Genomic DNA, 43,417 nt, shown 5'->3' with positions numbered 1-43,417 from the left:
CGCGTTGTGTTAAAGCACCTGAAATTTGTTCTGGTGACCAGTCCAAACCAATCAAATAATCAATATAAGCGAAGGCAAATGCTGTCATTGATGATGAAGGACGGTACCGTCTTTGACTTGCAAATTTCGCTGCCTGTTGAGCTCTATATCCACGTTGCCCAGTATTTCTTTTTAATTCACGGTAGTTGGTTGATCGTGAACGTCCTAACTCCCGAGCAAGGCTAGCGATTGAACTTTTACTTTTCAAAGTAGCATAAATTTCGTATCTTTCATCTTGAGAAAGTTGGGTGTATTTCTTCATTGTGTGCTTTCCAATTGCGAGTTGAAAAAGTCTAATAATTCTATGAATACACCTAACTTTTTCAACTAACTACAAATGTGTTGCACTTGAGATTTGAATCTGCGCTATAAAAAGTGAAGGCAAAATAAAACCATCAGATGATGATGGTTTTATTACGGCTTAGATAGAAGATTGATTTAAGCGAATAATTGAGTAACGAAACACCATAGAATTGCTAAAATCGCAATCGCAACGATAGGTTCTAGTACTTTAGACCAAGTGGGTACAATTGCTTCTACAGGCTCAATATTTTGATGATCATCGTGGGTATGTTGTTGTACCATTTGATTAAACTCCTTCATTGATGCCTCTAATGATAGCTCTTCTTGAGGAATTGGTTTAGAACCTTTTAACTCTATTAGATCGTTTGTTGACCAAACCCAATCATCCGCTTGACCAGATAAATGTTCAATTTGACCTAGCAATAATTCACCTAGACCTTTATTGCCAAAATTACCGGTTTGATCCAATTGCTTGAGCTCTGTGAGTTGTAAGGCTAAGACTTCACTAATATTCTGTTCAAGCTCAGTTTTGGAGAGAGGTGACTGATTGTGTGGAGATGTGGTGAGTCGACGTGCAATTTCCTGAATATATAATTCATCTTGATGATCAATTTCTTGATAAAGTTTTTGGTTGTCTTCTCGCCACAGACTGACCAGTTTGCCTAAGCTCAGCGCATTGATTTCTTGAATATATTGGTCGCGATCAACAGCATTATATTGTTTCAAAAGCGAGGGCTTTTGAAGTTTAATCTGCGCTGCAAAATATTGTACTAAATCAAAAGCCATTCACTACTCCATTGTTTTAATCTAATAATCTAAGGCTTGGTTTTTTCTTAGTTTGTTCGGTTTTTTCTTCAGTCTTTGATTCTAAAGCATCTTGATCATTTTGGATATGTGCATACTCACTTGGATCAAAGAATAAGCCTTGTCCATTCTCTCTTGCATAGATACCTACGACGGCATTCATAGGTACATATAAGTCGCGTGATACGCCACCAAAGCGTGCAGAGAAGGTGATTGCATCATTGCTCATGTGTAAGGCATGCACTGCATGTGGAACGATATTTAGGACAATCTGACCATCCTGAATAAATTGTTCAGGAACAAGCGTATTCGGCTGTGTAGCATCGACCAATAAATGTGGTGTGAGTTGGTTATCACAAATCCATTCATAAATTGCGCGGGCTAAATAAGGACGGGTTGGACTTAAATTGATTTCAGATTCAGACATAATATGCTCTTTAAGTATGAATTAAAAATTCTTGATAGCGATTTTTTTCTTGCAAAGTCATTGCTTGAGTGAAGGCAGGGCGTGAAAAAATCCGCTGACAATACAGGAAAATTGGACGACAGTGTTGTTGAGGTAATTCTATGCCCATGGCTTTTAGCCGTATAAATAAGGATGCCAGCATGCAATCTAAAATACTGAAATTTTCTGACATGAAATAAGGATAATGCTGAAATAATGGTGTCAGTGAAATGAGTGTATCACGTAATTTTTTTTGTGCAGCGCGCTGTGTTGTGTAATCTAAGCTATCAGGATGACGTAGCATCTGATCGGCAAGTTTGAACCAGTCTTGTTCAAAGCGCCAAATATATTGACGTTGTTCTGCACGTGGCATAGGTGCATCGGCATAAAGTTTATTTTGTCGATAACGATCATCCAGATATTCGGAAATAATCGCAGTATTAAAGAGTTTTAAATCGTTTTCTAGCAGCATTGGAAGTTGATTATACGGATTCAGGCTTGCGAGGTCTTCATCTTCATAATCGACCAAAATCAGTTGATATTTGATTTGTTTTTCGGCCAGAACGTAACGAATCCAATGTGAGCGAAAGTCGTCCGCATGACTGTAGAGGGTAATGCCTTGTAAGGGTGCGTTCTCGACTGACATAATCCGAAATAAAACCAAATGAATAGAATAGGATACTAAACTTAGCCACTAAAATCACCCAGCAAAGCTGATAAAAGTGTATGAGATATTTGTTGATTGGTTTTCAATTTTTGGACTGTATTGAATTTTGATTTTTGGTGTATGTGAATCCGAATTGTTTATCTGACTTAAAATGCTCAGCTCGTTGATTTGCATAAAAAAAAGCCTTGGAAAATCCAAGGCTTTTTTTGTGTCCGATTCGGTAAACGAATTAACGTTTAGAGAATTGTGGACGTTTACGAGCTTTACGTAAACCAAGTTTCTTACGTTCAACTTCACGAGCATCACGAGTAACGAAACCAGCTTGACGAAGAGCAGGTTTTAAAGTGTCGTCAGATGCGATCAATGCACGAGTAATACCGTGACGGATTGCACCAGCTTGACCACCAATACCACCACCAGCAACAGTGATGTAAAGGTCATATTTTTCAGTAGCTTCAAGAAGCTCTAATGGTTGACGTACGATCATACGAGCAGTTTCACGACCGAAATATTGCTCAAGAGTACGGTTGTTAATTACGAGTTTACCTGTACCAGCTGATAAGAAAACACGTGCAGTTGCGGTCTTACGGCGACCTGTACCATAGTTAGTAGCCATGTGCTGTATCCCTTAGATGTCCAAAACTTGTGGCTGTTGAGCTGTGTGAGGATGCTCAGCACCAGCGTACACTTTCATTTTCTTGATCATAGCATAACCAAGAGGACCTTTTGGCAACATGCCTTTTACAGCGCGTTGGAAGATTTCTTCTGGTTTGTGAGCAACTAATTTCTCGAAATTAGTTTCACGGATACCACCAGGGAAACCAGTGTGGCGATAGTATTTCTTGTCAAGTGATTTGTTACCAGTCACTTGAACTTGCTCAGCATTGATAACAACGATGTAGTCGCCAGTGTCAACGTGAGGAGTATAAGAAGTTTTGTGCTTACCGCGTAAACGACGAGCGATTTCTGTCGCAAGGCGACCTAGAGTTTTGCCAGAAGCATCAACAACGTACCAGTCGTGTTGAACTTCAGCTGGCTTAGCGCTGAGAGTTTTCATTAAACCACTACCTATTATAGTTGGTTTGGACTATGGAAGCTGTCCAAACAAAAAGGAGTCCGAATTCTACCTGAGAATGGGTAGAACTACAATGGAAAAGTCACATTTTAAGCGCTATATTTTATCAAGTTTGGTTATAAAAGCAAAATCACCTCTAGCGACCATTTCACGACAGTAAAAATCAGGTATTGATCTTCTTTATCTAGTGCTGTTTTAGCTTTTTCTGTATGGTCGCAGCTAATAATAATGATGAGGACGGATCACTATTAATAATGATGAGGACGGATCACTATGTCTGATGATTTAGAACGCGTCGCTACAACGACAAAAGCATTAACGACAGAAGCATTAAAGCCGAAACCAAATAAACTGCTAAAATTTATAGCAGGTTTTTTCATCACATTAATTGCTCTGTATGAACTGGCATTTTTGTTGGTAGGTGCAGCTTATGGTACTGATGTATTTGCTTTTATCTTAATCTATTCTGTATTTATGCACATCACCTTGCTCCCTTTTATGTTATATGGCATCGGTGGCTTCATCATCTTGAGTCTATCTGATCAAAACTATCGAGCAGTCACTCAACAAGCGCCCAAAATACTATTTATAGGTTTGTTGTTATGTATGGTCGTGATTGGCATTTCGGAATGGGCGCATCAGATGGGCATCTTAGATAGCCGATTTAGATTAGATTGGAGATAAAACAATTTTGCTCAGGATGGCGCTATAATTCAGCTACACCTAGCTATAGTGGATGAAGCTGCATGCGCCCTTTATATGTCACCAGTGGTGAACCTGCAGGTATTGGACCTGATATTTGTCTAAGTCTGGCAGCTCGACAAGATGAGCGTCCAATTGTGGTATTGGCAGATCATCAATTATTACAACAACGCACCGAAATTCTAAAGCAACAAGTCGAATTGATTGAATATTCAGGTCAGCAACAGCCTGCAGCGCTTGGGCAGTTATATGTTGAGCATGTGCCTTTGGCTGTAGATGTTGAGTTGGGGCATTTAAATGCACAAAATGCAGCTTACGTTTTGGAGCAATTACGTCGCTCAGCTTCTTATGCAATGACAGGTAAGAGTGTGGGCGTGGCGACAGCACCCGTGCAAAAATCTATTATTAATGAAGCTGGTATTTCTTTTAGTGGGCACACTGAATATTATCAGGAGTTTGCAGGTGTTGCGCGTGTGGTGATGATGTTAGCCACCAAAACCTTACGCGTTGCCTTGGCGACCACGCATTTACCTTTACGTGCCGTGGCAGATGCCATTACCAAAACACGTTTAGAACAAGTAATTGATATTTTGCTGCACGATCTAAAAAGCAAGTTTAAAATTGAACATCCTAAAGTATTGGTCTGTGGTTTGAACCCACATGCGGGCGAAGATGGTTATTTAGGCATGGAAGAAATTGAGGTGATTAATCCTGTGCTACAAAATTACCGTAATCGCGGTGAAAATCTCAGTTTAAGTTTACCTGCAGATACTTTATTTACCCCAAAAAATTTAAAAGATGCCGATGCAGTTTTAGCGATGTATCACGATCAGGGTTTACCTGTGTTAAAATCTCAGGGCTTTGGTGAAGCAATCAATATTACTTTAGGCTTACCGTTTATTCGCACTTCAGTCGATCACGGCACAGCGCTCTCCCTCGCAGGTACGGGACTTGCGAAAAGTTCTAGCTTGCATGTTGCTGTCGATTTAGCGCTGGATTTAGCACGTTCATAATTTCAGCTTGGAAATCTTTATGTATCAAATTAATGCCCTAAACCCAAAAGATGAAGGGCATCAGGCTCGTAAACGCTTTGGTCAAAACTTTTTGCATGATCAACGCGTGATTGCCAAAATTGTCCGCTCAGTGAACCCACGTCCAGGCGATAATATTGTCGAGATTGGACCGGGTTTAGCGGCATTGACCTCACCTTTAATTGGTGAGTGTGATGCTTTGACTGTAGTGGAATTAGACCGTGATTTGGCCGCAGGCTTACTGGGACGTGTGCCACATCCTGAGCGTTTAACTATTGTAGAAAGTGACGCGCTGAAATATGACTTTACCGAGTTATTTCAGGAAGGGCGCCCGCTACGTGTGGTTGGAAACTTGCCGTATAACATTTCGACGCCGCTTTTGTTTCATCTCTTAGAGTTTGGTGACAAAGTTAAAGACATGCACTTTATGCTGCAAAAAGAAGTGGTAGATCGTATCACGGCTGAACCGAATACCAAAGAATATGGGCGTTTATCGGTGATGATGCAGTATTACTGTAAGCCAACGTTCTTGTTTGAAGTACCGCCTGGCGCATTTAATCCACCGCCTAAAGTGACTTCTGCAGTATTCCGTTTAGAGCCTTATGTGACTAAACCGATTATTGCCAAAGATGAAAAAGCATTGGCACGTTTGGTGGCGCATGTATTTACCCAACGTCGTAAAACATTGCGCAATAGCTTAAAAGGCATGTTGGCTGAAGATGCGTTTGAACGTGCAGGGGTAGACCCAATGGCACGTCCTGAAACTTTAAGTTTGAGTGCATTTGTCGCATTGGCAGATCAGATGGTGAATTAATGGCAGCAATTCGATACAACTATGTCATTGGTGATGTGCAGGGCTGCTTTGAAGCCTTAAAACTGTTATTAAAAGAAATACAGTTCGATCCCGATCAAGATTTTATTTGGTTTGCAGGCGATTTAGTCGCGCGGGGTGAAAACTCGGTAGGTGCTTTGCGTTTTATTAAAAAACTGGTAGATCGTGGCGTTGCAGCAACGGTGTTAGGCAATCACGATTTAACCTTGTTGGCAGGCGCACGTGGCTTAAAGAAAATCAAAGCACAAGACAACACTCGTGATGTGATTGATGCAATTGACAGTGATGATTTGATTGATTGGTTGCGTAAACAACCATTGTGTCTTTTTCCTAATGAAAACACCACTTTAACTCATGCAGGTATTCCACATATTTGGAATGCGGAACAAACCGCAGCTTTGGCAAAAGAAGTTGAGGCGGTGATTGGGCATGAGGACTTTGAGGTGGTGGATGCATTCTTAAAGGAAATGTATGGGGCAGAACCTGCAGTTTGGTCGGATGATTTAGAGGGGCATGCGCGTTTACGTTGTATTACCAACTATTTGACCCGTATGCGTTTAGCCAATGCACAGGGTGGTTTGGAATTCAGCTTTAAAGATGCCTTAGATGATCCGATGCCAGAAGGTTTTAAACCGTGGTTTGAATATCCATCTTTAGCTGCGCAAACACATCAAATCGTATTTGGTCATTGGGCAGCATTGCAGGGACAAACGGTAGCCGACAATATTCAAAATGTGGATGGCGGTTGTGTGTGGGGCAATCAGCTTGTGGCTTATCGTTTGGAAGATCAGCAATTGTTTGCAGTGGATAATCCGCTGGCAGAATGGTAATAACATTCATCTTTAAAATTTAAAAATGTGATGATGAAATGAAAATAGCCACCTATTGAGGTGGCTATTTTTTATCTTGAATTTTATTGAATTCGAATCCAAGTTTGACTGCGACCTAGTGTAGATACACCCATATAAGCACGTAAAGTTAAACGTTTACCTGTTGAGTTGATGCGAATTTTTGCATCGTAAATACGACCTGCCAATGGATCAATTACGCGTCCTTTTTCGTAATTGTTGCTGTTTTTGACTTGTTGTAAGCCTTTTAAAATATCCATCCCTAAAATAGGTTGGTCGGTATAAGGCGCAGGGCATTTATTACAAAGTTCACGTGGGGTATAACCCGGACGCGGGGTTACTTTCACAATTTTACCCGTATAGGTTTGATTGGCTTCTTTACGAATTTCGATGACAGCTTTGGGTGAGCCTGTTTTATCATCAATTTGTTGCCAAGTTCCTGCTAAATCTTGTGCCATCGCCAAAGTGCTTAGACTGCCGAAGATGACGGCTATTCCTAAAGCCAATTTCTGAATCATTTTATTTCCCTTACTCGGTCTTTGCGGCTAGTCTAATCTGTGAATTAACGGACACAAAGTCCCGAGTATCCAGAAAAAATGACCGATGAGACACAATTACTCGCTTATTGTTGGCGAATCCACGTTTGTGTCCGACCAATGGCTGAAATTCCGACGTAACCACGTAAAGTGAGACGTTTATTATTAGATGCTAAACGACCTTTCAGGCTATACATTTTGCCTGTAAGTGGATCTAAAATACGCCCATCGGCATAGTTGTTATTTTCCACATGCTTTAAGCCACTAATAATTTCCAAACCGACCAAAGGTTTGTTGGTATAAGGTGCAGGGCAATTCACACACATAGTTTTTGGGGTATAGCCCGGTCTTGGTGTGACTTTGATAATTTTACCAGTAAAGCTGCCATTTTCAGCTTGGGTAATTTCAATCAGGGCTTTGGGTGAACCTGTTTTGTCATCAATACTTTGCCAGATACCTGTTAGGTCTGCAGCAAATGCTGAACCACTGAAGATTAAGCTTGCAAATACACCCATCAATACATTTTTCTTCATATCAGTTCCTTTGATTGTCGAAAGTTATTACAGAGGTTAATTCAAGATATAAAGCGAGTTGTGGTAAGAGTCAAGAGATTTGAGGAAATTTTTAATCTTAAACTTGCAGGGAAAATGCTGGAAAAGATGTGAAAAATGCCACGAACGTGTGGCATTTTAAGTGAAAAGTGAATTAATTAAGTTGATGGAATAACTTATAAATTAATCACTTTTAATCCAAGTTTGGCTGCGACCTAAAGCCGATACACCGACATAACCGCGCATGGTCAAACGCTTACCATTATTGCTCAATTTGGCTTTGGTGCTGTAAATATTGCCGCTTAAAGGGTCAATAATTTTCCCGCCTGTGAAATTGGAATTACCTGTATATTTTAAGCCAGTGAGTACATCCATACCTAAAATCGGTTGGTTGGTATAAGGCGCAGGGCAGTTGACACAGGTTTCTCTTGGTGTGTAACCTGGGCGTGGCGTCACTTTAACGATTTTAGCGGTATAGCTACCATTGCTTTCCTGACGAATTTCTAAAATGGCTTTAGATGAACCCGTTTTATCGTCAATGTTTTTCCAAGTTCCTGTAATATCTTGAGCCAGCGCAAAACTACCTAAGGCTGAGCAGATTAAGGCAACGGTGAGTTTCATCTTGACCATGTTCAATGTTCCTTCATTTCGCAAACTGGATATTTCATAATAAAAAGAAAGTGAAATGGTCACAATCTTTAAAAGTGATTGCTCAGTCACATTCTTTGTAAATACAGTATAAATGTTGGCAGCCAAACTGCGGTAAAGACTGCATTGACTGCCATGCCAAAGGCAGCATAACGTCCTGCAACACTGCCACGTTGCCATGCTTGAGCAGTACCAATGGCATGTGCAGCTAAGCCAAGTGCCAAACCTGAAGCACGTTCATCATTGATATGCCTTAAAATAAGTGGTGAAAAAGCAGCACCCACGACACCTGATAAAATCACAATTAATACTGCCAATTGAATCGGTGCTTCTAATAAGGTTGCGATATTAATCGCAATCGGCGTGGTCACTGCACGGGTGGCAAATGCCATAATATCGGCACTGGACATATGTAGCGCATAAGCAAGCCCCATCGGCAGCGCCACAGCACTAAGACTGGCAAAGAACAAAATACCTAAAATCGCTTTGAGGGGTAAATCGTCATAACGCATGGCTGCTAGAGGAATGGCGAGTGCAACTGTCACATAGCCCAATAATTGATTAAACAAAGGGTTGGTTTGTGCGACGTAAGTTTCGTATGGAATCCCGAAAAAATACAACAGTAGCAACACAAAACACATGCCAAAGACAATCACAGGGATTTGCGGGACTTTTTGGTTGCAAGGTTTTGCCAGTAAATATGCAACGAGAGTGATTAAAAAACCATATAGAATTGACAGCATTTTAATCTCCTAAAGCCAGCGTTTTGCCATTTTGGCATACAGCCAAAGCGGGATCAGCGTACTGATAAACAACACAATTAAGAAGATTGGAATTTGTTTGCCCATGTGCGTGAGCATAATTAATGAACCCGCGCTGATGGGTAAAAAGGCAAAGGCACTTTCTTTCATGATTTTGTTGTTGGTATCGACCAGACGAGCAGGAATTTTACTGAGTTTGCGCCATGTAAATAATACCGCCAGCAGGCTGAGCAAACCGACTAAATTGCCTAATTCTGGGTGATTAAATTGGGTCATGATCCATACAGAGGCTTCACGAAACACAATAATCAAAAGGAGTGTGCCGATCCATGCTGGCCAATCGATATGTTTTATCCTGCTCATTTTTGATCTTTCATTAAAATTTTACTTATCACGTTTTAACCGATCTGATCGTCAATTTCAAATGCTTCAAGCGGACGTTTAAATTGTTCTGCCTGTGCACCTAAAATTTCGTCTATCGGTAAATGTGCCTGTTTAATCAGTTGTTCCAGTTTATGTGGTGCCATGCTGACTTGTAGATGTAATTGACCTTCATCATCGTACTGTTCTGCCTGAATGACATTGAGCGCATACAGTTGATTGCGCAGTTTGCCATAAGCAGGTTGTAATTTAAGATCAAACTTTTGAATTTGCCCCATCAAACATTCATGTACGGCTTGTTTTAACAAGTCTAAACCTTGCCCTGAATGTGCCGATACATAGACACGGTCAGGTTGATGCGGTTTTTCATAGATAATTTTGGCTGTTTCGCCTGAGACATCAATTTTATTGTAAACCCGCAAAATAGGTACATCTGCGCCAATTTCTTTTAGCACACCTTCGACTGCTTCAATTTGTTCCAACACATCGGGGTTGCTTGAATCAATCACATGCAGCAATAAACTGGCTTCTAAGGTTTCTTCCAAAGTTGCTTTAAAAGATTCCACCAAAGAGTGAGATAGGTTTCTTACAAAGCCAACGGTGTCGGCCAATACCAGACGTCCGATGCCATCCCATTCTAAACGCCGTAAAGTAGGGTCAAGCGTAGCAAACAGTTGGTCAGCAGCATAGACATCACTTTGCGCCAAAATATTAAATAAGGTCGATTTGCCTGCGTTGGTATAACCGACCAATGAAACGGTAGGAATGGCGGCTTTTTGCCGAGCCACACGACCTTGTGCACGGGTTTGACGGACTTTATCGAGTTTGGTTTTTAGTTGTCCCATGCGAATACGCAATAAGCGTCGGTCAGTTTCAAGCAAGGTTTCCCCAGGACCACGTAAGCCGATACCGCCTTTTTGACTGTCTAAGTTGCTGCGACTACGCACCAAACGTGAAGATAAATGTTGTAATTGTGCCAATTCGACCTGTAATTTACCTTCGTAAGTGCGGGCGCGTTGAGCAAAAATATCTAAAATGAGTTCGGTACGGTCAACCACACGGCATTGCATCACTTTTTCTAAATTACGTGCCTGTGCAGGACTGAGTGCATGATCAAAAATGACCAAATTGGCGTCGTGTTCTTTGACCAATGCGGCAATTTCTTCGGCTTTGCCTGAGCCAATAAAGAGTTTGGCATCGGGTTTACTACGTTGAGTGTGGACGTGTTGTAAAACTTCTGCACCCGCAGATTCAGCCAAGAGCTGAAATTCTTCGGCATCTAGGTCTTCTAAAATTTGGACAGCGACACTGACCAGTACAACACGCTCGCCATCTTGAGGTGGCACAAAATTTTCCACTCAGCGCAATCTCCATGCTAAAGCTATATTCTAGTAGAAAAAATGTTTGTGCAGGGAAATAGATGATTGGATTTTTCCTGCGCCCTGATTTGATGCTATATCAACGTATGTAAACTCAATTATAAGGATGACCCCAATATAGAATTTATCTATTTAGATTTTGCCAAAAGTCGCATGTTTGCATGCAGGTTTCGGTTTTTATTATCAATGCAAGTTCAGATTGAACAGTATAGAATGAGCAAAATATAGACCTTTATACGTTGTTTTGCGTTTAACAATTAGTGATGACCCTATGAACCCAGCTGTTGAAACTCACACATCTCCAATTCATGGTTTTGCAAAGCTTGCTTTGTATAGCAAAAAAGTTCTGGCAACGGCTGGCGCGATTGGTGAAGGGTTTTATTTGGTCTATCGTCATCAATTGTATAAAGACACCAACAACCCGAACAATACGCGCTATGTGCAATATTTTTGCCGTCAATTGTGCAAAGTTTTTAATATTGAAGTGCAAATTCATGGTGAAATTCCGCATGACCCTGCGCTATGGGTCAGTAATCATATTTCGTGGTTAGATGTAGCGGTATTGGGTTCTAGTGCGCGGGTATTTTTTCTGGCCAAAGCTGAAATTGAAAAATGGCCGTTATTGGGTAAGTTAGCCAAAGGTGGGGGGACGCTATTTATTAAGCGTGGCTCTGGCGATTCAGTCAAAATTCGTGAACAAATCACGCAATTTTTAAAACAAGATATTCCTGTATTATTTTTTCCTGAAGCGACCACGTCAGATGGAAGCAAAATTAAAAAAGTGCATGGTCGTATTTTAGGGGCAGCAATTGAAGCCAAACGCCCTGTGCAAATTTGTCTGATTTGTTATGTGAATCAGCAAGGTGAGTTAGATACTGTTGCGCCGTTTATTAATGACATGACCTTTGTTGATCATGTGAAAGATGTTTTGGAAATGCCGAAAGTGACAGCGCATTTAATGGCGTTACCTGCAATTGTGGTAGAAGGGCACGATATTGAATCTTTAACTGCTGTGGTACAGGAACGCATGACAGAAGGTTTGGCTGAGTTGCATCGTCAGGTATTAAAACCACAAGTGCTGACATCATAAAACATGCTTAGGCGCATCTTCATGTTAAAGATAGCCTAAGCACATCACATTTTTTTAAGAATAATGGTCATCATCCAACAGCTTCAATATTATGTTGCTACATAAAGCCTTCAATTGGCAGCCATGAGGTAATTTTCATTGCCGCACGTTGATACCATTTCATCCCTGGTTCTTTTTTTAGAATTTGAGTTTCGCCTTGTGGATTTTTCATCTGCCATTGAATGTTTTGTTGCGCATCTAAAACCAGTTTATAAGCATATTTGGATAAATTGACATCCATGGTCTGGTGAACTGCGCGAGCCAATGGTGGACTATTTAAAATTACTCCAATTTCAGTATTTAAATATGCCGAGCGTGGGTCAAAATTAAACGAACCAATAAATACCTGTTTTTCATCCAATGCCATGAGTTTGGCATGTAAACTAGAACGGCTTAAACCTTTCATACTGACTTTGGCTTTTTTGGAAATTTCGTGCGTATGTGTGTTTAGGTTTTCCATTTCAGGTCGCGCCAAAAACTCATACAGCTGCACGTTATTTGCCAATAAATCTTCTCGATATTTGGCGTAAAAAGCATGCACCACAGGAACATCGTTGGCTTTAAAGGAGTTGGTCAGTACGCGTACCTGAACGCCATCATCCGCCAAGTCTTTTAGTTTTTCTGCCCCCGATTGTTCAGGGACAAAATACGCAGAAATAATATCGACACTACTGCTTGGCTTCTCTAAATGCGTCAGCAATTGAAAGTTGAGATGTTCTTCTTTTGAGGCGCGGTCTTTAATTTTACTCGGCGCATCTTTGACCACTTCAGCACTGACCCAATCGAACTTAATACTACGCGTCATCCACTGTTCAATCGCTTTAGAACGAGTCACCAAATCTAAATAATTTTGTACGGTGGCTTCTTGATCGTGCTGTTCTAATTGCTGTTTTAAGCTTTCATAACGCAAGGTGTAATGTTGTGGATTGACCAATTGCTTGACTGAATAAGCATAGTCATCATTCCAGTATTCATCAAAAGAGTGAATAATTTCATCCGAAGCCGAGCCGACTAACATCACATCGACATCAGAAAATTGATAATTGTCGCTGACGTTATAGTATTGATTGCTCATATTGCGCCCACCAATCAGAGAAATTTGGTTATCGGCAATAAAGCTTTTGTTGTGCATACGACGGTTAATACGCTTCAAATCCAAAATCATGTCCATGGCACGATAATGTCGAAAGCGATATGGATTATACAGTTTGATGTCGATGTTGACGTGTTGATCGAGCGCGAGATAAATGCCTTCCATTTTTTTGGCATTGTTATCATCGACCAATAAGCGGACTTTCACCCCACGATCTGCCGCACGAATAATGGCGTGTAGTGCAAGCGCGCCAATTTTATCGTTATCCCAAATATAATATTGTAAATCTAAAGATTTTTCTGCTTTATTAATCAGATAGATACGTGCTGCTAGGGCTTCGAGCGGATCATACAGGACATGATAACCCGTAAGCTGCGGATATTTTTCGCGTAGCGGCAGTACAATTTTGGCCAAACTGGTTTGATCGGTTGGGGTTTCAAACGCCATCCGGATCGGATGTTCAATCTGTTTGGGCAGCGTGCTACAGCCTGAGAGTGTCAAAACGAAGGCGCAACTCAGCCACAAGACGTTGTGCCGAATATTTTGAAATGGAGCGGATGAGCTGCGGTTTGCCAAATTAAATTCCTTTTTAGCACGAGGAGCAAATAAGTTAAAAATAGGGTTTGAGTATAATTGTCAGCTATGAAAAGATAAATATGACAATACAGATATATGACGTGTGTGGGTTAAATGCGACATCTGGGTTTAGCGCAGCATTGAATAGCAGAAGTATGAAGTAATAGAGAATAAATATGTGGGATAACGATTCAGTCGTGTTGTATTTCTATATGGGTATGGCAATTTTGGCGCTGTGGGCAGTTTCGCAAGCATGGCGCAGTCAGGCCAATACAGAAACCATTCACCCGTTTAAGGCCTTTGTGCATTTGTTGGCATTTTATTTGTCTTACCTGTTGCCGCCTTTGGTTTTTTTTAGTGTCTATGCGGGTATTCAGGGCTATTACTCCATCCACGAAGCGATTTTTGTATTTTTAGTCAGTGCTGTGTTGAGCTATGCGCGTTTTATTGAACCGCATTTGATTCAAGTCAAAACTACCAAATATCAAATTCATGCAGATCGCCGTTTATTAAAGCCTGTCAAAATTGCTTTAATTGCAGATTTACATATTGGCTTGTTTTCTGGGCATGAGCGTCAATTGAAGCAAATTGTGAAAAAACTCAATTTGCAAAACCCCGATATTGTCGTTGTAGCAGGCGACTGGACTTATGAGCCTGAAAATAAATTGGTCGAAGAATTGGCGGTATTAAAAGAAATTTGTGCGCCTGTATATTCGGTAAATGGTAATCATGATGAGCAGTATCCTGGCCCGCCCATTCAAGAGCTGTTAAAAACGGCTTTAGAACAAAATAACGTGATTGATATTGAAGGTAGAATTGTCGAGTTTGATGAGTTTCGTTTGCTCGGTATTGGCGATTTATGGGCAGGTAAAACCGACATGCGCTATATGCCCGATTTACCTCAGGATAAGCCGTGGGTGTTGTTATCACATAACCCCGATACAGTGGATATGGTGCCAAAATTGCCGACACGTCCGTTGATGTTGGCAGGACATACCCATGGTGGGCAGGTTGAACTGCCGTGGCTGACCGATTATGTGATGAAAAAAGTATCTATTTTAGGGCATAAAAAGGGGTTATATCGCCATGATCATGCCGATGTATTTGTGACTGTAGGGACAGGAATGGTCGGTGTTCCTTTTCGTTTTGGTGTGCCGCCCACGATTGATATTATTGAATTATTGTAAGCACCGTCACCATCGCCTACATGAAAAAAACCAGCCGAGGCTGGTTTTTTGATGCAATTTTTGCGCTTAAATTTGATTGTTTACATCATCATGCTTGGTTTCTCGAATCATTAAAAATGCGATTAAAGACAAGATGGATGCTGCACTTAAATAATAACCAACTGCAGCCAAGCCATAAGTGGTGGCAAGTTTGGTGGCAATGAGTGGGGCAAACGATGCGCCAAAAATACCCGCCAAGTTAAAGGTGAGTGCCGAGCCTGTATAGCGTACAGATGTTGGGAAAATTTCAGACAATACTGTACCAATGGGCCCGTAAGTAAGTCCCATAATTGCCAAGCCAATACACAGGAAAATAAATACAATCCACGTGCTGCCTGAAGCAAGCATGTCGGCAAAAAATAAGCCAAAAATTGCAGAGATGATGCACACTGCGATAGAGGTGGTTTTACGTCCAAATTTTTCGGCTAAAACGGCTGAGAGGGGAATAAAAGCAGCAAAACACAATGTGGCTAGTAGTTGAAGTTTTAAGAATTCTTCACGTGAATAACCCAGTTGTTTGGTGCCCCATTGCAAGGCAAATACCGTAGTCAGATAAAACACCACAAAGGTACAAATTGCAGCGATTGTACCGAGCACTAACATTTTAGCGTGTTTTTTAAAGACCTGAATAAATGGCACATTGACTTCTTTTTGTTTATTCAACACTTTTTGGAAGGCAGGCGTTTCATGCAGTTTTAAGCGAATCCATAAACCGACAATCACCAATAAGGCACTCGAAATAAACGGGATGCGCCAGCCCCATGTCATAAAGTCTTGCTCAGACATCAGCGCACCTAAAATAAGGAATGAACCTGTGGCAAGAATAAAACCAATCGGAGCGCCCAATTGTGGGAACATGCCATACCAAGCACGTTTACCTTCAGGGGCATTTTCTGTGGCTAACAGTACTGCTCCCGACCATTCACCGCCCAAGCCTAAACCTTGCCCTAAGCGACACAACGCCAACAGTAATGGCGCGATAATCCCAATTTGTGCATACGTCGGCAGTAAACCAATACAGACTGTAGAAATTCCCATGGTCAATAATGCCGCGACCAAAGTGGCTTTGCGTCCAATCCGATCTCCTAAATGTCCAAATAAAACTGCGCCAATTGGACGGGCGATAAAGGCAATTGCAAAGGTGGCGAGAGATTGAATGGTTGCCGTCATTGGGTCAGTACTGGTCGGAAAGAACAGATACGGGAAAATAATGACTGCCGCAGTGGCGTAGATATAAAAGTCAAAAAACTCGATGGTGGTACCGACCAAGCTTGCAGTCAGTACTCGAAATTTAGAATTTTGAGTCGGCTGTTCAGCGGCAGCAGTAGATGAAGATGCCATACAGGACCTTATGTAAAGTGAATTTTAAATGAAAGTGCAATTTGGCACAGACCGCACTGGCAGGAAAATAGTAGATACTTCTTGTAGTTATACTTTTTTGAACAAGAAGTCGGTTACAAAACTGCATCCATGAACACCATTCAAATCTGATCGTTTTATCTGTAAGATATGAGCGATATTCAGCGTTAAATCACATACAGATAAATTGCCAGAAAGTGTGCGCCTGCACCAATTAGGACAAATACATGCCAAATTGCGTGGGTATATCTTACGCGTTTTAAGGCATAAAACAATGCACCCACGGTGTAGGCAATGCCGCCAATTAGCAAAAAGGTCAGGGCTTGGCTGCTTAAATAGGCTTGCATATCGTCCATGACCAGAACGGCTAACCAACCCATCACCAAGTAGGCAATTAAAGAAATTTTATGAAAACGGTTGATAAATACCAGTTTAAATAGGGTGCCAATCAGGGCAATAATCCACAGGGCAATTAACAAATATTGTGCTTTTTGAGTAGGAATCGCGATGGATAAAAATGGGGTATAAGTCCCTGCAATTAAATAATAAATTGCGGTGTGATCTAACTTTTTATAAAAATAACGACGGTCTGCTGCGGTTGCCATGTGATACAGCATTGAAGCAGAAAAAAGCAGTACCATGCTTATTGCATAGGCCCACAAACCTAGCCATTGTCCCGTACTTAAATACGCACCTTTAATGATTAAAAGAATACCTGCAATAAATGCCAAAGCCGCACCAACACCATGGCTCAGATAGTTAATCCGTTCTTCTTGCAGGTCATAATCAGGCACTAAAGGGGCATTTAATTTCATGGCGAATCTGCTTTAATTTCTCTAATTATACAACTGTATCGTAATTCAATTTTGCTTTTAGGGTAATAACAATTAAACTTGAATTGTAATTTTTTCAGGTTTTTATTATGTCGACTTTGGCTTCTCCCTCTGTGCAGGAACAACAATTCTTAGAGGCTTTTCAGCAAGCCATTGATACACAAAAGCTTGATCGTGTGGTGCTGAGTCAATATAAAGGCGAACTGGAATAATTAGAAAAAATCACCTTACGGGTGATTCAGCTAAATCAAGACACCGTTTTAACTTGTTTGTATCGCCATAAAACGCAGGATATCACCAAAAACTATCCTTTGGCAGAAGCACAGATACAATTGAGTCACTTATTGGCAGATTGTAAACAGGCCAATTTATTTACGACAGATCAGGAAATTCAGCTAAAAAAGAACAAAAAGAAAGCCATGCTCAGCATTAGTAAAACAGCACCGACTATAGCGAAACCGAAAGAACCGCAAGGACATGACCGAGAAAAGCAGCGTTATGTCGATCAATCCAGCCCATTTTTACAACACTTGGGGATTAGCGATGCCAAAGCGCAAATTATTCCGAGCATGGCGCGTAAATGGAAACAGATTAATAAATTCATTGAAATTTTTTCGGGGGCTTTGGCGCAAATCAAAATTTCGGAAAATACTGTGCGCGTGGTGGATTTTGGCTCAGGCAAAGGCTATTTAACTTTTGCGTTATATGACTATTTGCAAAAGCAGCAATTTCTTCCTTTTGTGACTGGGGTGGAACTAAACCCGAAAATGGTTGAGTTTTGTCAGTCGGTGGCGAGTGCTTCAGACTTTCAGCAGCTAGATTTTTTTCAGGGCGATGTGCGCACCTATCAGCCAGAACATTTAGATGTAATGATTGCTTTGCATGCCTGTGATGTCGCCACCGATTTTGCAATTCATACTGGTATTCGCCTGAATGCACAAATGATTATGTGCGCGCCGTGTTGCCATAAAGAGTTGCGTCCACAATTACAAAGCCCAAGCGTGTTGCAACCGATGCTGCAATTTGGCATTCATGCAGGGCAACAGGCGGAAATGTTAACCGATACCATCCGCGCTTTATTGCTCAAAGCCTATGGTTATGACACCAAAGTTTTTGAGTTTGTCGCTTTAGAACACACCAGTAAAAACAAAATGATTTTGGCAACCAAACGTCAAAATTGGAGTGAACCTGATCAAGCAGTTTTGGCACAAATTCGTGATTTAAAAACCATGTACGGTATTCAAAAACATTCTTTGGAGTTGTTGTTGAACGATCAGTGGGATCAACAGGGCATTGGTTCTAAGTGCTAAGCAAGATGGAACAGGATATAAAGATGCAAGATTATGAAATTCAATCGGGCACTTGGACACAATTTGCTGCAGAGGCCAAATCTATTCGTGAGCAAGTCTTTATTCAGGAACAGCGAATTGCGCCTGAAGATGAGTGGGATGCACAAGATGCAGTTGCCTTGCATTTTGTGGTCTATGCAACTGGACAGGCGATTGCAACAGCACGTTTACTGGAAAATCACAGTATTGGACGGGTCGCAGTGTTGAAATCACAGCGCGGTTTAGGTGTGGGACGTGTTTTAATGCAGCATATTATTCAGGTGGCAAAGCAGCAGCAACGTCCGTGGGTCAAGTTGTCTGCGCAGGAACACGCGATTCCGTTTTATCAAAGTTTGAGTTTTCAGGTTGAGGGTGAGTCGTATTTAGATTGTGGTATTCCGCATGTAGATATGCGATTGATATTTTAAATGAATTGTCGATAGTCCTGATTTTAATCGTGCAAAATAAAAATCGCCATGATGGAATGTGATCATGGCGATTTCTTTTTATAAACTGTATGAACAGAGCCGCTAGCGCATATTAATGTCCATGTGCGGGTGCTGGCTCATGGTTTTCAGGCATATTGGCATGTTCTGTTTCAGTCATACCGTGTGCATCTGCAGTTTCAGCAGCCAAAGCTTCACGTGCTTCACGATCTGCTTGTGCTTTTGCCAATGCTTCTTGTGACATAGCTGGCGCATTTTTAAAGGCGTGTTGCTGAGTATTCTGCTTTTGTTGCTGGCTAGGCATGTAGTCAGGTTCATTCGTGACCGCTAACCAGAAAATAAACATGAAAATTCCACCCAAAATACAGAAAATAAAGAGTGCTTTCCAACCCCAAGGTGATTTTTCAGGAGTAAGGCGTTCGGTCATGTGCATCTACCCAATTTGAATCTAAATCTTAAAATTATGTAACTTTATAACATAAAATGCATGAAAAACGGATTAAATTCTATTTATGCAGAGATATTCATTGTAATTTTGAGCAAATAAAAAGAGGGATGATATATCCCTCCCAGATTGCTTTAAACTTAAAGTTTAGCTTTAAATGCTTTTAGCACCTGCAGCAACACGATCTTGCAAGATTTTAGGTGGGGTAAAACGCTCGCCATATGCTGCAGCAAGTTGCTGTGCTCGTGCCAAAGCCTGTGTTAAACCATATTGATTCAAAAATTGTAAAGCACCACCTGTCCATGCAGGGAAGCCAATGCCAAAAATTGAACCAACATTGGCATCAATGACAGATTCTAAAACACCTTCTTCCAAGCAACGTAAGCTGTCCAGTGCTTGTACAAATAAGAAACGGTTAATCATCTCTTGTTCAGCGATTTCGGTATTTTGATACCAATGACTTAATCCCGACCAAAGCTGTTTTTTACCCTGTTCAGGGTAGTCATAAAAGCCTGCACCTGCAGCTTTGCCTTTACGTGAGAATTGATGAATCATGGTTTGAATGACTTCATCTGCACTCGACAGTGGTCGGTCTTTTCCTTCGGCTTGCAGCGCCTTACGTGCTTCCTGTGCCACGTGTTCAGATAAGGTTAAAGATACTTCATCCTGAATAGCAAGTGGGCCAACAGGCATACCTGCTTTTAAAGCTGCCATTTCAATTTTGGCAGGATGTACGCCTTCTGCCAGTAAGCGCAAGCCTTCCTGCACAAAAGTGCCAAACACCCGACTGGTAAAAAAGCCACGTCTGTCATTGACTACAATCGGTGTTTTACCAATGTGTTGCACAAAGTCATATGCTTTTGCCAAAGTATCGGCAGAGGTGTTTTTTCCTTTAATGATTTCTACCAACGGCATTTTATCGACAGGACTAAAGAAATGCAGTCCAATAAAGCGCTGTTGATCTTGCGCAGCTTGGGCAAGCCCGCTTATTGGCAAAGTTGAGGTATTGGATGCCATCACACCTTGTTCTGCCAGAAAAACTTCGGCTTCTTGTGTGACTTGCGCCTTGAGTTGAGGATTTTCAAATACCGCCTCAATAATCAAATCACAGCCTTGTAAATCGGCAGCCTGTGCCGTTGGATGAATCTTGGCTAAGACTTGTGCCGCTCGCTCTGCACTTATACGACCTTGTGATACTTGTTTATCGAGTAGTTTTTGACTGTAAGATTTGCCTTTTTCAGCTTGTTCGATGGATACATCTTTCAGAACAACCGTAATACCTTTGCTTGCTGTGGCATAAGAAATGCCTGCACCCATCATGCCTGCACCTAAAATACCGACTTTTTGAGTTTGATGTGGTGCAATGCCTTGCGGACGGCCACTGCCCGATTTAATCGCATTCAGCCCATGCCAAAAGGTGCCAATCATATTTTTAGAAATTTGACCTGTTGCGAGCTGGGTAAAATAGCGAGATTCAATGCGTAAGGCTGTATCGACATCAACCTGCGCACCTTCTACTGCTGCACTCAAAATTGCTTCAGGCGCAGGGTAACAGCCTTTGGTTTTGTCGCGTAGCATGGCAGGAGCAATGGAAAGCATTTGCGCGACAGCAGGTGTAGATGGTGTTCCCCCAGGGATTTTATAGCCTTTGACATCAAATACTTGTTGTGATTGAGGATGTGCAAGAATCCAGTCTTGGGCTTTGCTGAGTAATTCTGTTTCATTTTCAGCAAGATCATGGATTAAACCTAAACTTTGTGCTTTTTCCACACTCAGCTGTTTGCCTTCCATCAACAGCGGCAGGGCAGTTTGTAAACCCAATAAACGTACCATCCGCACAATACCACCGCCACCAGGCAATAAACCTAAAGTCACTTCGGGTAAACCAAACTTGGTTTTTGCATCACGAATTGCAATACGATGATGACAGCACAGAGCAAGTTCCCATCCGCCGCCGAGTGCCGTGCCATTTAAGGCAGCTACCACAGGAATACCACGGGTTTCAATATAACGCAGCTGTGCTTTTAGGTTTTCAATCATCTGAAAAAATGAGCTGGCATGCTCAGGCTGTACTTGAATCAACTCATCTAAGTCACCGCCTGCAAAAAAGGTTTTTTTCGCAGAGGCGAAAATGATTCCCGCCACTTGTTCGTCTGCTTTTAACTTTTGTACCACTTGCGCTAATGCATCTCTAAAGTCAGCATTCATGGTGTTGGCAGATTGATTTGGTGAGTCAAAGGTTAGAATGACAATGTTATCGGCATTTTTATAATAGTGAATGGCGCTCATTTTTATACTCCTTATACTCGCTGAATAATGGTGGCAATTCCCATCCCACCGCCTACACATAATGTAGCCATGCCGCGTTTTTTATCTTGTCGTTCTAGCTCGTCCAGTAAGGTGCCTAAAATCATGGCACCTGTAGCGCCAAGTGGATGACCCAAGGCAATAGCACCACCATTCACATTGACTTTGGCGGGATCAACCTGAAGTTCTGTAATAAAACGCAGAACCACGGCTGCAAAGGCTTCATTGACTTCAAACAGATCAATATCTTCAATGTTCAGTCCTGCTTTGGCTAAGGCTTTGCGTGCTGCAGGCGCGGGTCCTGTGAGCATAATGGCAGGGTCTGTGCCAACCAGTGCGGTAGCAAGCACTTTGGCGCGTGGTTTTAAGTTGTGTTGTTGTACCGCTTGTTCCGATGCAATCAAGACCAATGCCGCGCCATCAACAATACCTGATGAATTGCCTGCATGATGCACATGATTGACTTGTCCTGCTTCAGGATATTTTTGCAGGGCAATCGCATCAAAACCCATTTGTCCCATATTGGCAAAACTCGGCTTGAGCTGTGCCAAGCTTTCAGCCGTGGTCTGTGGTTTGATAAATTCATCTTGTGCCAAAATCACCACACCTGCCTGATCTTTGACAGGTACAATCGAGCGCTCGAAATGTCCCTGTGCTTGTGCTGCTGCGGCTTTGTGCTGTGATGCTGCTGCAAATTGATCGACTTCTGTACGGCTATAGCCATCGAGTGTGGCAATTAAGTCAGCGCCAATACCTTGTGGAATAAAATCACAAGCCATATTGGTTTCAGGGTCGAATGCCCAAGCACCACCATCGGAACCCATTGCCACGCGTGACATAGATTCCACACCACCTGCAACGATTAAATCTTCCCAACCCGAACGAACTTTTTGCGCTGCGAGGTTCACGGCTTCTAAACCTGAGGCACAAAAGCGGTTGATTTGTACCCCAGCAACATCATTGTCCCAACCTGCGGCAATCGCTGCGGTTTTGGCAATATCTGCACCCTGATCGCCAATTGGTGTGACACAACCCAAAACAATATCGTCTACTTGTGAGGTGTCTAGGTTGTGTCGTTGTTGCAATTCATTCAATAAGGTTGTGAGTAGGCGAATGGGTTTAACTTCGTGTAATGCGCCATCTTTTTTTCCTTTGCCGCGCGGAGTGCGAATAGCATCAATGATGTAGGCCTCGCTCATAATCAATCCCTTGTCGATAGTTTTCTTTATGATTGCTTTTGAGTGTAATCTGAAAATTTTGAAGTGCAATGACGAGAACGGTACAGGTCAGTGAGGTTTTTTGCTAATTGGGATGACGCAGTAATTTGGCAGAAAGATTGAAACTATAATAGAGCGATAAAAAAAGCCCTTGCGGTGTGCAAGGGCAATCGATTGGAATTACGAGTTATTGTGAATTGTCGATTCTAAATTAATGATAACCGTGCAACTGACGGTATAAACCAGGTGTGACGCCAGTCCACTTTTTGAAAGCACGGTGGAAAGTACTGGTTTCGCTAAAGCCAACTTGTTGTGCCACATCTTCAAGGGTAAGTTCAGGATTCAGCAATAGGTGAATCGCGGCATCACGGCGTAATGCATCTTTTACCCCTTGATAGCTTTTACCTTCTGCAGCCAAACGACGACGCAAGGTTTGTGGCGATAGGTACAGCATGGATGCAACATCGTTCAAGGTTGGCATTTCTTCGCCAATTTGGCTCTTTAACACGTCACGAATACGCGAAGTTAAAGAATTGGTGTTTTTGAATTTCACCAACAATTGCGCAGGCGCGGTTTTTAAGAATTCGTCTAAGGTTTCTTGGGTTTGACGAATTGGTAAATCCAAGTAGTCGGCAGCAAAGGTAATTTCGGTGCGTGGCATGTCAAATTGCATGACAGGCGCAAAGAACAGCGCATCGTATTCATCTGCATGTGCAGGACGTGGATAGCCAAAATGTACGCGCTCCAAAGGCAGGCGACGTTCAATCAGCCAAGATGCCAAGCCGTGCCAAATCATCAACATACTTTCAGTAATAAAGTGATCAGGATCCATAGCTTGTGGAATAGATGGTACCAAACGTGCTTCGTGTTTATCACGTTCTAAGGTAACCGACCAATCATCACCAAACAGTTTGTAGAATTGCGAAGAGAGTTCTAAGGCATCGCCCAGTGTTTTGGCGTGAATTACCAATTGGCACATGATCGCGAATGTACCCAAACGACGTGGCTGAGAATCAAAACCCACGTGTTCGTCTTGGGTCACCATCCACAACATTTTAATAAAGCGGGTATATTGTTCAGGTGAAATACGTGCTTTCGGTTGGCGCAGAAGTTCTGCCTCAATACCGACATGAGATAATAAGGTTTCGACATCCATGCCGAGTCGCTTAACACCCGTGAGCGCTGCATTTACAAAATGGATACTAATGGTATCTCTGCTCATGTTAAATCCTTCAGTCTCTTTTGTATTCACGTAAGCTTGACCTAAATGACGCTAAAAAATTGAAATTGGCAATTTACAATACCAATTTTACTTATTTTACATAATAAATTGCCGAAATGATCAAGGTAAATGGCTGAACATGACATTGTGTTACAGTTTTGCTGTTTATAAGATGAACGGAAAATCAGTAAAAATCGAGTAATCACAACAATGACACATGCACTGAGCGGTTTAAAAGTTTTAGATTTTTCCACCTTATTGCCCGGCCCTTTTGCCAGTTTGTATTTGGCGGATATGGGTGCAGAGGTGATTCATATTGAATCGGCAACCCGTCCTGACTTAATTCGTTTATTTCCGCCCTATGCCAATGGACAAGCGACTTCGCACAGTTATTTGAATCGGAATAAACAGTCAATTACTTTGGATTTAAAATCCCCCGAAAGTATTCAGCTTATTCACGATAAAATTGCCAAATTCGATATTGTATTGGAACAGTTTAGACCAGGCGTGATGCAGCGTTTAGGACTGGACTATGCCAGCTTGGCAAAAATTAATCCGCGACTGATCTATTGTTCCATCACAGGTTATGGACAAACAGGTGATTATCAACAACGGGCAGGACATGACATCAACTATTTAGCTTTGTCTGGCATTGCGGGGCATAGTGGGCGGCAAGCAGGCGGGCCACCGCCGCTCGGGATTCAGGTAGCCGATATTGCAGGTGGTTCATTACATGCCTTAGTGGCAATTTTAAGTGCGGTGATTGAACGTCAGCGCAGTGGTTTAGGGCAGTATATTGATATTTCGATGACCGATTGCGCTGCGACTTTAAACAATATGGCCGCTTCGGCAGTTTTGGCAGCACAGGTTCCTCAATATGCCGAGCAATCTTACTTAAATGGCGGCACCTATTATGACTATTATGAAACAGCAGATGGTCGTTATTTTTCAGTTGGTAGTTTAGAGCCGCAGTTTATGCAGGGTTTGGCACAGATTTTAAATTTGCCGATACTTTTGGAAAAAGGAGCATCTTTAGATCCGCAAGAGCGCTTGCAAGTTAAACAGGCCATTCAAGATAAAATCAAAACACAAAGTTTTGCCACATGGCAGCAGGTATTCGCGCAACATGATGTCTGCGTTGAACCTGTATTCACTTTAGATGAAGCCTTACATTCACCTTTGGCACAGCAACGCGGTTGGACAGTAGAAGTTCCTATTCAGCAGAATGCCGAAAAAACTGAAACTCAGTTGGCGTGTCCAATTAAATTTTCACGTTCTCAAATGCGTTACGATTATATCGGGCAGGCTTTGGGCGCAGGGCAGTGGTCATCTCAGACTAAAAATCAGGATGAAGATGAAGCCAAGTCATAACCATAGGTATTAAATAAAAGTTCGAATAGATGCTTTAGCAGAAAAAGTGCTAAAGCATGCACTATTTCGTGATAGCTCCATAAAAAGCCTGTTAATTTTGGCAAAGGCTTACAGGCTGTGATGTTGCGATGGCTTATCAATAAAACCGCTAAGAAATATGTAAAAAACACATTTTGTTGATAGATTGAATCTCGCTATGCTGTCAGCCGTGATAATAGAAATGACTAGCTGTACGCCATGTATTTATATACTGATTTCGATCAGCAACTGATTAATGAACGTGTTGCACAGTTCCGCGACCAAACGGAACGTTATTTAGCAGGCAAATTGACTGAGGATGAATATCGTCCATTGCGTCTGCAAAATGGTTTGTATGTACAACGCTATGCGCCAATGTTGCGTATTGCGGTGCCTTACGGTCTGATGAACTCTAAGCAATTGCGTAAAGTTGCGCAGCTTGCCAAAGACTATGACCGTGGCTATGCGCACGTATCAACACGTCAAAATATTCAGTTTAACTGGCCTGCACTGGAAAATGTGCCTGACATGCTGGCAGAGCTTGCAACCGTACAAATGCACGCAATTCAGACTTCGGGTAACTGTATTCGTAATACCACTACAGATCAATATGCAGGTGTCGTGGCGGGCGAAATTGCTGACCCACGTCCAACCTGTGAATTAATTCGTCAGTGGTCGACTTTCCACCCTGAATTTGCCTTCTTGCCACGTAAATTCAAAATTGCGGTGTCTGCACTGGAAGAAATTGACCGTGCTGCGACTGCATTTCATGACATTGGTGTCTATATTGTTAAAAATGAAGCAGGCGAAATTGGCTATAAAATTAAAGTTGGTGGCGGCTTAGGTCGTACTCCAATTATCGGTAGCTTTATTCGTGAGTTCTTGCCACGTGAAGATTTGATTGCTTACTTAGAAGCTATTTTACGTGTTTATAACTTGCATGGTCGTCGCGACAATAAATATAAAGCACGTATCAAAATTTTGGTAAAAGCCTTAACTCCAGCAGTATTTGCAGAAAAAGTTGAAGCTGAATTTGCACATACGGTGAAAACCTTAAAAATTGATGCAGAAACTTTGCAAAAAATGGATGAAAACTTCACGCCATTTGCTTATCAAAACTATGCCGATGAAGATTTTAGCGAGCTGTTTGCGCAGTATCCAAAATTCAAGCAATGGTTCAACATCAACACCAATGCGCACAAAGTACAAGGCTATCGTATTGTCACCATTTCATTGAAACGTGCAGGTGTTGCACCGGGTGACATGACGACAGAAGAAATGAATCTGATTGCAGATTTAGCCGATCAATATACCTTTGGTGAGTTGCGTACCACGCATGAGCAAAATATTGCTTTGGTAGATGTGCCACAAAAAGACCTGTTTGCATTGTGGCAAGTGCTCGATGCCAATAACTTGGCGCGCGCGCATATTGGCTTTATTACCGATATTATTTGCTGTCCGGGTGGTGATTTCTGTTCACTTGCCAATGCCAAATCTATTCCAATTTCAGAAGCCATTTCACGCCGTTTTGATGATTTGGATACCATTTATAATCTTGGCAAACTGGATTTAAATATTTCAGGTTGTATGAACGCTTGTGGTCATCACCACGTTGGTAATATCGGGATTTTAGGTGTCGATAAAAAAGGCGCGGAATTCTACCAAATCACTTTAGGTGGGCATGCAGACCATGATGCGTCAATCGGTGATATTTTAGGGCCATCTTTTGCTGCTGAAGTGATTCCTGATGTGGTGGAAGAAATTTTAAATACCTACTTAGATTTGCGTAGTGAAGGTGAAGACTTCATCGACACTTATCGCCGTGTCGGCATTCAACCATTTAAGGAGCGCGCTTATGCTTAATACTGCACTACCTGTGCTCGCAAAAGATGGCACGATTGCAGACAATACTTATCAAGTGATTGCGGAAGATGCAGCATTACCGCAAGGTGATGTGGTGCTCAGCGTTGAACAGCTTGATCAGTTGGCACAAATTTCAGGTAAAAAAGCCCTATATTTAACGGTAGATGCTTCGCCTGAAAACCATGAATTTCCATTGGCAGAACTGGATGCAATTTTTATTGAATTTTCAGGTTTTAACGATGGCCGTGGTTATTCTTTTGCGGCATTGTTACGCCGTCAAGGCTTTCAGGGTGAACTTCGCGCAGTCGGTGATGTCTTTAAAGACGTCTTAAATTATATGAAACGTGCAGGTTTCGATACTTTCGTGATTAAAGAAGGTAAAGATGTGCAAGAAGCTGCAGCAGGTTTGGCGGACTTTACCCATCCTTATCAAGCTTCTACCGCAGTGCCAAAACCAAATTATCAAACAGGTGCGTAATATATTGATGATGGATTTCATCGAAATGTAGATAGATTTTATCGAAATATCGCGGTTCACACATTTACAAACAGCCTGCCATGTGCAGGCTTTTTGTTTGCCTTAAAATGATCAAACGGCTTGTTTTATCGCACTTCTTAATGATTTAATTTACCGCAAAGTGCTGTAGTATAAGCACGCTGATGTAGCATCGCAGTCTTATGTAGGCGTTATTTTTACATTATCAAAAATCAATCAAGACGATAATTTGATGTGATTATCCTCTGATTTATTTTTCAATTTTTTCATGATGAAGTGATTTGTCTTTATGCAAAATTCTATCCGTATTGGTATTGCTGGTTATGGCAACTTAGGTCGTGGTGTTGAAACGGCGATTCATAAAAACCCAGATTTACAATTGGTGGGTATTTTTACCCGTCGTGCGCCTGAAAGCGTTTCACCATGTTTTGCTGAAACAGCAGTGTTTCACATGGATTTATTGTCAGATTTTCAAGACAAAATTGATGTGCTGATTTTATGTGGTGGTTCAAAAGACGACTTGCCACAACAAGGTCCAGTACTGGCGAGCCAATTTAATATTGTCGATAGTTTCGATACGCATGCACGTATTCCTGAATATTATGCATCTGTAGATGCACCTGCGACAGCGAACAAGAAAACTGCACTCATCTCAATTGGTTGGGATCCAGGCATGTTCTCGATTAATCGTTTATTTGGTGAAGCGTTGTTACCAGATGGTGAAACCTATACTTTTTGGGGTAAAGGTTTAAGTCAGGGTCACTCAGACGCCATTCGTCGTGTTGATGGTGTAAAAGCAGGTGTGCAATATACTATTCCATCAAATGATGCCATTGAGCAAGTGCGTAGCGGTGCGCGCCCTCTATTAAGCACCAAAGATAAACATACTCGTGAATGTTATGTCGTACTTGCAGAAGGTGCCGATGCTGCTGCGGTAGAGCAAGCGATTGTGACCATGCCAGATTATTTCGCTGACTACAACACAACCGTAAATTTCATTGATGAAGCGACTTTAGCCAAAGATCACCAACGCATGCCACATGGCGGTTTTGTCATTCGCAGTGGCAATACCAGCGATGAACAAAAACAAGTGCTTGAGTTCTCATTGAAGTTAGACAGCAATCCTGAGTTTACCGCGAGTATTTTGGTGGCTTACGCACGTGCTTGTTATCGTTTAAACCAAATGCAGCAATATGGTGCAAAAACTGCTTACGATGTTGCGCCAGGCTTATTGTCAATGAAATCGCCTGAACAGTTGCGTGCAGAATTGCTCTAAGACTTTTTCAAGCCGTAAGCAAAAAGACGAATCATTGATTCGTCTTTTTGCTTTTTGAATAAAGAGGGGTTAGGGAATGACTGTATCCCATCTGCCCTAATTCCGTTTTACAAATAGGGCTTCAAGGCATTAAAGCAATTCAATCGCAACTGCAGTTGCTTCACCACCACCAATACAGAGAGCAGCAACGCCACGTTTGCCACCTGTGCGTTTAAGCGCATGAATTAAAGTCAGGATAATACGTGAACCTGTAGAACCCACAGGATGCCCAAGTGCACATGCACCACCGTTGATATTCACTTTTTCAGGATCAAGCTTGAACTCATCCATTGGGCACATGGTGACCATAGCAAAAGCTTCATTAATTTCCCATAAATCTACATCTGCAACTTGCCAACCCGCTTTATCCAATACTTTTTGAATCGCACCAATTGGAGCAATGGTGAATTCTGAAGGATGTTGTGAGTTGGTTGCATAGCCCACAATTTTTGCCATAGGCTTTAACCCTTGGGCAGCAGCATGTTCAGCAGAAGTGAGTACGAGTGCCGATGCACCATCCGAAATAGAGCTGGCATTTGCAGCAGTAATACTACCATCTTTAGCGAAGGCTGGACGAAGTGTTGGAATTTTTTCAATATTGGCATTAAAAGGTTGTTCATCTTTATCTACAATGACATCGCCTTTACGTGTTGCAACTGTCACAGGGACAATTTCATCGGCAAAATAGCCTTCATTGACTGCAGTTTGTGCACGTTTGAGTGAGCGAATCGCAAAGTCATCCATTTGTTGGCGTGTGTAACCTTTGCTATTGGCCATATCTTGTGCGAATGAGCCCATCAAACGACCTGTTTCAGCATCTTCAAGGCCGTCTAAGAACATGTGGTCTTTCACATCACCATGTCCCATACGGTACCCAGCACGTGCTTTGGTCAGTACATAAGGTGCATTACTCATTGACTCCATACCACCAGCGACAATGATTGAGGCAGAACCTGCTTTGATTGCATCGGCTGCTTGCATGACAGCTTTCATACCAGAACCACAGAGTTTGTTGATGGTGACCGCACCTGTAGAATCTGGTAAGCCTGCTTGACGCATCGCCTGACGAGCAGGGCCTTGCTTTAAGCCTGCAGGCAGGACGCAGCCCATAATGACTTCATCGATTTCTGTTGCTTGTACCCCCGCACGTTGAATGGCCGCTTGGATACTTGCCGCACCTAATTCTGGTGCAGTCACATTGGCTAAACTGCCTTGAAAGCCACCCATTGCAGTGCGTGCACCATTTACAATAACGATATCCGTCATTTTATTCTCCCAGTTTTTTTATATGTGCTTTTGTCTAGATTTAATTCCAAGCAGGAATAGATCACTTCAGCAGTATAGGCAAAAAAAGATGAGAATAAAGTGACAATATAAAGATCATTTAGACTGCTCAGTTAACATCCATTGATGTCTTCAGCTCGAGTTTGCCCCATTTTACTAAGCACCAGTCGTTTGCTCGCGACGTGAGTAGAGCAGTAAAAGAAACTACCATTCGAGCCGATCGGCAAACCTTGTTGAGCATTAAAAGTCACACTAGGAATGTTTAAAGTTCCACGCCAATCCAGAGTTCCGTATTTAAGTGCAGTTTTTTCTGTATAAAGAATGTATTCACTGTCGTCAATTTGGCGGTTTCGATTATGATCCATAAAGATCAAAAAACCAGTATCCCAGTTTTGCATACTACATTGAACAAAGTTTTGTGTAGGACAAATCACCACATTGCTATGATGGGTGAAGGCATGAGAGCGTGCTATTTTCAGGCTGGCCTGTAATGAATACTGAATTCGCTTGAGTTCTTGTTGTGCCATCAGCTGATGAAAATAGGGCAGGGCAACCATGATTAAAATCGCACTAATCGCTAACGTGACGATCAATTCAAACAGCGTGAAGCCATTTTTGCTTATATTCGACATAAGTCTATACCTGTTATTGTTATGTTTTTTTATGATTAATTTGAGTAATTTGTTGTTTTATAGCACTTTATGTGTTGTATAATAATTACTAAACAACTTTTCGTGAAAGTGTTAGAATAAACCGCAAGAAAGATAGGCTATTCGCACCAAATAATTGAGTAAAAATTTACCGAATTACAACGGAAATTGTAAGTAATTTTGTCAATAATTTACTTGATTAAAATTATCAAGCACTTGGAAAAGTAAAAAAGTGTTTGTATGATTCAAAGTGACTAGCTTAAAAATAATACTGGGGTATAAGAAAGCCTATCTCAGGGTAGTCGAAAATTTAGGCTTGAGCTTGAACAACAATTGTTATCTCTGGAGGATAAATCCATGAAAATGAGTCGTATTGCATTAGCAATGCTCGTAGCTGCTCCTTTAGCTGCTGCAAACGCGGGCGTAACTGTTACCCCATTAATGCTTGGTTACACTTTCCAAGACACTCAACACAACAATGACAAGCTAACAGATGGTCCAGAATTACAGGACGATTTATTTGTTGGTGCAGCACTTGGTGTTGAACTTACTCCTTGGTTAGGTTTCGAAGCTGAATATAGCCAAGTTAAAGGTGATGTAGAAGGTCTTGGTGCGGGTGCTGAGTATAAAGCTCAAAATATTGCTGGTAACTTCTATGCAACTTCTGACTTGATCACTAAAAACTACGACAGCAAAATCAAGCCATACGTACTTTTAGGTGCTGGTCATTATAAATACTCGCCAGAAGGCTCTATTGCTGGTGAAGATATTGAAGGTACTTTAGGTAATGCAGGTGTTGGTGCGTTCTTCCGTTTGAACGATGCTTTATCTCTTCGTACAGAAGCGCGTGGTACTTACCACTTTGACGAAAAATTCTGGAACTACACAGCTTTAGCTGGTCTTAACGTAGTTCTTGGCGGTCACTTGAAGCCAGCTGCTCCTGTAGTAGAAGTTGCTCCAGTTGAAACCGTTGCTCCAGTTCAACCTGCTCCACAAGAGTTGACTGAAGACTTGAACATGGAACTTCGTGTGTTCTTTGATACGAACAAATCAAACATCAAAGATCAGTACAAGCCAGAAATCGCTAAAGTTGCAGAGAAGTTAGTTGAATATCCAAACGCTACTGCTCGCATCGAAGGTCACACTGACAACACTGGTCCACGTGCATTGAACGAACGTTTATCTTTAGCGCGTGCGAACTCTGTTAAATCTTCACTTGTAAATGAATACAATGTAGATCCAGCTCGTTTGTCTACTCAAGGTTTCGCTTGGGATCAACCGATTGCTGACAACAACACTAAAGAAGGTCGTGCTATGAACCGTCGTGTATTCGCGACGATCACTGGCAGCCGTACAGTGACTGTTGAACAACAAGCTCAATAATTTGAGTTAAGTTGAAAAAACGACTCTTCGGAGTCGTTTTTTTATACTTCTTTTTTTATGAGGTGTTTGGATTAAAGAGTGCCTGAAATAATTTACATTCAATACGTTTAAAAAATATTGTAAAAGTATGATTTTTAGAATAAAGAGTAAATAAGGTAGAGGCTGATAGTACTTAATATTTTGGTCTGTTGAACCCTAAACTAAGTCAAATTTTTTAGACAAGACATATAGACTTGATGTATCTCAGTCAATCAAGTAGTTGATTAGCGATTATGAAAATCAACATTGAGCAGTTTGTGGCGTGATTTCTCGCCGTATTATCAATAACGAAATTGCTTTAAAATAAAATTTGTCTTAAATTTACGCCATAAAAAACAGCCAAATGTTGGCTGTTTTAGAATCTTAGCTTCTCAAATGAAGTGCAATAGAAGAAGATTTACTTTAGTCATGATCAGGGTGTAGTGGTTTCACATCCATCTCCTGATATGCAATGAGCTTGGTTTTGTGTTTCCATTTATAGCCTAACCAAATGGCTAAAAATAAAAAGATCCCAATATAGGTTGATAACACCGCTAACCATTCACCATCAAGCACCGCTTGGTAGTTTTGACCTAAGACCACAATCGCACATAGGATAAAGGCAAACCACGGGGCAAATGGAAAGAATTTAGCACGATAGGCTAAATCATGCAGTTGGTAGCCTTGTGCCAAATAGCCTTTACGAAAACGATAATGTGATACAGCAATACCGAGCCAGACAATAAAGCCACACATACCTGACATATTCAGAAGCCAGTTAAATACTTGTTTTTCGCCAATAAATGTTGTTAAAAAACATAGTGCAGCGATTGCTGTTGTGGCATACAGTGCATTCATTGGGACGCCACGAGCATCCAAGCGGGCAAAAGCTTTTGGTGCACTGCCTTTACGTGCCATATCAAATAGCATACGGGTCGATGAATACATACCCGAGTTACCAGCAGAAAGAATCGCAGTTAAAATTACTGCATTCATGACACTTGCGGCAAAGGCAAAGCCTGCCTGTTCATATAGTAAAGTAAACGGAGAGAGTGCAATGTTATCGGTGGCGGCTGCTTGAAGTAAACGTGGGTCATCATAGGCGATTAAGGTACCAATAATAAAAATACACACGATATAAAACAACAAAATACGCCAGAAGATTTGTTTAATTGCAATTGGAATGGTTTTCTTAGGATTTTTAGATTCACCCGCTGCAACGCCAACCATTTCAGTACCTTGAAATGAGAATCCTGCAATCATCGCCACACCAATTAAGGCAGATAGTCCACCTACAAATGGCGCTTCGCCTTTGCTCCAATTGGCAAATGTAGCAACATCAGGGTTGAGCATGATTTTGACAATCATAAAAATACCGATAATGATGAATGCCACAATCGCAAGTACTTTGACCAAAGAAAAGAAGAACTCAGACTCACCAAAACCTTTGACGGTTAATGCGTTAATTGCGAAAACCACCGCTAAAAATAATGCACTCCAGTAAAAGCCAGGAATATCAGGAAACCAAAATTTCATGATGAATTGCACCGCAACCAATTCAAATGCCACGGTAATGGCCCAGTTGTACCAATAGTTCCAACCTAGTGCAAAACCGAAACCACCTTCGACATATTTACTGCCATAGGTAAAGAACGCGCCTGAAGTTGGATTATGCGTTGCAAGTTCGCCTAGACTGGTCATCAAAAAATAAATCATGACGCCAATTAGGGCATACGCAAGCAAGGCGCCACCAGGACCTGCATTGGCAATGGTCGCACCTGAAGCAAGGAATAAACCTGTACCAATTGAGCCACCAATGGCGATCATGTTTAAATGACGCGCACCGAGCTTACGCTGCAGTTTTCTACTGTTGTGTGAGTCGCTCATCCTACTTCCTTTGTATTTTTCTGCGTGCTGGCAAACAGCACTTTAAAGCCTTGTTGATCTGCCTTGATTGTGCATTGACCGAAACTTTGTTCAATTAAGAGTGGATAATTCAAAAAGCGATTGGCCACAATCCAAAGTTCACCACCCGATTTCAGGTGACGACGTGAGGTTTTACACAGATTTTCACTGGCATCGTAATGTGTGTGAATGCCTTGGTGGAACGGGGGGTTACTCACGATGGCATGCAAAAATAGCGGTGCATCCTCAATGCCTGTCACGGCTTTAATTTCAAGCTGTTGTGGATTGAGCTGATTTTTTTCAAACGTCATTTGCGTTGACGCTAAAGCAAAGGCATCGACATCTAAGGCAAAAATACGATTTTCAGGGTTAAGTTTGGCTAAGTAAGCACTGATCACACCCGCACCACAGCCAAAATCTGCAATTTTCCCAGCAGTAACCTGATTCAAATAAGGCAGTAATACAGCCGTGCCAACATCCAAGTGTTTTTGGCTAAATACACCCGGCAAGGCACAAATCTGTAAATCGCTTTTAGGTGTAGCAACTGTATAGTTTTGCGCCCAATCTGCTAAGGCTTTAGTTTGAACCTTGCAGTCTAAAATCAGCTGCCATAGTTGGCAGTGGCGGGCGCTATCTAGTTTGAGTGTTTTGCCATAAGGTTGTAATTGCTTTGCAGCCCGTTCAATTCCTGCTTTCTTTTCACCGACTAAAAATACGCTGCTGCCTTGTGGGAGTTGTGCGGCAATGGTGTGAATCAGGTAATTGAGCAGTTCCTTGGATTTCGGCACAAAAATAACAGCCTGATCAAATTCACCTGCAGGCAATTCTGCACCAAAATGCACTTGCGCCTGTCGATTTTGAAAGTATTGATAGTCGTTAAAATTCCATGTCCAAACAGAAGTTTGGATTGAGTCACCCAATTCTGCGAGGAGTTGATCGGTCGGGGCATTGATCAGTAGAACGCGACCAGACAAATAGTCATATTGTCTGAGTAAAACTTCGCTTTGGGGGTTCATGGTTCTCTCTCCAATAGAAAAACACTGCCCAAGTTCAGCTCAGACAGTGTTTTTTGGACATGCAATTACTTTTTAGTTTCAGGAAGCACAATATTTAAAATGAGTGCTGCAATACCGCCTGTTGCAACGCCTGAACTGAAAATATTACGGAATAATTCAGGTAAGTGTTCCAGAATTTGTGGCACTTGTGCAACACCTAAGCCTAAGCCCAATGAAATTGCAATAATCAGTAAGGCACGACGATCTAAAGCGACACCTGAAAGAATATTGATTCCCGAAGCGGCAACGGCACCAAACATCACCATCACAGCACCACCTAGTACGGCTTGAGGCACAGCCTGAATCACACCTGCAACTGCAGGAAGTAAACCTAAAATGATGAGTAGGGCAGCAATCCAGATGCCGACATAACGGCTAGCAACACCTGTAAGTTGAATTACGCCATTATTTTGGGCAAATACCGAACTTGGAAAGGTGTTGAAAATCCCTGCCAAGAATGAGTTAGCGCCATTTACCAATACACCGCCTTTAATGCGTTGCATCCATTGTGGGCCATCGACAGGTTGATTGGAGAGTTTAGAGGTCGCGGTAATATCACCAATGGCTTCTAATGACGTCACCAAATAAATAAATGCCAATGGAATGAATAAGCTCCAAGAGAAATCCAGTCCAAAATGCATCGGAGTCGGCACTTGTACCAGAGGGGCATCTTTCAGACCTGAAAAGTCGAGATGACCCATCATGCCTGCCATTGCATAACCAATCACCAAGGCAATTAAAATGGCAGAGCTTTTAATCCACGTGATGTTGATGCGGTTCAAAATAATAATAATTGCCAAGACGGTACACGACATAATCAGGTTGTCGGTATTGGCAAAGGTATTATTGCTCATGGCTTGGTAGCCACCGCCCATACTGATTAAACCTTCTTTAATTAAGGTCAAACCAATGAGAAGTACCACAATACCAGTGACCAATGGGGTAATCAGCTTTTTGACCCACGGTAAAATTTGCGATACGCCCATTTCAATAAACGAACCTGCAATGACCACGCCAAAAATTGCCGCCATGACCGATTCAACAGGTGTGCCTGCGGCGACCATAGCAGAGCCAATACCAATGATTGGGCCAATAAAGTTAAAACTGGTGCCTTGCACAATGAGCAAACCTGCACCAAAAGGGCCGACTTTTTTACATTGTAAAAAGGTTGCAATGCCTGAAATGACCAAAGACATTGACAAGATCATGTTGGTATCTTGTTTGGAAACACCTAAAGCCAAGCAAATTAAGAGACCTGGTGTGACAATTGGAACAATAATTGCCAGTAAATGCTGAAAAGCTGCTAAAAAAGCGATGAATGGTTTTGGACGGTCATTCAGACCATAGACCAAATCGAGCTGGTCTTTTGGGTGGGGAGAGTGGTTTAAATCAGACATGAGTCATAAAAAATTGCAAAAGTGGCGCTATTCTAATCGAGTTACACAGCTTTACAAAACCCAAAGCACGCCACTCATCAAAAAAAATTGTGTGTGTCAATAAAGTGTCACTATAAAACTTTAGTATTTTTCTGTATAATTTGCCCTCAAATTTATAGCGTATTGAATTTAAATGTCTGATATTAAAACTCTCCGCAACATCGCAATTATTGCGCACGTTGACCACGGAAAAACAACTCTTGTGGATAAACTTTTACAACAATCGGGCGCACTCGGTGAACGAGCGGGCGAGATTGAGCGTGTCATGGATTCAGGCGCTATTGAAAGTGAACGTGGTATTACCATTCTTGCAAAAAACACTGCAATCAAATGGTTAGACAAACGTACTGATACTGAATACCGCATTAACATTGTGGACACCCCGGGACACGCCGACTTCGGTGGCGAAGTTGAACGTGTAATGTCGATGGTGGATTGCGTACTTCTTTTGGTTGACTCACAAGAAGGTCCAATGCCACAAACACGTTTCGTAACGCAAAAAGCGTTCTCACGCGGTTTGAAGCCAATCGTGATCATCAACAAAGTAGACAAGCCAAACGCGCGTCCTGACTGGGTAATTGACCAAGTATTCGATTTGTTCGATAACCTTGGCGGTACTGACGAACAGTTAGACTTCCCAGTGGTTTATGCTTCAGGTCTTCGTGGTGTTGCAGGTCCTTCTCCAGAAGAGCTTGCTGAAGATATGACTCCATTGTTTGAAACAATTGTAGACATCGTTGAACCACCAGCAGTTGATGTTGATGGTCCATTCCAAATGCAAGTGTCTTCACTTGACTATAACAGCTTCGTTGGTGTTATCGGTGTTGGTCGTATTCAACGTGGTTCAGTAAAATTGAACACACCTGTGACTGTGATCGACAAAGATGGTAAAACACGTAACGGTCGTATCTTAAAAATCATGGGTTACCACGGTTTAGAGCGTATCGACATCGAATCTGCATCTGCAGGTGACATCGTTTGTGTAACAGGCATGGACGAATTGCATATTTCTGACACGATTTGTGATCCGAAAAATGTAGAAGCTTTACCGCCGCTTTCTGTAGACGAACCAACCGTATCGATGACATTCCAAGTCAACAACTCACCTTTTGCGGGTAAAGAAGGTAAGTTCGTGACTTCACGTAACATTCGTGAACGTCTAGACCGCGAATTAATTCACAACGTTGCACTTCGTGTAGAAGATACTGACAGTCCAGACCGTTTCAAAGTATCTGGTCGTGGTGAGCTTCACCTTTCTGTATTGATTGAAAACATGCGCCGTGAAGGCTTCGAAATGGGTGTATCTCGTCCGCAAGTCATCTTGAAAGAGATTGATGGCGAAATGCAAGAACCATACGAAAACGTGACTTTTGACGTAGAAGAACAGCACCAAGGCGCTGTGATGGAACAAATGGGTAACCGTAAAGGTGAGATGACCAATATGGAAGTAGACGGTAAAGGTCGTATCCGTATTGAAGCCACTGTGCCTTCACGTGGTTTAATTGGTTTCCGTTCTGAATTCATGACCATGACTTCTGGTACGGGTATCATGACGTCAAGCTTCTCACACTATGGCCCAATGAAAGCAGGTCAAGTTGCGAAACGTCAAAACGGTGTGTTGATTTCTATGGTTCAAGGTACTTGCCTTGGCTATGCATTGTTCACATTGCAGGACCGTGGTCGTCTATTTGCTAAACCTCAGTTAGAAGTTTACGAAGGTATGATCGTAGGGATTAACTCTCGTTCAGACGACATGACAGTTAACCCAACCAAAGCGAAACAGTTAACTAACGTACGTGCTTCTGGTACAGATGATGCGTTGACACTGGTACCTGCAATTGAATTCACGCTTGAACAAGCGCTTGAATTTATTGAAGATGATGAATTAGTTGAAGTAACACCTAAGTCAATCCGTATCCGTAAACGCTGGTTGACTGAAAACGAACGTAAACGTAACCGTTCTGGTAAATAAGTTTTAAAAATGATGTTGTCCTCATGCGGGGCAGCAAAATTTAAAAATGCCATCAATTTATTGATGGCATTTTTTTGTTTAAAATTAGCAAAGCAATATATAAAAGCAGATGATTTCCGAGTAAATTACGTGGAAATGAAGCTATAAAATTAATGTATACTTCGTCACATAAATTAAAGTCAAAAAAAAACTGGAGATTTAAATGAGTATTATTCAAGAGTTCCGCGAGTTTGCGGTAAAAGGCAACATGATCGACTTGGCTGTCGGTGTGATTATTGGTGGGGCATTTGGTAAAATTGTTGACTCATTAGTGAAAGATATCATCATGCCATTGATTACTGTGATCACTGGCGGTGGTGTGGATTTCACACAAAAGTTCTTTGTTTTGGGCGATAACCCAAACAATTTACAGTCTTTAGATGAGTTAACCAAAGCAGGTGTAAATGTCCTGACCTATGGTAACTTCCTTACGATTTTAATTAACTTCATTATTTTGGCATGGGTGGTGTTCTTAATGGTGAAAATGATTAATCGTATGCGCCGTAAACAAGAAGAAGCAGCGCCAGAACCAGCAGCAACGCCAGAAGATATCGCGTTGCTACGTGAAATTCGTGATGAATTGAAAAAACGTCAATAATTTTTAATACGCAATCAAAACAAACGGCGCTTTATGCGCCGTTTGTTTGCACCCTATTCTCTAGGATGGAGAGGCGCTGAAGGCATAAAAATTACATCCGAAACTTTACTTCTACCAAATGAAAACCAAACTGACTTTTTACAGGTCCGTGTAGTACGCGTTCTGCTGCGGTAAACACTAATTTATCAATGACGGGTACCAATTGTCCTTTTTTGACCTCACCCAATTCCCCACCTTTTTTTCCTGAAGAGCAGGTCGAAAATTGTTTGGCAATTTTGGCAAAATCAGCACCTGATTGAATCCGCTTTTTCAGTTGTTCACAGGTTTCTTTATCTTTCACTAAAATATGACGCACAATAGCGGTTCTCATACTTTTTTACCTCGTTTGCTTGTTGCAGCTTTAGTCGAAGTGAGTACTTTTTTCAAAGGCTGACATTCAGGACAAAATACCGAGGCACGTTGGCCCAGTTTTAAATTTTCTAGTGTGGTTTCACAGTTCACACACATTTCACCTGCACGTCCATACGCCAACAAGGTTTGTTGGAAATAGCCATTTTCGCCCATCGCATTGCTGTAATCACGTAAGGTCGAACCGCCTAAATCAATCGCTTGTTTTAAAATGCGTTTGATTTCGAGCACTAGTTTTTCAATCTGTTTCAAACTGAGTGATGATGCAGGTTGTGCAGGGTGAATACCTAAATTAAACAGACTTTCCGTGGCATAAATATTGCCCACACCCACCACGACATGGTTATCCATAATTGCAACTTTGATGCCAACATTTTTGTTTTTGAGCTTCTGTGCAAGATAGTCGGGGTTAAAGGCATCACTCAACGGCTCAGGGCCAAGTGGATCTATCAGTTTGCGTTGAGAGCTTTCATTTAGCCATAAAATACAGCCAAAGCGACGTGGGTCGTGGTAGCGCAATTGTATATCTTCAAACTGAATAATCAAATGGTCGTGTTTGCGTAAATCTTCCTGCGCATCGCAAAGACGAAAACTGCCCGACATGCCTAAATGCCACAACATGCTGTCCTGTTCAAATTGCGCCAGAATGTATTTGGATCTGCGGGTCAATTGCAGTAATTTTTGTCCTGTGAGTTTATGTAGGTTTTCTGGAATGGGCCAGCGTAAATTGGCTTGACGTACTTCTACATTCAGGACTTTTTGATCAAGTAGCGGCAATAGACTAGTTTTGGTAGTTTCAACTTCTGGTAATTCTGGCATGGTACAAATTCAATCCGCTTTTAGAAATTAAGCAGGCAAGGATATACAGTAATGCGCTTAATATTGGGCATTATCCATAGAATACAAGCCATAGTGTGCTGTCGCAAAATTATTCTGTGTAAAACAAAAGCAGGCTTTGCAAAAACCATACAACACGTTATAAATAAATCATTTTTAAACATCTATTATAGAAAAACCATCTAAAACAGATGGCAGATTCTGAGTGATTACTTCTTTTTTATTTAATGATTCGCTTTTGGTGAATCGCACTGTATGAGGGCTTGCAGCGTGACATTACTTTTTCAGCCGATTCAATTTGGATCACTGCAACTTGCCAACAAAATTATTATCGCTCCGATGTGTCAATATTCTGCCAATGAACAAGGTGAGTTGAGCTATTGGCATGAGCAGCAATGGGCAAATTATGCCTTGTCGGGTGCAGGGATGTGCATTGTAGAAGCCACCGCAGTACAGGCTGAAGGGCGTATCAGCTATGCAGATTTAGGCTTATGGAATGACATGCAGCGTGCGCAGCTTAAAGCCTTATTGCATAAAGTTAAAAGTTTATCGCCTATGCCATTTGCTGTGCAGTTGGCACATGCGGGACGTAAAGCCTCAACCGATAAACCTTGGCAGGGCAAAGGTCAGTTTAGCCCAAGTGATGCACATGGTTGGCAGACTGTATCGGCCAGTGAGTTACCATTTCAACCGCACGAACATCCTCCGCATGCTTTAACGCAAGATGAAATTCAACAGGTGATTGCAGACTTTGCCAGTGCCGCAGTACGAGCGGTGGATGCAGGTTTTGATTTAATCGAAATTCATGCTGCACATGGTTATTTGCTGCATCAATTTATGTCACCACTGTCTAATCACCGCCAAGATGAATATGGCGGCAGTTTGGAAAATCGGATTCGCCTTACATTGGAAGTATTTCAAGCGATTCAAAATGCTGTTCCACAAGGCTATCCAATTGGGGTGCGAATTTCTGCAACAGACTGGATGGATGATGCAGAGGGTTGGAATGTGGAATCTTCAGTAGGTTTGGCAAAAGCACTGGAGCATTTAGGTGCGGCTTATATTCACGTGTCGAGCGGTGGTTTGCATGTCGATCAAAAAATTGATTTACATGCGGGTTATCAAACACCATTTGCACATGCCATTAAGCAAGCTGTAAAAATTCCTGTAATTGCGGTGGGTTTGATTACCGAAGCGATGCAGGCAGAAGGTATTTTGCAATATGAACAGGCCGATGCGATTGCGATCGCACGTGCGATTTTATATGACCCTCGTTGGCCATGGCATGCTGCGGCAGAATTGGGTGAAAAAATTGAGATTGCCCCGCAATATTTGCGCTGTCAGCCGCATGGGTTTCGTACTTTATTTGCGCCGTTTAAATCCACAGATACGGAAGTGGAATCCTAATATTTTATCTGCTTAAAATAAGTGAAACTTAAACTATTTTGCCGTGCTTTATAGGGAGATTCGGTGTAAGGTAAATCAGTAAAAACCATGTCGATCATGGGCAACACTGAAAAAGGATGTCAGGGTGTTACTGAGTATTTTATTTCCCATTTGTACCGTAGTACTGTTGGGATATTTTGCCATCAGAAGCCAATTTATTGAAACCAGTGCGATTCAGTTTCTAGGTCAATTTGTCATGAAAGTGGCGTTGCCTGCATTTCTATTGCAGGCATTGGCCAGTAAAAGTTTGTCAGAAATCTGGCATCCTGCTTATTTCTTAGGTTACGGTGGCGGTTCTATTCTGCTGTTTATCTTTGCCTTTTTACTGTATCGGCATTATTTTAATTCAAACTTAACCCATGCCAGTGTCTTGGCAATGGGTGCATCAATGTCAAATACAGGGTTTATTGGCACTGCTATTTTGACTTTGTTGATTGGCAGTCAGTCCGCAATTTATTTGTCTTTAACTTTAATTGTAGAAAACCTGATTATTGTGGCCATTATGCTAATTTTGGCAGAACGTGGGCTGCAATCTACAACAAAACCAGGCTGGCAACTTTATTTGGAAACCTTGCAGCGTTTACTGAAAAATCCTGTAATTTTATCCATTTTATTGGGTATGCTGTGCGTATTGTTGAATTTCAAACTGCCGCAAGCTATTGCACAAGTGCTGGAAATGTTGGGCAAAACTGCTTCACCTTTGGCTTTATTTGTGATTGGTGGAAGTTTGGTCGGCATGCAAATCAAGTCGGTGAATTTGCAAAGTATTGTTTTGGTTGCATTCAAAGTATTGCTGATGCCACTCACGATTTTTGGAATTTTATGGGCATTAGATGTGAACCGAGAAATGCTATTTGTCGGGACTTTGCTTGCGGCTTTACCAATGCCAATTGCCTTTGGTATTTTCGGGCAGCACTATGGTTTACATGAAAAAGCCTTAGCCCCCTTGGTGTTGAGTACAGTTTTTGGTTTTGTGATGGTGGCGATTTTATTGACACAATCGGGTAAGTATTTTTGACATACTCCCACCACTTTCGTTTTCACTCAAGTGGGGGATTCTAAAAGCAAAGCTCTTAGGCGACTTCCTCACGGATTTCGCTTGCTTTCTGCTTCTTAGGGCGACCTTTACCGCATCCACCC

General features: G+C 41.8%; 42 protein-coding genes and 1 pseudogene. 17 read left to right on the top strand and 26 right to left on the bottom strand.

What is annotated here, in order from left to right:
• The 6 genes from FTU71_RS11330 to rplM all read right to left on the bottom strand — a co-directional run.
• On the bottom strand, positions 1-301 hold a 301-nt coding region (locus tag FTU71_RS11330; RefSeq protein ID WP_180112008.1), incomplete at its 3' end, for a helix-turn-helix domain-containing protein.
• A gap of 176 nt (positions 302-477) precedes the next feature.
• Positions 478-1,128 (bottom strand): hypothetical protein, encoded by a 651-nt coding sequence (locus FTU71_RS11325; RefSeq protein WP_179994332.1) that lies wholly within the window; start codon positions 1,126-1,128, stop codon positions 478-480.
• Positions 1,129-1,144: 16 nt separating this feature from the next.
• On the bottom strand, positions 1,145-1,573 hold the full coding sequence (locus FTU71_RS11320; RefSeq protein ID WP_004972487.1) for a ClpXP protease specificity-enhancing factor: 429 nt from the start codon (positions 1,571-1,573) through the stop codon (positions 1,145-1,147).
• Positions 1,574-1,583: 10 nt separating this feature from the next.
• On the bottom strand, positions 1,584-2,237 hold the full coding sequence (locus tag FTU71_RS11315; protein ID WP_096901581.1) for a glutathione S-transferase N-terminal domain-containing protein: 654 nt from the start codon (positions 2,235-2,237) through the stop codon (positions 1,584-1,586).
• A gap of 250 nt (positions 2,238-2,487) precedes the next feature.
• A complete protein-coding gene (gene rpsI / locus FTU71_RS11310; protein WP_004972483.1) occupies positions 2,488-2,874 on the bottom strand; it encodes a 30S ribosomal protein S9 in 387 nt (128 codons plus the stop codon).
• A gap of 12 nt (positions 2,875-2,886) precedes the next feature.
• Positions 2,887-3,315, bottom strand: a complete 429-nt coding sequence (gene rplM / locus FTU71_RS11305) for a 50S ribosomal protein L13 (RefSeq protein WP_004909012.1) — start codon at positions 3,313-3,315, stop codon at positions 2,887-2,889.
• Between the two features lie 291 nt (positions 3,316-3,606).
• Here rplM and FTU71_RS11300 point away from each other — a divergent pair, with 291 nt between their 5' ends.
• The 4 genes from FTU71_RS11300 (at position 3,607) to FTU71_RS11285 (ending at position 6,728) form a co-directional block, all read left to right on the top strand.
• Positions 3,607-4,017, top strand: coding sequence for a hypothetical protein (locus tag FTU71_RS11300; protein WP_104853069.1), 411 nt, complete (start codon positions 3,607-3,609; stop codon positions 4,015-4,017).
• Positions 4,018-4,079: 62 nt separating this feature from the next.
• Positions 4,080-5,048: a 4-hydroxythreonine-4-phosphate dehydrogenase PdxA gene (gene pdxA, locus FTU71_RS11295; protein ID WP_180112007.1), complete on the top strand. Its 969-nt coding sequence runs from the start codon at positions 4,080-4,082 to the stop codon at positions 5,046-5,048.
• A 19-nt stretch (positions 5,049-5,067) separates the two neighbouring features.
• Positions 5,068-5,880: a 16S rRNA (adenine(1518)-N(6)/adenine(1519)-N(6))-dimethyltransferase RsmA gene (gene rsmA / locus FTU71_RS11290; protein WP_179994330.1), complete on the top strand. Its 813-nt coding sequence runs from the start codon at positions 5,068-5,070 to the stop codon at positions 5,878-5,880.
• Positions 5,880-6,728 (top strand): symmetrical bis(5'-nucleosyl)-tetraphosphatase, encoded by an 849-nt coding sequence (locus tag FTU71_RS11285; protein WP_179994329.1) that lies wholly within the window; start codon positions 5,880-5,882, stop codon positions 6,726-6,728. Before rsmA ends, FTU71_RS11285 begins: the two co-directional genes overlap by 1 nt.
• Positions 6,729-6,811: 83 nt before the next feature.
• On the opposite strand, the gene FTU71_RS11280 is transcribed toward FTU71_RS11285, so the two are convergent.
• The 6 genes from FTU71_RS11280 to hflX form a co-directional block, all read right to left on the bottom strand.
• The gene (locus FTU71_RS11280; protein WP_179994328.1) at positions 6,812-7,264 is read right to left on the bottom strand and encodes a DUF2147 domain-containing protein; all 453 of its coding nucleotides are present in this window, start codon (positions 7,262-7,264) and stop codon (positions 6,812-6,814) included.
• 104 nt (positions 7,265-7,368) lie between these two features.
• Positions 7,369-7,815 carry a DUF2147 domain-containing protein gene (locus FTU71_RS11275; protein WP_004972472.1) on the bottom strand — a complete coding sequence of 149 codons (447 nt, stop codon included), beginning with the start codon at positions 7,813-7,815 and terminating at the stop codon, positions 7,369-7,371.
• Between the two features lie 201 nt (positions 7,816-8,016).
• Entirely contained in the window at positions 8,017-8,463 is a 447-nt protein-coding gene (locus FTU71_RS11270) for a DUF2147 domain-containing protein (RefSeq protein WP_104853073.1), read from the bottom strand.
• Positions 8,464-8,549: 86 nt separating this feature from the next.
• Positions 8,550-9,224 (bottom strand): LrgB family protein, encoded by a 675-nt coding sequence (locus FTU71_RS11265; protein WP_004972468.1) that lies wholly within the window; start codon positions 9,222-9,224, stop codon positions 8,550-8,552.
• 9 nt (positions 9,225-9,233) lie between these two features.
• Entirely contained in the window at positions 9,234-9,605 is a 372-nt protein-coding gene (locus tag FTU71_RS11260) for a hypothetical protein (protein WP_004972466.1), read from the bottom strand.
• A 35-nt stretch (positions 9,606-9,640) separates the two neighbouring features.
• Positions 9,641-10,981 carry a ribosome rescue GTPase HflX gene (hflX, locus tag FTU71_RS11255; protein WP_131260739.1) on the bottom strand — a complete coding sequence of 447 codons (1,341 nt, stop codon included), beginning with the start codon at positions 10,979-10,981 and terminating at the stop codon, positions 9,641-9,643.
• Between the two features lie 292 nt (positions 10,982-11,273).
• Here hflX and FTU71_RS11250 point away from each other — a divergent pair, with 292 nt between their 5' ends.
• A complete protein-coding gene (locus FTU71_RS11250; RefSeq protein ID WP_096901584.1) occupies positions 11,274-12,092 on the top strand; it encodes a 1-acyl-sn-glycerol-3-phosphate acyltransferase in 819 nt (272 codons plus the stop codon).
• A gap of 97 nt (positions 12,093-12,189) precedes the next feature.
• Here the strand turns inward: FTU71_RS11250 and FTU71_RS11245 are convergent, their stop codons facing one another.
• The gene (locus tag FTU71_RS11245; RefSeq protein ID WP_257221695.1) at positions 12,190-13,800 is read right to left on the bottom strand and encodes a phospholipase D family protein; all 1,611 of its coding nucleotides are present in this window, start codon (positions 13,798-13,800) and stop codon (positions 12,190-12,192) included.
• Between the two features lie 176 nt (positions 13,801-13,976).
• Between FTU71_RS11245 and FTU71_RS11240 the strand changes: the two genes are divergently transcribed.
• On the top strand, positions 13,977-14,987 hold the full coding sequence (locus FTU71_RS11240; protein ID WP_004972462.1) for a metallophosphoesterase: 1,011 nt from the start codon (positions 13,977-13,979) through the stop codon (positions 14,985-14,987).
• A gap of 66 nt (positions 14,988-15,053) precedes the next feature.
• Here FTU71_RS11240 and FTU71_RS11235 read toward each other — a convergent pair whose 3' ends face one another.
• Positions 15,054-16,367 (bottom strand): MFS transporter, encoded by a 1,314-nt coding sequence (locus FTU71_RS11235; RefSeq protein ID WP_179994327.1) that lies wholly within the window; start codon positions 16,365-16,367, stop codon positions 15,054-15,056.
• 185 nt (positions 16,368-16,552) lie between these two features.
• Complete coding sequence (locus tag FTU71_RS11230) at positions 16,553-17,200, bottom strand: hemolysin III family protein (protein ID WP_004972459.1); 648 nt, start codon at positions 17,198-17,200, stop codon at positions 16,553-16,555.
• 107 nt (positions 17,201-17,307) lie between these two features.
• Here FTU71_RS11230 and FTU71_RS11225 point away from each other — a divergent pair.
• Both FTU71_RS11225 and FTU71_RS11220 read left to right on the top strand, forming a co-directional pair.
• Positions 17,308-18,528 (top strand): annotated as a pseudogene (locus FTU71_RS11225) (SAM-dependent methyltransferase).
• A gap of 23 nt (positions 18,529-18,551) precedes the next feature.
• The gene (locus FTU71_RS11220; RefSeq protein ID WP_004972455.1) at positions 18,552-18,974 is read left to right on the top strand and encodes a GNAT family N-acetyltransferase; all 423 of its coding nucleotides are present in this window, start codon (positions 18,552-18,554) and stop codon (positions 18,972-18,974) included.
• Between the two features lie 112 nt (positions 18,975-19,086).
• On the opposite strand, the gene FTU71_RS11215 is transcribed toward FTU71_RS11220, so the two are convergent.
• The 4 genes from FTU71_RS11215 to FTU71_RS11200 all read right to left on the bottom strand — a co-directional run bounded on the left by FTU71_RS11215 (position 19,087) and on the right by FTU71_RS11200 (position 24,183).
• Positions 19,087-19,419 carry a hypothetical protein gene (locus FTU71_RS11215; RefSeq protein ID WP_004972453.1) on the bottom strand — a complete coding sequence of 111 codons (333 nt, stop codon included), beginning with the start codon at positions 19,417-19,419 and terminating at the stop codon, positions 19,087-19,089.
• Positions 19,420-19,590: 171 nt separating this feature from the next.
• A complete protein-coding gene (locus FTU71_RS11210) occupies positions 19,591-21,726 on the bottom strand; it encodes a 3-hydroxyacyl-CoA dehydrogenase NAD-binding domain-containing protein (protein ID WP_179994326.1) in 2,136 nt (711 codons plus the stop codon).
• A gap of 11 nt (positions 21,727-21,737) precedes the next feature.
• Complete coding sequence (locus FTU71_RS11205) at positions 21,738-22,943, bottom strand: acetyl-CoA C-acetyltransferase (RefSeq protein ID WP_131260735.1); 1,206 nt, start codon at positions 22,941-22,943, stop codon at positions 21,738-21,740.
• Between the two features lie 229 nt (positions 22,944-23,172).
• Positions 23,173-24,183 (bottom strand): AraC family transcriptional regulator, encoded by a 1,011-nt coding sequence (locus FTU71_RS11200; protein WP_004972448.1) that lies wholly within the window; start codon positions 24,181-24,183, stop codon positions 23,173-23,175.
• A gap of 210 nt (positions 24,184-24,393) precedes the next feature.
• Between FTU71_RS11200 and FTU71_RS11195 the strand changes: the two genes are divergently transcribed.
• From FTU71_RS11195 to FTU71_RS11180, 4 genes are all read left to right on the top strand, one after another.
• On the top strand, positions 24,394-25,554 hold the full coding sequence (locus FTU71_RS11195; protein WP_179994325.1) for a CaiB/BaiF CoA-transferase family protein: 1,161 nt from the start codon (positions 24,394-24,396) through the stop codon (positions 25,552-25,554).
• Positions 25,555-25,791: 237 nt separating this feature from the next.
• A complete protein-coding gene (locus tag FTU71_RS11190) occupies positions 25,792-27,435 on the top strand; it encodes a nitrite/sulfite reductase (protein ID WP_004972445.1) in 1,644 nt (547 codons plus the stop codon).
• Positions 27,428-27,913 (top strand): DUF934 domain-containing protein, encoded by a 486-nt coding sequence (locus FTU71_RS11185; protein WP_004972443.1) that lies wholly within the window; start codon positions 27,428-27,430, stop codon positions 27,911-27,913. The genes FTU71_RS11190 and FTU71_RS11185 overlap by 8 nt, the downstream gene beginning before the upstream one ends.
• Before the next feature lie 307 nt (positions 27,914-28,220).
• Positions 28,221-29,207, top strand: coding sequence for a diaminopimelate dehydrogenase (locus FTU71_RS11180; RefSeq protein WP_179994324.1), 987 nt, complete (start codon positions 28,221-28,223; stop codon positions 29,205-29,207).
• Positions 29,208-29,336: 129 nt separating this feature from the next.
• On the opposite strand, the gene FTU71_RS11175 is transcribed toward FTU71_RS11180, so the two are convergent.
• Both FTU71_RS11175 and FTU71_RS11170 read right to left on the bottom strand, forming a co-directional pair.
• Positions 29,337-30,512: a thiolase family protein gene (locus FTU71_RS11175; RefSeq protein WP_179988517.1), complete on the bottom strand. Its 1,176-nt coding sequence runs from the start codon at positions 30,510-30,512 to the stop codon at positions 29,337-29,339.
• 131 nt (positions 30,513-30,643) lie between these two features.
• Positions 30,644-31,162: a GspH/FimT family pseudopilin gene (locus tag FTU71_RS11170; RefSeq protein WP_179994323.1), complete on the bottom strand. Its 519-nt coding sequence runs from the start codon at positions 31,160-31,162 to the stop codon at positions 30,644-30,646.
• A gap of 375 nt (positions 31,163-31,537) precedes the next feature.
• Here FTU71_RS11170 and omp38 point away from each other — a divergent pair, with 375 nt between their 5' ends.
• Positions 31,538-32,563: an outer membrane protein Omp38 gene (gene omp38, locus FTU71_RS11165; protein ID WP_167845802.1), complete on the top strand. Its 1,026-nt coding sequence runs from the start codon at positions 31,538-31,540 to the stop codon at positions 32,561-32,563.
• Positions 32,564-33,004: 441 nt separating this feature from the next.
• On the opposite strand, the gene FTU71_RS11160 is transcribed toward omp38, so the two are convergent.
• From FTU71_RS11160 to FTU71_RS11150, 3 genes are all read right to left on the bottom strand, one after another.
• Positions 33,005-34,468: an amino acid permease gene (locus FTU71_RS11160; RefSeq protein ID WP_179994322.1), complete on the bottom strand. Its 1,464-nt coding sequence runs from the start codon at positions 34,466-34,468 to the stop codon at positions 33,005-33,007.
• Positions 34,465-35,502 (bottom strand): methyltransferase, encoded by a 1,038-nt coding sequence (locus FTU71_RS11155; protein WP_179994321.1) that lies wholly within the window; start codon positions 35,500-35,502, stop codon positions 34,465-34,467. The genes FTU71_RS11160 and FTU71_RS11155 overlap by 4 nt, the downstream gene beginning before the upstream one ends.
• 65 nt (positions 35,503-35,567) lie before the next feature.
• Positions 35,568-36,938: a uracil-xanthine permease family protein gene (locus tag FTU71_RS11150; RefSeq protein ID WP_004972426.1), complete on the bottom strand. Its 1,371-nt coding sequence runs from the start codon at positions 36,936-36,938 to the stop codon at positions 35,568-35,570.
• Between the two features lie 172 nt (positions 36,939-37,110).
• Between FTU71_RS11150 and typA the strand changes: the two genes are divergently transcribed.
• Both typA and mscL read left to right on the top strand, forming a co-directional pair.
• Positions 37,111-38,949, top strand: a complete 1,839-nt coding sequence (gene typA / locus FTU71_RS11145; RefSeq protein WP_179994320.1) for a translational GTPase TypA — start codon at positions 37,111-37,113, stop codon at positions 38,947-38,949.
• Positions 38,950-39,151: 202 nt separating this feature from the next.
• Positions 39,152-39,586, top strand: coding sequence for a large conductance mechanosensitive channel protein MscL (mscL, locus tag FTU71_RS11140; protein ID WP_004972423.1), 435 nt, complete (start codon positions 39,152-39,154; stop codon positions 39,584-39,586).
• A gap of 91 nt (positions 39,587-39,677) precedes the next feature.
• On the opposite strand, the gene FTU71_RS11135 is transcribed toward mscL, so the two are convergent.
• Together FTU71_RS11135 and mutM are read right to left on the bottom strand one after the other, a co-directional pair.
• On the bottom strand, positions 39,678-39,956 hold the full coding sequence (locus FTU71_RS11135) for a peptidylprolyl isomerase (RefSeq protein WP_096901561.1): 279 nt from the start codon (positions 39,954-39,956) through the stop codon (positions 39,678-39,680).
• Positions 39,953-40,813: a bifunctional DNA-formamidopyrimidine glycosylase/DNA-(apurinic or apyrimidinic site) lyase gene (mutM, locus tag FTU71_RS11130; RefSeq protein ID WP_004972419.1), complete on the bottom strand. Its 861-nt coding sequence runs from the start codon at positions 40,811-40,813 to the stop codon at positions 39,953-39,955. The genes FTU71_RS11135 and mutM overlap by 4 nt, the downstream gene beginning before the upstream one ends.
• Before the next feature lie 288 nt (positions 40,814-41,101).
• Between mutM and FTU71_RS11125 the strand changes: the two genes are divergently transcribed.
• On the top strand, positions 41,102-42,238 hold the full coding sequence (locus FTU71_RS11125; protein ID WP_179994319.1) for an NADH:flavin oxidoreductase/NADH oxidase: 1,137 nt from the start codon (positions 41,102-41,104) through the stop codon (positions 42,236-42,238).
• A 124-nt stretch (positions 42,239-42,362) separates the two neighbouring features.
• Entirely contained in the window at positions 42,363-43,295 is a 933-nt protein-coding gene (locus FTU71_RS11120) for an AEC family transporter (RefSeq protein ID WP_179994318.1), read from the top strand.
• Positions 43,296-43,417 lie beyond the last annotated feature (122 nt).

It is taken from the genome of Acinetobacter sp. YH12136 (genome assembly GCF_013418545.1).
Taxonomy (GTDB): Bacteria; Pseudomonadota; Gammaproteobacteria; order Pseudomonadales; family Moraxellaceae; genus Acinetobacter; species Acinetobacter towneri.
Note: the sequence above shows the minus strand (reverse complement) of the source record. Positions and strands in the feature narration are given on the sequence as shown.

Bases quoted from the DNA above. Each gene is read 5' to 3' on its own strand.
- FTU71_RS11325 (WP_179994332.1), bottom strand. From the start codon at position 1,128: ATGGCTTTTGATTTAGTACAATATTTTGCAGCGCAGATTAAACTTCAA.
- FTU71_RS11250 (WP_096901584.1), top strand. From the start codon at position 11,274: ATGAACCCAGCTGTTGAAACTCACACATCTCCAATTCATGGTTTTGCA.
- FTU71_RS11160 (WP_179994322.1), bottom strand. From the start codon at position 34,468: ATGAGCGACTCACACAACAGTAGAAAACTGCAGCGTAAGCTCGGTGCG.
- FTU71_RS11185 (WP_004972443.1), top strand. From the start codon at position 27,428: ATGCTTAATACTGCACTACCTGTGCTCGCAAAAGATGGCACGATTGCA.
- FTU71_RS11210 (WP_179994326.1), bottom strand. From the start codon at position 21,726: ATGAGCGCCATTCACTATTATAAAAATGCCGATAACATTGTCATTCTA.
- FTU71_RS11260 (WP_004972466.1), bottom strand. From the start codon at position 9,605: ATGAGCAGGATAAAACATATCGATTGGCCAGCATGGATCGGCACACTC.
- FTU71_RS11265 (WP_004972468.1), bottom strand. From the start codon at position 9,224: ATGCTGTCAATTCTATATGGTTTTTTAATCACTCTCGTTGCATATTTA.
- mutM (WP_004972419.1), bottom strand. From the start codon at position 40,813: ATGCCAGAATTACCAGAAGTTGAAACTACCAAAACTAGTCTATTGCCG.
- FTU71_RS11200 (WP_004972448.1), bottom strand. From the start codon at position 24,183: ATGAGCAGAGATACCATTAGTATCCATTTTGTAAATGCAGCGCTCACG.
- FTU71_RS11195 (WP_179994325.1), top strand. From the start codon at position 24,394: ATGACACATGCACTGAGCGGTTTAAAAGTTTTAGATTTTTCCACCTTA.
- FTU71_RS11205 (WP_131260735.1), bottom strand. From the start codon at position 22,943: ATGAGCGAGGCCTACATCATTGATGCTATTCGCACTCCGCGCGGCAAA.
- FTU71_RS11280 (WP_179994328.1), bottom strand. From the start codon at position 7,264: ATGATTCAGAAATTGGCTTTAGGAATAGCCGTCATCTTCGGCAGTCTA.
- FTU71_RS11320 (WP_004972487.1), bottom strand. From the start codon at position 1,573: ATGTCTGAATCTGAAATCAATTTAAGTCCAACCCGTCCTTATTTAGCC.
- rpsI (WP_004972483.1), bottom strand. From the start codon at position 2,874: ATGGCTACTAACTATGGTACAGGTCGCCGTAAGACCGCAACTGCACGT.
- FTU71_RS11150 (WP_004972426.1), bottom strand. From the start codon at position 36,938: ATGTCTGATTTAAACCACTCTCCCCACCCAAAAGACCAGCTCGATTTG.
- FTU71_RS11215 (WP_004972453.1), bottom strand. From the start codon at position 19,419: ATGACCGAACGCCTTACTCCTGAAAAATCACCTTGGGGTTGGAAAGCA.
- FTU71_RS11235 (WP_179994327.1), bottom strand. From the start codon at position 16,367: ATGGCATCTTCATCTACTGCTGCCGCTGAACAGCCGACTCAAAATTCT.
- FTU71_RS11230 (WP_004972459.1), bottom strand. From the start codon at position 17,200: ATGAAATTAAATGCCCCTTTAGTGCCTGATTATGACCTGCAAGAAGAA.
- omp38 (WP_167845802.1), top strand. From the start codon at position 31,538: ATGAAAATGAGTCGTATTGCATTAGCAATGCTCGTAGCTGCTCCTTTA.
- typA (WP_179994320.1), top strand. From the start codon at position 37,111: ATGTCTGATATTAAAACTCTCCGCAACATCGCAATTATTGCGCACGTT.
- FTU71_RS11240 (WP_004972462.1), top strand. From the start codon at position 13,977: ATGTGGGATAACGATTCAGTCGTGTTGTATTTCTATATGGGTATGGCA.
- FTU71_RS11170 (WP_179994323.1), bottom strand. From the start codon at position 31,162: ATGTCGAATATAAGCAAAAATGGCTTCACGCTGTTTGAATTGATCGTC.
- rplM (WP_004909012.1), bottom strand. From the start codon at position 3,315: ATGAAAACTCTCAGCGCTAAGCCAGCTGAAGTTCAACACGACTGGTAC.
- FTU71_RS11275 (WP_004972472.1), bottom strand. From the start codon at position 7,815: ATGAAGAAAAATGTATTGATGGGTGTATTTGCAAGCTTAATCTTCAGT.
- FTU71_RS11220 (WP_004972455.1), top strand. From the start codon at position 18,552: ATGCAAGATTATGAAATTCAATCGGGCACTTGGACACAATTTGCTGCA.
- FTU71_RS11300 (WP_104853069.1), top strand. From the start codon at position 3,607: ATGTCTGATGATTTAGAACGCGTCGCTACAACGACAAAAGCATTAACG.
- FTU71_RS11270 (WP_104853073.1), bottom strand. From the start codon at position 8,463: ATGGTCAAGATGAAACTCACCGTTGCCTTAATCTGCTCAGCCTTAGGT.
- FTU71_RS11190 (WP_004972445.1), top strand. From the start codon at position 25,792: ATGTATTTATATACTGATTTCGATCAGCAACTGATTAATGAACGTGTT.
- FTU71_RS11315 (WP_096901581.1), bottom strand. From the start codon at position 2,237: ATGTCAGTCGAGAACGCACCCTTACAAGGCATTACCCTCTACAGTCAT.
- FTU71_RS11180 (WP_179994324.1), top strand. From the start codon at position 28,221: ATGCAAAATTCTATCCGTATTGGTATTGCTGGTTATGGCAACTTAGGT.
- FTU71_RS11175 (WP_179988517.1), bottom strand. From the start codon at position 30,512: ATGACGGATATCGTTATTGTAAATGGTGCACGCACTGCAATGGGTGGC.
- rsmA (WP_179994330.1), top strand. From the start codon at position 5,068: ATGTATCAAATTAATGCCCTAAACCCAAAAGATGAAGGGCATCAGGCT.
- pdxA (WP_180112007.1), top strand. From the start codon at position 4,080: ATGCGCCCTTTATATGTCACCAGTGGTGAACCTGCAGGTATTGGACCT.
- FTU71_RS11285 (WP_179994329.1), top strand. From the start codon at position 5,880: ATGGCAGCAATTCGATACAACTATGTCATTGGTGATGTGCAGGGCTGC.
- mscL (WP_004972423.1), top strand. From the start codon at position 39,152: ATGAGTATTATTCAAGAGTTCCGCGAGTTTGCGGTAAAAGGCAACATG.
- FTU71_RS11135 (WP_096901561.1), bottom strand. From the start codon at position 39,956: ATGAGAACCGCTATTGTGCGTCATATTTTAGTGAAAGATAAAGAAACC.
- FTU71_RS11155 (WP_179994321.1), bottom strand. From the start codon at position 35,502: ATGAACCCCCAAAGCGAAGTTTTACTCAGACAATATGACTATTTGTCT.